We start from the raw sequence: 56,402 nt of genomic DNA on the forward strand, positions 1-56,402 counted from the left end.
ATCAACCTGTCGATCGCCTCATAGCCGGCGACGATGGCACTGAAGAGGATAATCAGGACGATGATGATGCCGGCCAGATCCTCGACCCGGCCAAGGCCGTAGGTGAAGGTCCGTCGAAACCCCTCTCCCAACAAATGTCGTCCACTGTTGTCCACCCGCCATTTCGCCAGTTGCTGCCATTCGTGTCGACCGCAGCCTTGCCGTTCCGACATAAGGCTATCGAGCATATCGGAGATCACGCTCCGCTAAGCGGCGATCAGCAGGAAAGCGATCGTGACCAGACCGGCCTTCGAAGTCCAAAATCCGCCTGCCTCGGCCTTCGGTTCTGGTTCGGACCCGGTCGGGGGATCGAACATGCGGTGCACGTTGTTGGTGTTCATGGGGTGGGTTCCTTATTTGTCAGCGATTGTCGTTGCGGGAGCTTTCGAGCCCATAGACGATGAGGCTGACGGCCCAGACCAGTCGCGGGCGAAGAGTGGCCACCTAAAGTCGGAGCCGATTGTGAAGTTGACCGCCGACATCAAGCCGATGGACGACGCTCCTCCGATCAGAACGCCGGCCACCGCGATCGCATGGCGCGCGCGTAACGCGGTGATTGCCAGCGCAACCAGGAGAACGCCGGGGGCGAGGGCGTAGCCGCCGAGCATCCGGAAACCTGGGTGAGCCACACGGAGGTCGAACGGATCCTGCAAACGCTCTACGGCATCTTGCGAACCCGAGGCCAGAACGGCCAAGACAAGGTGACGGCGGCGGCGTCAAAACGCCTCCTAAACCGGCGGATTTGTACCCAACCATCTCGTAGGCAAGGTTAGCGCGGCTTGGTGAAACCCGCAGGGTCAGCACCAATGGCGCGGTCAGGCTTTTAACCACCCTCTCCAGAAATGCTTCAGGAACTCAAGGCAGACCAGCACTGCGGCTCCTGCCGCCAGCGTCATCGAGAGGTCGTCAAGGTGCAGCGGTCCGAACTGGAAGAGACCACTGGCGAATGGCCAGAGAAGTGTCCCGCCCAGCGCTGCAGCAACCACCACGACGACAAGAGCAAGCGATCGATTGGGCCGGAACAACGCAATCAGCAGCGAGTCGCCGAACGTACGGTTGACGAAGATCAGGCCGACGATCGAGAGGACCAGCGAAAAAAACGTCAAGGCGCGAATTTCGTTCTCCGGCATTCCCCAGTGGAAGGCAAAAAGGAAGATGCTTGCGACAAGTGCGAACGCCAGCAGGCCCTGCACAACGCTCCAGGCTATGAGCGAGCGCGAAAAGAGCGATGCTTGCGGATCTCGTGGAGGGCGATTCATGACGTCATCTTCCTCGGTCTCGGCTTCAAAGACCAAGGAACACACCGGATCGATCACCATTTCCAGAAAGGCTATGTGCATCGGTCCGAACAGAATGGGCAGGCCAAACAGCAGAGGAAGAAGGGCCAGCCCAGCGATCGGCACATGCACGGCAAGAATGAAGCCCATGGCCTTGCGCAAATTGTCGTAGATGCGGCGGCCCAGCCGTATGGCTTTGACGATCGACCCGAAGTCGTCGTCGAGAAGGACAATGGATGAAGCCTCGCGCGCGACGTCGGTGCCGCGACCTCCCATGGCAATGCCGATGTTGGCCGCTTTCAGCGAGGGGGCGTCGTTGACGCCGTCTCCTGTCATGCCGACGATCTCGCCATTGGCCTTCAACGCTCTGACGATCGCCAGTTTCTGCTCGGGCGTGATCCGCGCGAACACTGTGGCGGTCTTGACGCGCGCGCAAAGTGCCGCATCGTCCATTGTCTTGAGCGTTTCACCGGTCACGACGTCGTTGAAATCGAGCCCAGCCTGACTGGCTATTGCTCTGGCGGTCGCCGGATAATCCCCCGTGATCATGACCACTCTGATTCCAGCGGACCGGCAGTTGTTCACGGCATCCGGAACCTCCGGGCGGAGGGGGTCAGCCAGCCCGACGAGGCCCATGAACTCGAAATCGAAGCCTGTCTGCCTTTCTGGCAGTTCACCAGCACAATGACTGGCTCGGGCCACCCCGAGGACGCGCAGTCCTTCGGTCGCCATGGCGTCCACGGAAGCCTTGATCGAAGCGAAGCGCTCCGCGCTCAGACGACAGAGTGCCGCTATGGCCTCCGGCGAGCCCTTGGCGGCGACCAGACAGTCGCTGCCGTCAGCCGGTGATCGCCAAGCATTCGACATGGCCAGCAGCTCGGGACGCAACCCATAGGCGCGGACAAGTTTCCGATCAACACTGTCCAGATCCTTGCGACTGGGTGATCGCTCCTGCGAAAGGGTGTGAAATGCCTTTTCCATCGGATCAAAAGGAATTTCGGCGCTGGCGAGCACACCAAGCTCGACCAGCTCGCCAAAGGCCGCCGGCATCCCGGCATTCATGTTGTCCGGTAACCGGAACCGTTTGCCGTCAGGCGTTCTCAGCTCCGCGATTGTCATGCGGTTTTCGGTCAACGTTCCGGTCTTGTCGGTGCAGAGAACTGTCGCCGAGCCAAGCGTTTCGATCGCCGCCGCACGACGGGTGAGCACGCGCGCCTGCGAGATGCGCCAGGCGCCCATGGCCATGAAGATGGTCAACACCATCGGGAATTCCTCGGGCAGCATCGACATGCCCAGCGCGATGCCAGCAAGGACCGCGTCGAGCCACCCGCCCCGCAAAACGCCATAAAGCACGACCGCCAGAACGCTGACCGCACCACCGACCAGTGCGAAGATGCCGACAAGACGTTTCGTCTGTCGCTGCAAGCGGGGTGCTTCGGTCTCCATAATGCTGAGCGATTGGCCGATCGCACCGATTTGGCTCAGCGGCCCGGTTGCCAGAACTTCGCCAATGCCCGAACCGCGCACCACGAGTGATCCGGAAAATGCGAAAGGCAGGTCGTCGCCGCCTGGGCGGCGTTCGGCTGGCGGGTCGCCATCCTTGGCTGCAAACTTGCGCACCGGAACCGACTCACCGGTCAGCAGCGATTCATCGGTCTGGAGATCCAGGCTTTGGATCAGCAAGACGTCGGCCGGCACCCGATCGCCCTCGCCCAGCACCACCAGATCGCCGCGCACGACCTCGCGCCCTGCAATGCGCCTACGTTCACCGTCGCGTATCACCAGGGCACGCGGGCTTGTCAGGTCGCGCAACGCCTCCAGACCGCGTTCTGTCCGCGCTTCCTGTACGATGGTTATCCCCACCGACAAGGTGGCAAAAGCAGCCAGGATCAACGCCTCATGCAGATCCCCAAGCAGCAGGTAAACGGCACCTCCGCCCAACAGAAGGGCCAGCATCGGTTCGCGCACGACTTCGAAGGCAATCCGCAGCGGCGTCCGCCGGTTCGATCTGGGCAGTTCGTTGAAACCATCGAGGGCGAGCCTGGCTTGTGCCTCGACCTCGCTGAGACCAGACAAAGCGATAGTGGGTCGGGTGGATTGGGACATTTGGGTGTTTCCCTCGTTCCCAACATCTTTAATCAGGTGAATAGAGCGGGCCTTGACCTACCGCAAAGGCTATCGTTCAAATGCCGAACGGACACCCGGTTCTGGATGGCCATTCGCCGATGCAACGGGCCAGCCTGAACGGATTAGGTGGTTTCCCTTAGGGACATAACCGAATTTCGCGATCTGCGGATTCGCGCGATTGCTGTGTTACGGATCAACCGGGAACACAGCCATGTACGCTCAACAGATCGCCAAGATTGAACTGCCAACGCAGCCGAGCCCTTTCGCTCTCCTCGATGGGGCTATGGCGCAACCGGTCAGCTTCTTCCCGGCTGGCACGGAGATCTACGCCCAAGGCGAAAAGGCAGGACCCCTTTACCAGGTCGAATTCGGCGCGGTGCGTGTCTACCGGCTGCTCGCCGACGGCCGCCGGCAGATCAGCGCCTTCCACATGGCCGGAGAGACTTTCGGCTTCGAGGCCGAGGCCACCCATCATTTCTTCGCCGAGGCCATCAACGCGACCGGTATCCGCGTTGTCCGGATCGCTGCGGCCGCGGACATGTCCCGCCAGTTGCTGCCGCTTGCGCTCAAGGGCTTGATCAGAGCTCAGGAACATCTGCTGGTCCTTGGCCGCCAGAACGCCATCGAACGGGTCGCAGCGTTCCTAGTCGACATGACGGAACGGCAGGGCGGCTTGCGCCAGGTCGACTTGCCGATGTCGCGACTGGATATTGGCGACTATCTCGGCCTCACCATCGAGACGGTGTCGCGGGTCTTCACCCGACTGAAGGACAAAGGCGTCATTCGCCTGCTCGGTTTGCGCAGCATCGAAATCCTCAAGCAGGACGTGCTTTTGGACATGGGTGAATAACCCACCCTCGCCGCTGCGACGACGCCAGACAACACCCAAGGATTTGAGACGATGAACAAGACGCTCACCACCCACACGGGATTCTGTTTCCAAGTGCGCGGCGCGCGCCCCGAGGACGAGCCGGCACTGGCTGAGTTTTTCACCCATGTGACCCCTGAAGATCTGCGCTTCCGCTTTCTCGGCGCCGTGCGGGAAGTTTCGCACGAACGGCTGGTGGCAATGACGCGGTCCGATGATGCGCACATCCATAATTTTCTTGCATTCGCACCAGACGGAATGCTGATCGCGGTGGCGACACTGGCCAGCGATCCGGCCGACCGGCGTGGCGAGGTCGCTGTCTGCATTCGCGATGACCGCAAGCAACTGGGCGTCAGCTGGGAATTGCTCGCCCACATTGCGCGCTACGCGGATGAGCTCGGTCTCGAAACCATCGAGTCGATCGAACACCGGGAAAACCGTGCGGCAATCGAGCTTGAGCGCGAGATGGGCTTCACCGTCACGACGGATCCGGATGACGCAACCCTCGTGCTGGTGCAACGCAAGCGAGGGGCCAAGTTGCCGAAGTAGCTGGGCACGCGGTTCCAGCGGCAGACAGACCGCTCAGAATGCCAGCGTCTCGCGGGCAACGGCCTGTTCCTCACCGGCCGGAATGACGAGAATGTCGACGCGCGAATTTGGCGCGCTGACACTCTCCGCACCTTTCTGGTTCAAATGCTCATCGAGCTCGACGCCAAGCCACGCAGCTGCTTCGCAGATCCTGTGCCGGATCAGTGGCGCGTGTTCGCCGATGCCAGCGGTGAACACCAGCGTGTCGAGCCCGCCAAGCGCGGCGGCAAGCGAGCCGATTTCACGTCCGACACGATAAACAAATAGGTCGACGGCTTGAACGGCCGAAGGCTCTTTTGCGCCCAGCAGAACCTGCATGTCTCCAGAAATGCCGGAGACGCCCAGCAGGCCCGAACGTTCGTAGAGAAGGCTGGCCAGGTCTTCGCTCGACAGCCTCCTCTCCTGCAGCAAATACAGGATGACGCCCGGGTCCAGCACGCCGCAGCGGGTGCTCATGACGAGGCCGTCAAGCGTCGAGAACCCCATCGTCGTGGCGACACTGCGTCCAGCCTTCATCGCGCAGAGGCTGGCGCCGCTGCCGAGATGGGCGACGATCACCCGACCGCCGGCGGCCGCACCGTAGCGCTCGCGCAGCTTCGCAGCGATATGGCTGTAGGACAGGCCGTGAAAACCATAGGAAACGATGCCCGCCTCGGTCATCGCGCGCGGCAGCCCGTAGATCTTGACAAGTGCTGGCCGGCTCGCATGAAACGCAGTGTCGAAGCATCCGACCTGACGCGCCCGCGGGAGGAGCTCTGCAGCCCGGGCAACGATCTCGAGATTGATCCTTTGATGGATGGGCGCCAGCGGCTCCAGCAGCTGTAGTGCCTCGAGCGCGTCCGTGTCGAGCAGCGTCGCTTGGGTGAAGTCGCGCCCGCCATGGACGATCCTATGCCCGACCCTGTTGATGCGGCCAAGAAGGTTGCGATCGGCGAGCAGCGCAGCGACCGTTGAGAAGGCTTTGGCAACATCGATCGATTTTTCGCCCAGGCTGATGTCGATCTCGGGGGATCCGGCCGCGGCCGCGACGTGCAGGCGCGGATGCCGTGCGAGCGACGAAATACTGCCGCGCAGCAGCTCGGAAAGCTCGGCGCTTGCCTCGAACACCGCGAATTTCAAGCTCGATGACCCGCTGTTCAGGACAAGGAACGCATCACTCATGAAGCCGTCCGCATTCTCGGCCCGGTGGTGCGCCGAAACCCGCTCGTCGGCTTATTGGGCAAGTCTGGCGCCGCATCCATGCCCTGCTCCCATTTCCAGCCAAGGATCTCCGGCATATCCTGACCATGAGCACGGATATAGGCCCGATGCTCAATCAGTTTGCCTTCCATCTCCTGCACCTGCCCGATATTGGCGCCCTTGCCCTTTGGCAGCCGCTCAAGGACGCTCTGGACGAGATGGTATCGATCCAGGCCATTGAGCACCGTCATGTCGAATGGCGTTGTCGTCGTGCCTTCCTCATTGTAGCCGCGCACATGGATGTTGTCGTGATTGGTGCGCCGGTAAGTCAGGCGATGGATGGTCCAGGGATAGCCGTGATAGGCGAAGATCACCGGCTTTTCCGAGGTAAACAGGGCGTCGAATTCACGGTCCGACAACCCATGGGGGTGATGCTCCTTGGGTTGCAGGGTCATCAGGTCGACGACATTCACCACCCTGATCTTGAGTTCGGGAATGGCATACCTGAGGATCTGCACGGCCGCCAGCGTTTCGAGCGTCGGGACGTCGCCGGCGCAAGCCATCACGACGTCAGGATCCTCGCCATTGTCGGTCGAAGCCCAGTCCCAGATGCCGATACCCGTCCCGCAATGAACGATGGCCTTGTCCATTGAAAGCCACTGCCACGATGGCGGCTTGCCGGCGACGATCACGTTGATGCGGTTCCATGTCTGCAGCACGTGATCGGTCACGCACAGCAAGGTGTTGGCATCCGGCGGCAGGTAGACCCGCACAATATCGGCTTTCTTGTTGAGAGCGACATCGATGAAGCCTGGATCCTGATGGCTGAAGCCATTGTGCTCCTGGTGCCAGACATGGCTCGACAGCAGATAGTTCAGCGACGCCACCGGCCGACGCCACGGAATGTCGCGGCAGGCATCCAGCCATTTGGCATGCTGATTGAACATGGAATCGACAATGTGAATGAACGCCTCGTAGCAGGAAAACAAGCCGTGCCGCCCGGTGAGCAGGTAGCCTTCGAGCCAACCCTGGCATGTGTGTTCCGAGAGAATCTCCAGGACCCTGCCGTCGCGGCCAAGATGAACGTCTTCGGGCAGGATCGTTTCCATCCAGGCGCGCTCGGTGACCTCGAACACGTCCTGAAGCCGGTTCGAGGCCGTCTCATCGGGACCGACGATGCGGAAGTTCTGCGCCGCCTCGTTCAGCTCCATGACGGCGCGCAGGAACTTGCCCATCGCCCGTGTCGATTCGGTCTTCACCGCGCCCGGTCGTTCGATCGCAACCGCGTGGTCGTGCACTAGGGGCAGGACGAGGGACTTGCGCAGCAGGCCGCCATTGGCATGCGGGTTGGCACCCATGCGCCATGTGCCCTCAGGGGCGGAAGCGCGGATCGCTTCAATAGGGGCGCCGGCTGCATCGAACAGTTCTTCGGGCCGGTAGCTTCTCAGCCAGTCCTCGAGCAGCTTGAGATGCGCCGGGTTTTCCGCAAGGCCCGACAAGGGAACCTGGTGCGAGCGCCAGAAGCTCTCGGTCTTCAGTCCATCGACCTCCTTCGGTCCGGTCCAGCCTTTGGGGCTGCGCAGCACGATCATCGGCCATCTTGGTCGCGAAGTCCCTGTTGCGGAACCGCTCCGCGCGGTCTGCTGGATCGCACGGATCCGGTCGAACGCATCGTCGAGCACGCTCGCCATGCGCTCATGCATCAGCGCCGGCTCGTGCCCCTCGACGAACAGCGGTTCATAGCCATAGCCGACGAACAGCGAGCGCAATTCGTCTTCTGGGATACGGGCCAGAATGGTCGGATTGGCGATTTTGTAGCCGTTCAGATGCAGGATCGGCAGAACCGCTCCATCGCGCTCAGGATTCAGAAACTTGTTGGAATGCCATGCGGTGGCCATCGGCCCGGTCTCGGCCTCTCCGTCGCCGACGACGCAGGCGACCACGAGATCGGGATTGTCGAAGGCCGCGCCATAGGCATGAGAAAGCGCGTAGCCCAGTTCGCCGCCCTCATGGATCGAGCCCGGCACGTCGGGCGCCGCGTGGCTCGGTATGCCGCCCGGAAAGGAGAACTGGCGGAAAAGTTTGCGCATCCCCTGCTCATCCATCGATATGTCGGGATTGAGCTCACTGTAGCTGCCCTCAAGATAGCTGTTCGCCACCATTGCCGGTCCGCCGTGACCAGGTCCGCAGACATAGATCACATTCGCGTCACTGAGCCTGATCATGCGATTGAGGTGGGCGTAGATGAAACTCAGCCCCGGCGACGTTCCCCAATGGCCGAGCAGGCGTGGCTTGACGTGCTCCAGCCGCAACGGTTCGCGCAGCAGTGGATTGTCGAGCAGGTAGATCTGGCCGATCGTGAGATAGTTGGCGGCACGCCAATAGGCATGGATGTCGTACGCCTCGCGGTTGGACAGGACACCACTGGAGGCTGGATTTGTCGTGTGCTCGGTCATGTCTGGCTCCGTTGTTGGCGACAGTCTTGAGTCTTGCGATTTCGACTTGCGCCTGTGTTTCGTCGAGCTGCAGCGAAGGAACACAAACGCGTCGGCGTTTCAGTGCATCTCTTCGCAGGATTTAAGCATCATTGCCGTCGAGCGCGCGGCGCATGCGCCTGATGACCGCCGCACGTCCCCGCTCGTCGGCCGCAGCGCCGACCGCTTCGTTGATGTCGAGGAGAAGTCTGGAAAGGTCGTTGTGCCAGTCGAGGCGGGCAACGCTTTCTGGTCTCAGACGGCGGGGCTGGTTGAGTTCGACCGGCAGACTGCCACTGAACGTCAATTGGAAGGCATCATCCAGCCGCGGCGTGATGATCCTGCCGTCAGGCATAATCGATTGCAGCCGCTCGCTGAAGCCACGCAGCCCTTCCTCCTCGCCATGGGTGAGGAACACCGCCTGCCTTACCGGACCTCTGGACGCGACCCACGCAACCAGTTCGGCTGCGTCGGCATGACCGGAATAGAGGTCGAACAGGCTGACATGCGCCTTGACCTCGACCTCCTCGCCCTGGATGCGCACGCGCCGAGCGCCGTCGAGCAGGATCCTGCCTAGAGAGCCCTGGGCCTGGTAGCCGGCGATCATCACCGTGGCATTCCGGCGCCAGAGATTGGCCTTGAGGTGATGGCGGATCCGGCCCGCGTCGCACATGCCGCTGGCAGCGATCACCACGAAGAAGCCGGTCAGGCGATTGATCGCCTTGCTCTGTTCCACCGTCTCGGTAAAGCGTAACTCCTTCGAGTTGAGGGCCTGCCGTAGCGCGTCACCCTGTTCGATCTCGTCGGCATGCCGCTCAAAAATCGCGCTGGCGCGTGTCGCCAGCGGCGAGTCGACAAAGACCGGCGCGGAGGGCACGGCACCGGTCCGCATGAGCAGATGGAGATCGACCAGCAGTTCCTGCGTTCGCTCCACGGCGAAGGACGGAATGATGAGAGGTCCGCCGGTCTCGGCGGCGCCACGCACGATGTCACCCAGCTGCGATCGCCGCTGCTCGGGCGATACATCCGGGCGCTCGCGGTCGCCATAGGTCGATTCGCAGATCAGGTAGTCGACCCCAGCCGGACCTTCCGGGCCGGTCTGCAGCAACTTGTGTCCAGGCCCGATATCGCCTGAAAACAGAATGCGCATGGGTCTCTTCTGGTGATCCAGATCGATCTCAAGTTCGACCGAGGCAGAGCCGAGCAGGTGACCAGCGTTCCAGAAGCGGGCCCGAAGGCCTTCGGCGACGGTTGTCCATTCGCCATATTCCAGGGCCCGGAACAAGGTCATGCAGGCGGCCGCATCTGAAAGAGTGTAGATCGGCTCGACCAGCGGCCGACCGCGCCGCGCGTTGCGTCTGTTCAGCTGTTCGACTTCCATTTCCTGGATATGCGCCGCGTCGGGCAGCATCACTGAGCAGAGATCGATGGTGGCGCGGGTCGAATGGATGGGACCGGAAAAGCCCTGCTTGACCAGCTTCGCCAACAGCCCACTATGGTCGATATGCGCATGCGTCAGGATGACAGCGTCGATCGTCTCCGGCGGGAACGGAAACTGGCCATAATTAAGTTCCCGTTCCGACTTCGATCCCTGGAAAAGGCCGCAATCGACGAGAACCCGCCAGCGGGAGGTTTCGATCTCGTAGCATGAGCCGGTGACGCCGTGGGCCGCGCCGTGAAAGCGCAGGATAGGATCCGTGCCGCGAGCGCCTTGCATGTCGCCACGCCCTAGTGGGAGAGCAGGACAGGCAGGCGCAGATCGGCAAGCACCCCGTCCGTAGCGCCACCGAGCACGAAATCCCTGACACGAGAATGGCCATATCCGCCCATGACCAGAAGCTTGCCGCCGATTTTGAGGGCATGCTCCTGCAGTGCAGTCGCGACCGAACGGTCCTGTGCCTGGATCGAGACCGCCTCGGCCATCAGACCACGCGCCCTCAAGCCCGAAGCAAGGCGCTCGCCAATGCCTTGCCCCGGAAGCGGCTTCTCGTCGGTGACGGTCACAACCGTAACCATTGAGGCACGTTCGAGAAACGCCCGCGCGTCTGCAACAGCCCTTGCGGCCACTCGGCTGCCATCCCAGGCGATAACGACATGTTCAAAGGGTTCCACCTTCGTGGAATCGGGAAGAAGAACGGTCGGCCTACCGGAGCCGAAGACTGTCGCCTCGGCCAGCGTCCGTGCCGTCTGGTTGGCGGGCGCCCAGCCGACAAGGCAGGTGTCGAAATAGCGGGAGTGCTCTGCGGCAACATCTCCCATCAGGGCCAGTGGCGCTGCGATCTCCTGGGCGGACAGGATCACCGCACCTGATGAGGCCTCATTGGCAACCGCCTCAAGCAGAGCTTTGCCGTGCTTGCGGCTTGTCGCCTCAGCTTCCGCTATCTTGTAGGGGAGGTCGAGGAGGTAGGTTGAGAGCGCATTTGAAACGTCGGGAATATCGACATTGATGGCGACGGCATGAAGCGCCGCTCCGATCTGCTTGGCGACGGCAACAGCGTTTACGGCCACTGCCCCAGCATTTGCGTCCGGATACGTCGCCAGACAAAGAACTGCCATTAGCTTCATCGGTTTTCGCCTCCATTGATGCCGGCCCGGATGGCCAACTTGCGTGGTATTGGTAGTCGCGGTGGGCGAGCCCGGCTTTGATCCACCGCAAATGCGTGACCACTGGACGAGATCCGCGTCGGCGCCCACGCCGACATCGTGTCGCCCGCCGTCGCTGCGCTGGCTCAATTGCATGGGCGAAAACCTGTCGCTATTTTGGAGCGAATGTTGTCTCTTGTCAGACGTCAATGCCCAAGCGGAAGACGACGCAACGATGGCACCGGCGGTCACCGCGATCCATGTCATTTCGGGGCTTCCGGACCTTTGACCGACTGACGTCGAGGACGCCTCCCGACGGGCTCGCCTCGCGACCCTCCCGTTCACGGTCCAGCATCAGCGCCACATCGTGGATTGTCTTGAACTGAAACGGCGCACGAAGCTGCGGCACCACCAGTAGACGGTCTGCCAGGGCGGGAAATCCTTCGGCAGCATGCGCCAGCCGCCACCCGGTCGGGCCATGTAGCGGATCGCGTTCAAGACTCGCGCAGGTCCCTCGCCACGCGCCGCCCGGTCATGGACGCGCCCGGCAGGAACGGTTGTATCCGCGACCATTCCTCATCCGTCAGATCGGACGGATAACGCTTGGTCTTCTTCTCGACGTCGGCCATCCGGCCACGCGTCGCTCGGGTCCACATCCCAAGCTTGAATTACGTGCGATCGCACCGTTCAAGGCGTTTTCAATCGGTCTCTGAGCGCGCTCGAACAAGCCCCGCCAATCCGCCGACCGCACTGCAGCATCGGGCGGCAATCAATCTGGTTCGGCTGTGATTCTTGGCGAGAACACGATGTCAATCGGAGATGACCAATCTGGATTAATCACTGAGTGGCTGACATTGCCATAAAATACGACAAAAAGGCGTGTGCCCGTTCCGAACCTTCGGGCCGGCCGCCACCTATGGTTCTGCACAAAACGGGAGGGCGGCTACTCCTAGCACAAGGGCTGCGTCTCTGCGTGGATACTCGTTGCCTCGACCCGAACAAGATCCGGCCTTCGCACCCTTGTCGCCGAAGACATACGGCCACTTTCGGAAACCCGAAACTTCATGGAGTGTTTCAATGACGCGAATACTGTTTGCCGGCCAGAAACCTGAAACCGTCGACTTCTCGGACCCGTCCTTGCCGCCCGGCTTCAATGCCGAAAAAATCAACGCTGGGATCGCTTTGGGCGTGGCGAAAATCGAGGAACGGGGCTGGCAGGGTGACACCTGCATGATTACGCCCGATGCCGCACTCAAAGGAGCGCTGAGCAATGCGACGTACGATTGCGTGGTGATCGGTGGCGGCCTAGGCTGCCGCCCAAGGGGCTACCCTTGTTCGAAACCGTTGTGAACATCATCCACAAGGCGGCGCCTAACGCCGCCTCAACACCAGACCCGAGGACACTGCGGAAGCCGCTGCCCGTCAGCTCCCCACGAGTTGACACCTCCCACGCAGTTTTGCAGTCGTGCTACAGCATTACAAAGTTTTAACCTTGGCGGCAGAGGTGGCCCTCAACCTTTCCGCTCCCGCTTGGCTCTAGCAAAGCCCCGATCGGTCGCGATAAATCGCTCAAGCATGGGCACAATCAGGCGAAGAGGATCAGTGGAAGGCTGACCCCCGTCGCGGCCAAGGATCTCAGCATATCTGGACAGATCGCGGTGCAGCGGCGCCGGCAGTTCCACTGTGACCTTAACCGGCTTGTCGTCTGCAATCGGACCGAGTTTCAGATTGGCCATTTTCAGCCTCCGTAGGGTTCGAGCACGAGATCGCGCGTAACGACGACACGCACATTGACGCCAGGCCGTATCGTCAGTGTGGGTGCGATGTTGAGTTGGCGCTGGACGATCTGCTGGCCCATCTGGCTGAGGCTGTCGGAGGCGCCGCTGCGCAAGGCGCGCACGATGTCACCTTCCTGGCCGGACGAGCCGGCCTCCGCGCCAACGCTGAGAATGGTGGTGAGTGCGGCCGCCTTGAACAGCTCGGCCCAATGGTAGTCGACGCCGTCCTCAAGGCCGGCATAGCCTTGGGCGTCAGTGCCAGGCTGGCGTTCAAGAACAATGGAGCGTCCGTTGGGAAAGACCAGCCTGTTCCAGACAAGCAGCACGCGCCGCTGGCCGAAGCCGACGCCATTGTCGTACTGGCCAATGACACGCGTGCCTTGCGGGATCAGCAGCGAGCGACCCGTCGGACTGTCATAGACATTTTCGATCACCTGGGCGGTGATCTGACCGGGCAGATCGGAACGGATACCGGTGATGAGGGCCGCCGGGATGACGGCCCCTGCTTGGAGCACATAGGGCGACGCCGGCGGCGTGACGCGATCCGGCGCCACGGTGCGCCGATCAGCGGCCGCATTCAGAAAGCCGAGCTGGCGGTCTTGCGTGGTCGACTGGCCGATCTGACCGGCAAGGTCGGGGCCGCCAAGGTTCGGCGGGGAAGTTCCTGCGGGCGGGGTTTCGGCCAATGCCGCGATTGACTGCCCCGTCTGGAAGAAAACACGCGACGTTCGGGCCGCCTCCTCTTCGGCCCGCCGGCGCTGTTCGGCTTCATCAACCATCGGCGTTGCGATCGTAGGCGGCACGACGGGCTGTCCCTTGTTCTGGGCATCAAGCATCGGCCGGCCAAGATCGCCAGGCAGCGGCGGTCCAAGAACAGGGCCAGTATAGTCGCGCGGCAGGCTGGCCAGTCCCTCGGCGGGCTGCCTGTTGGACGTCGAGTAGAGCTCGTCGCCATGCCTGCCGGTTTCACTCGTCCGAAGCGCGTAGATCAGCGCGCCGCCGACGCCAAGCGATGCACATAAGCCGATGCCGGCAAGCACCTTGCGCGACAAGCGCGTGACGCGCGGCGGATCGGCGCGAAGCTGCATGGGGGCAGCCGGGATTTCGTTCTCGCTCATGATTGTTCCCCTCCCCTTTGACGAAATGCGTTCTTTGCACTCGGCGCCGCATTGGTGCCTGACATCCACAGACCTCTCCTCGTGGCATCGGTGCGGACGATCCTGACGGTCTGTTGCCGCTTGCCACTGCCAAGCCGCAATTCCGCGGCGCCAAAGAGACGGTCGACGATCAGGGTGTTCTGGTAGACGCGGCTGTTGGCAATCTCGGCCTCGCCGTCCGGGCCTATGACGAAGATGGGCGGCATCTCGCCTTGCACGATCCCGCGTGGAAACTCGACGTAGGCCCGCCTGCCGTCGTCATAGACGCTGACGGGCCGCCACGGGGCCGCGTCGCCGGTGAAACCATAACGATAATTGCGTGCGGTGATGGCGGGAATCACCGGTGTCGCGGGGATCGCGCGCGCTTGTCCGGCCGGCGCCGCGGGATAGGCCCATGACACGGCGGGCATGTAAGGCTCCTCGCCCGATTGCAGCTCGATCATGTAGCTGCGCCGGTCGGTGGTGATGACGAGATTGGTGTTGATGTCCGGACGCGAAGGCTTGACCAGCACATGGACGCGCCTGGAGACGCCCGCTCCGCTTTCGGTGTCACCGATGATCCAGCGCGCGGTATCGCCCGCCGCGATCGGACCTTCGCCGGTCAGGCTTTCGCCGGGCTCAAGCGCGATGTCCGTTATCTGTCCTGGAGCGGCATAGACCTGATAAAGGGCTCCTTCACTCCAAGGATAAATCTGAATGGCGTTGTAATAACCCTCACGACGCGGCTGGACCCGCGCCGCCGCGTTCGCGTTCTCGACGCGCGCCACCGGCGTGCTGCCGGCCGCGCCGCCGCGGGCCGGGACCCACCCTGGTGGAACGTGCAGCGGTTTGGGTCTCTCATCGAGTGCGGCCACCGGAGCGGCAGGCAAAGGCGGCACGGAGGCGTCATAGGAGATCTGAGGTGGTTTCTGCGGTGTGGCGCAACCGGCAAGTAGCCAGCCCGACAACAACACCGCGGCAAACGCCGACTTTCTCAAAGCTGGAGTGGCGATGATACCGAATGGCTGGTTCATTGGCTCATCTCCCGCGACCAGTTTATGGCGTTGACGTATATGCCAAGCGGATTGGCCCGCAGCCGGTCAGCGTCGCGTGGCGCCTGGATCACGGTTGTCAGAATGGCTGTCCATCGCTCGCTGGTGGAGAGCTGGCCATCCTCGTAATGACGTTCGGCCCAGGCGACGCGAAAGGAGTCCGCCGAGGCACGAATGACGGACGAGACATCGACGGAGACCTGCTGCTTGCCCACCCTGGAGAAGGGGTCGTTGACACGGGCATAGTCGTTGAGTGCCGCGGCGCCCCCGTCGGTGGTCCATTCGTAGGCGCGCATCCAGTTCTGGCGCACGACGATCGGATCGGCCGGGATGGAGCGGACCTGCTCGATGAAACGGGCGAGATGCCACGCAATTTGCGGGTCGGTTGGCCTATAGTCCGAGGTGGCGGGCGCGAGTGCCTGCGCCTGTCCGAGCGTGTCAACCTGCACCACCCAAGGGATCACCGTCCCTCGCAGTGATTGCGAAACGAGCGTGGCGGCCAGGCCGGCCGACAGGATCAATGACCCGAAGGCCATTAAGCGCCAGCTTCTGGCCTGCACGCGAGCAGAGCCGATGCGGTCGTCCCAGACTTGCGCGGCCTTCTGGTATGAAGTCTCGGGCTGGGGCGCCTTGCCGTAGTGGGTGGCGGGCCGTCGAAAGATGTTCATGGGTCATTTGCCTTCGGAGAGAGAAACGGAACTACCGCTGCCATGGCCGTCGCCAGCGCGAACTGCGTGGGCAGCGGTTTGGACGCCGTGCGACAGGCGCTGGGACCGCTGCATGCGCTTGGCCCAGTCGGGTGTATTTTGTGCCACTTCGCCCGCGCCGGCCGCGCGGGAGACGGGAGGGTCGCTTGCGCGTTCGGCATTGCCCCTAACCGTCCCCGCTGTCGCGGTCTCACCGCGTTCCGCGTTGGCGGACCGTGGGCTAGCCGAGGAGGCCGATTGCACGGATTCACCGGCACGCGCGGCGGCGCGCCTGAGCGGCGAGCCATTTTGCGAAACACCGCCGCTGCCAACGCCGCCGCCCAGGGCGGAGGCGGCAGCTGCGGTGTCACCCTGGCCCGACGCGCCTGCAATCGAGCCGCCACGCACAATGGAGCTGCCTGCGGAGAAAGCCGCCGAGCCGCCGCGGGCTGCGAGGCTTGCGGTGCCGCCCGTGGCAAGCACCATGCCGCCTGCGGCCAGGCCTGTACCGACGGCGGCACCCGCACCGAGTTGCGGTCCGCCAGAGACGATGCCGTTGGCGATGCCCGGGCCGAAGATGCCGAGACCGAGAAGCGACAATGCAGCCAGCACGATTGCCATAGCTTGATCGATGGTGGGGTTTTCGCCGCCGAACCCTTGAGTGAACTCGCCGAACAGGGTCGAGCCAATGCCGATGACGACGGCCAGCACCAGCACCTTGATGCCCGATGAGATGACGTTGCCAAGGACGCGCTCGGCCATGAAGGCTGTCTTGCCGAAGAGGCCAAAGGGGATCAGCACAAAACCGGCCAGCGTCGCCAGCTTGAATTCGATCAGCGTTACGAAGAGCTGTACCGCCAAGATGAAGAAGGCAAGCAGGACCAGTGACCAGGCGAATAGAAGGCAGACGATCTGGATGAAGTTTTCAAAGAAGGAGACGTAGCCCATCAAACCTGAGATCGCCTCGAGCAATGGCCGTCCCGCATCGAGACCGGTTTGCGCCACCTTGCCGGGGTGCAGCAGGTCCTGAGCCGAGAAACCGGTTCCACTCGCCTTCAGGCCAAGACCGGAAAAACTCTCGAATACGATCTGGGCGAGACCGTTCCAGTTGGATATCAGATAGGCAAAGACACCGACGAAGAGCGTCTTCTTGACAAGCCGCGCAAGAATGTCGTCATCAGCGCCCCAGCTCCAGAAGAGCGCGGCGAGCGTCACGTCGATGACGATCAGCGTGGTGGCGACGAAGGCGACCTCGCCGCCGAGCAGGCCGAAACCGCTGTCGATGTAGCGGGTGAAAGTCGCCAGGAATTGGTCGATGACGCCAGTATTGCCCATATCTATCGGGCCTCGTGCAGGGCTGCATCTGGCGCGTCGGGCTCGCCTATCGAAGGCCCCGATGGCTGTTTCAGGCCGAGGAAGCGATCGCGCTGTTCGGCCCATAGCCGCGCGCATCCATCGTCACGCAGGGCAGCCTCGCCGAGGACCTGGCAACGGCGCAGACCCTCGCGAAGCGGGTTCGGCATCAAGCCTGCGCTTGTGTGCGCGCCCTCGCCCGCCAGCTTATTCTGTTTCCGGCTCATACCGAGCGCGGCCGCCGAGAGGGCGGCCGCGACAAAGATCACAGCCACCGCGCGAGCGAGGGTTTTGCCGTCCATGGCCATCGACCTCAGCGGTTAAACATCTGGACCGAGCCGACCTCGTAGCCCGAGCCGGGAGTGAGGAAGCGCCGGCGCTGCTCCCGCCCCTGATCGACCGCGGCGGCACGTTCGGCCTCGGTCAGCGCCTGGGCGCGACCGTTGGCGGCGACAACAGCGGTCAGGTCCGCGAGCTGCTGGCCCTGAAGCGCAAGAAGCTGATTGCCAGCTTGCGTCGCCTGCAGCGCTCCGGTCGCCGATTGGCTGGCGCCGACCAGCGCCGACATTTGCGCGCGGCCGGTCTCGATGTTTCCAACGACGCCCGCCTGGATGCGCATGGCGTCCTGAAGGCCGCCCACCGTGTTTTGCCAGCGCGAGCGCGCGTCCGTGACGAGCTCCTGGTCGGATGCAGAAAGCGAGACGCTGCCGTATTGCTGCTGAAAGGCCTTGTCGACCTGCTGGACGTCGAAGGCGATGTTTTGTGCTTGCCCGAGAAGCTGTTGCGTGCGTTGCACCGACTGTTGCAGTTGCTGGAGCGAGGACAAAGGCAGGCTCGCCAGGTTGCGCGCCTGGTTGATCAGCATCTGGGCCTGATTCTGAAGGGAGGTGATCTGGTTTGTGATCTGCTGCAGCGAACGCGCGGCCGTCAGAACATTCTGGGAATAGTTCGATGGATCAAACACGATGAAGGCATACGCTGGCGCAGTCGGCGAGATGGCGACCGGCGCGGCGAGTATCGCCGCGACCATGAGAAGGGCGTGTGGGCGCCTTTGACGAACAGTCATGGCTGGGAATCCTTTTCAGGTTCGGAAAGGGTTAGGTTGGGAATGAGGTCGGCGGCCCAGCCCACGTCACGGGCACGCAGCCAGGCCGCCAGGAAGCCGTTGCGGCCATGCTCGGCGATGATGCTGCCAATCAGGGCCTGATCGCTCTTCGAGGACGCGGCGCAAAGCGCCAGCCCGACCTCGGACAGGCCGAGCTCGAAGAGACGGTTGCCGCGGCGGGACTGGCAGTAGTAGTCGCGCTTGGGTGTGGCTCGTGCCAGGATTTCGATCTGGCGGTCGTTCAGGCCGAAGCGCCGATAGATGGCGGCAATCTGCGGCTCAACCGCGCGCTCATTGGGCAACAGCAGCCGGGTTGGACAGCTTTCGATGATCGCGGGCGCAATAGTCGAATTGTCGATATCGGCAAGCGACTGGGTGGCGAAGACGACGCTGGCGTTTTTCTTGCGCAGCGTCTTCAGCCACTCGCGCAACTGCCCGGCAAACCCCCCGTCATCGAGGGCGAGCCAGCCTTCGTCGATGATGAGCAACGTCGGACGCCCGTCGAGCCGGTCCCCGATGCGATGGAACAGGTAGGAGAGGACGGCCGGCGCGGCTTGCGTGCCCACCAGTCCTTCGATCTCGAAGGCCTGCACGGATGCCTGTCCGAGGTGTTCGGCCTCGGCGTCGAGCAATCGGCCGTGAGCGCCTCCGACACAGTATGGGCGCAATGCCTGTTTCAGGTCATTGGCTTGCAAGAGCACACTGAGCCCGGTGATGGTGCGCTCCTCGACGGGAGCCGAGGCAAGCGACGTTAGCGCCGCCCAGATATGCTCCTTTGCGTCCGGGGTGATCTGGATGCCTTCGCGCATCAGGATCGCGACGATCCAGTCAGCCGTCCAGGCACGCTCGTATGTGTCATGAACCCGGGCGAGCGGCTGCAGCGAAACGGAGGCGTCCACGCCTTCGGTGAGGTGCCCTCCGAGATCGTGCCAGTCGCCCCCCATGGCGAGCGCCGCGGCGCGGATAGACCCGCCGAAATCGAAGGCGAAGATCTGAGCGTTGCGGTAGCGGCAGAACTGCAGCGCCATCAGCGCGAGCAGCACCGACTTGCCGGCTCCAGTGGGGCCGACGACCAGCGTATGACCTACATCGCCGACATGAAGGACCAACCGGAACGGGGTCGAGCCTTCGGTCTTGCCGTAAAGCAAGGGAGGACTGACCAGATGCTCGTCCCGTTCCGGCCCCGCCCACACGGCAGAGAGGGGCATCATGTGGGCGAGATTGAGCGTTGAGATGGGAGGCTGACGGACATTGGCGTAGGCGTGCCCGGGCAAGGAACCAAGCCAGGCGTCGATGGCGTTGACGGTCTCGGCAATCGCCGTGAAGTCGCGGCCCTGGATGACCTTCTCGACAAGCCGTAATTTCTCGTCGGCCACGCGCGGGTCACAATCCCATATCGCGACGGTCGCGGTGACATAGGCCATGCCCGCCATGTCGGCGCCGAGCTCCTGCAATGCGGTGTCGGCGTCGGCCGCCTTGTTGGCGGCGTCGGTGTCGAGGAGGGCCGACGCTTCGTTGGTCATCACCTCCTTGAGGATCGAGGCGATGCTCTTGCGCTTCGCAAACCATTGCCGCCGTATCCTGGTCAACAGTCGGACAGCGTCGACCTTGTCGAGCAGGATCGCACGGGTCGACCAGCGGTAAGGGAAGGCCAGCCGATTGAGGTCATCAAGCAGGCCGGGTGTCGTTGCGGTCGGGAAGCCGGCGATCGAGAGCACGCGAAGATGCTTATCGCCAAGTCGTGGCTCGAGCCCGCCGGCGAGCGGTTCATCAGCGAGCAGCGCATCGAGATAGATCGGCGTCTCGGGGACGCGCACCTTATGGCGTTTGGTCGAGATCGTCGAATGCAGATAAGTGAGCGTTTCGCCGTCATCGAGCCAATGGCATTCCGGCATGAACCCGTCGAGCAGGGACAGCACGCGCCCTGTCCGGTCGACAAAGGCGCGCACGATCTCGCCCGGATCCGCGTCCGACTGGTCGCGACCCTCATAAAGCCACCCCTCGGCGCGCGTGGCGTCTTCGGGCGGTGGCAAAAACAGGAATGTGAGAAAGTAGCTCGATACGAAATGAACCCCTTCCTCGTCGAAATCGGCTTTGCGCTCGGCATCGAGCAGGCTGGCGGCCGCATTGGGAAACTGGCTCTCGGGATAGGAGGCGGCTTCGTGCCGCTGTGCTTCGACAAAGACGCTCCAGCCCGAGCCGAGGCGACGAAAGGCATTGTTGATGCGCGACGCCACCGCGACAAGCTCTGCCGCGACGGCGGAGTCGAGATCGGGGCCGCGAAACCTCGCGGTGCGCTGAAAACTGCCGTCCTTGTTGAGCACGACGCCCGGCGCGACGAGTGCTGCCCAAGGCAGATAGTCGGCAAGGCGAGCAGCGGTTCGGCGGTATTCGGCAAGGCTCATCATAGCGGCGCCCTCAAACCGAAAGATGTCCGGGGAGCCGCAGGTGTCGGCGCCCAACCTCGAAAAACAGCGGATCGCGCCTGGCGGCCCATACCGCCGTGAGATGTCCGATTGCCCAGATGAGGAGACCGACCAGCCACAGCCGCAGCCCAAGGCCGACCGCGCCCGCCAGCGTGCCATTGAGGATCGCTATTCCGCGCGGCGCGCCGCCGAGCAGGATCTGCTCCGTCAGCGCCCGGTGGACGGGCACCGTCCACCCCCGCACCGCGTCGAGTTGTTCAAGAGCGGTTGTCATCAGATCAGCGCTCCGCCGCCGAACGAGAAGAACGACAGGAAGAAACTCGACGCCGCAAAGGCGATCGAAAGGCCAAAAACGATCTGGATGAGCCGCCTGAAGCCACCCGAACTGTCGCCGAAGGCCAGCGTCAGGCCGGTGACGATGATGATGATCACGGCGACGATCTTGGAAACCGGTCCCTCGACGGACTGAAGAATCTTTTCGAGCGGCTGTTCCCACGGCATCGAGGAGCCTGACGCATGGGCGACCGGAGCCACCACGAGATTGACGGCAATTGCGACGCAGGCCGCAGCCAGGCCGGCGCGGCAGCGCGAAAGCAGGCGGATCATGAATTTTCTCCTGTGTTGATGGGGGCAGCTTCAGCAATGCGGTAATCGCCGTCGGCGCCGAGACCCTCGACTCTGACCAGTTCGACAAGCCGCCGCGCGTTGCCGCGTCCGGCGAGCACAGCGACAAGCCCGATCGTGTCGGCGATCAGCGCACGCGGCACGGTGACAACGGCTTCCTGGATAAGCTGCTCAAGACGGCGCAGCGCGCCTATACCGGAGCCCGCATGAAGGGTGCCTATCCCGCCAGGGTGCCCTGTGCCCCATGCCTTCAACAGATCCAGAGCTTCGGCGCCGCGCACCTCGCCGATGGGGATGCGGTCGGGCCGCAGGCGCAAAGACGAGCGAACCAGGTCGGAAAGCGTGGCGACGCCGTCCTTCGTGCGCATTGCGACAAGGTTGGGCGCGGCGCATTGGAGTTCACGGGTGTCCTCGATCAGGACGACCCGGTCCGTCCCTTTCGCCACTTCGGCAAGCAGCGCGTTGGTGAGCGTCGTCTTGCCAGTCGACGTGCCGCCGGCGACGAGGATGTTGGCGCGCACGGCAACCGCGGCACGCAATATCGCGGCCTGGGCGGCCGACATTGTGCCCGCCGCGACATAGTCATCGAGCGTGAACACGGCGACGGCGGGCTTGCGGATTGCGAAGGCCGGCGCGGCCACCACGGGCGGCAACAGGCCCTCGAAACGCTCGCCGGTCTGCGGCAACTCGGCCGAGACGCGTGGAGAACGGGAATGGACCTCGACGCCGACATGATGGGCGACCAGACGCACAATGCGCTCGCCGGCGGCGGGCGCCAGCATGTTCCCTGTATCGGCCAGACCGTCCGAAAGCCGATCCACCCAGATGCGGCCATCCGGGTTGAGCATGACCTCGACGATCGCGGGATCGTCGAGAAACCGGGCGATGGCGGGTCCAAGCGCGGTGCGCAGCATGCGCGAACTGCGCGCGCGTCCTTCGGTATCGTTGTGCGAGATGGCCATACTGTCCCCGTTCTGGCCGGGAACACGTCGAACAACGCCCGGTCGGGGACGATCAAAAGAGCCTTGGAGCAGCCCGGTTCAACCGGTTTCAGCCGTCGTCGTAGCGTAGCGTAAAATTACCGGCCAACGGCGGCGCCGACGGTCATCGCGCTTTAAGCCCGACGTCTTTCCGCCTTCGCCGCAGCTCAAATATGAACTTTTGCAGTAAGATGTCCATGTTTATTGACAGAAGACTCCCGCCGGGTTTATGACAAAGCCACCGATGGCCTCTCCGGAAAGGCGATCGTTCTTTCCACCGCACGGAGAATTGCCATGAGGTCCGGTCAGAAGGACGCGATTTCTGAGCGGAAAGCCGCCGACCTGAGGCACGCTGAAACCATACTGACATCATCGGCACCCCTTTCAGCAAAGATAGGTGGCACCTCGTGAACATGTTCGAGATCTGGCTAGGCATTCTGCAGGGGCTGGGCATCACCCTGAAGGTCACGGCCTATGGCCTGGTCTTTGCGATCCCCTTCGCGCTCGTCTTCGGCGTCGCGCAGTTTCTGACCACCGGCATGACCCGCTTCCTGGTCACCGCCATGATTGAATTCTGGCGCAGTTCCGCGGTGGTCGTCCTGCTCTTCGTCTTTTACTATGTGCTGCCGGTGATGGGGGTCACCCTATCGGCGCTGACCGTCAGTGCACTGGTGCTCGGTCTCAACACGGGCGGCTACGCCAGCCAGGCGGTGCGCGCCGGACTGCAATCTCTTCCCGCCGGCCAACGCGAGGCGGGCATGGCGCTCGGCCTCTCGCGCCCGGCGATCCTGTTTCTGATCGAGCTGCCGCAGGCCTTGGTCGCCATGAGCCCCACCTTCGTCAACAATCTTATCCAGCTCGTCAAGGCGACGTCCCTCGTTTCGCTGGTCACGCTGACGGACATGACCTTCCGGGCCAAGGAGATCGCGCAGACCGAATACGATCCGGTGGCGATCTACTCAGCGCTGCTGCTGGCCTTCTTCGTCGTGTGTTATCCGATCGCACTCGCCGGCCGCTGGCTCGAGGCGCGGGTCAAATCCTGAAAGAGGAACGCCTGGTGGGATTTAACTTTGACTTCGCGCTCTCGACCATTCCGACCATTCTCGGGGCAATCGGAGCGACTCTGCTGGCAACGGTGTTGAGTTGTCTCGGCGCTTCAGCGCTTGGTTTCAGTTTCGAGATGATCCGCCGCGGCGGCGGCGCGCCCGGCCTCGCCGTCCGCTTTCTGATTGACTTCATCCGCTCGACGCCGGTTCTGGCCTGGCTCTATTTCCTGTATTTCGTCATGCCTTTCTACGGCATCCGGCTTGGGGCCATGACGGTCGGCATACTGGGGCTGAGCCTGTATTACAGCGGCTATCTGGCGGAGGTGTTCAAGGCGGGCATCGACGCGATCCCGAAGGGCCAACAGGAAGCAGCCAGAGCCTTGTCGCTCAGCCGCCGCGACACGGTCGTTTTCATTGTCGCGCCGCAAATGTTGCGCAACGTCGCCGCACCGTTGGGCAACTATCTCGTTTCGATCCTCAAGGCCACGCCCTATCTCGCGATCCTGGCGGTACCCGAAATGCTCGGCCGCGCCTTCGATATCGCGTCTGAAACCTATCGATACGCGGAGCCGCTCACCGTCGCCGGCATTCTGTTTCTCGCCTTGGCGCTGATCGTTGCTTATGGCGTAAAGCGTGTCGAGCAGCGCCTGCTTGCATCCGGACGTCGCTGATGCTCGCTCAAGTCTCGCTCCCAGTCTCCTCCGTTCAAACCACCGCGCATCTCCGGGTCGATGGCCTCAATAAATGGTTCGGTGCCCTGCACGTCTTGAAGGATATTGATCTGACGATCCGCGCGGGCACACGCATCGTCGTTTGCGGGCCTTCCGGCTCGGGCAAATCGACGCTGATCCGCTGCTGCAACGGTCTTGAGCCTTTTCAAAAGGGAACGATCCAGCTCGACGGGATAGCACTGGGAAGAAATGCCCGGGACACGGCGACGGCGCGCCGGCTGACAGGCATGGTGTTCCAGAGTTTCAACCTCTTTCCGCATCTCACCGTGCTTGCCAACTGCACGCTGGCGCTGCGACGGGTTCTCCTGAAAACCGGCCGGGAGGCCGAAGAGATCGCCATGCAGCATCTGACGGCGGTGCGCATTCCCGAAAAGGCGCAAGCCTACCCGGCCCAGCTCTCGGGTGGTCAACAACAAAGGGTGGCGATCGCGCGTGCGCTCTGCCTCAATCCCCGAATCATGCTGTTCGACGAACCCACCTCCGCGCTCGACCCGGAAATGATCAAGGAAGCCCTCGACGTCATGATCGCGCTCGCGAAAACCGGCATGACCATGGTCTGCGTGACGCATGAGATGGGTTTCGCACGCGAAGTCGCCGATGAGATTGTTTTCATGGACGACGGCCGCATTATCGAGCGTGCCTCTTCCAAAGAGTTTTTCTCAGCGGCCGCTCACCCACGCGCGCGGCTGTTCCTGGACACCATCTTGAGCCATTGAGATGAGACGCGTGTCGACCGGCGTGCCGGCACCGCCCGCGCAGGAACGCTGCACGCCCGTCAGATCACCAGTCCGGCGCGAACGCGTAACCTGCCGAGCGAACGGTCCGGATCACATCGCTTCCCACCGACGCCCGAAGCCTTTTGCGCAACCTGGCTATATGGACGTCGACGCCCCGCACGTCGGTTGCGGCGGCATGTTCAGGCCATGCCGTCGCGACCAGCTCCTCGCGACTCAAGACCTTGCCAGGTTGCCCCAAAAGGCTGCGCAAAAGCTTGAACTCGATCGGTGGCATGACGATCTCCTTTTGCTTGAAGAATGTCCGGTGGGTCTGTCGCTCGAGCCGAAAATCGCCCTGCACCAACTCACCCGAGTCCGTTTCGCGTGAAAGCTTCGCTATGCCCGCCTTGCCGTGCAGCCATGTCAGCAGCTGTTCGGGGGCGAACGGCCGGGAAAATATTTCGTCGACGCCAGCCTTGATCAAGTCCAGATGCAGCCTGCCGGAGCGCGGGGCAACCAGGCTCGCGACCGGCGTCGCTTTGGTTGCGGCGGTCGACTTCAACCAGCTGCACTGCTTGACGATTGCACGGTCGCCCGGATGGCAGTCCACGATTATGGCAAGCGGGGCTGTCGCCGCGATGGCACGTGCGATTTCCCGGTCTCCCGTGATCAGCTGTGTTTCGAAGCCGGCTACCGAAAGTATGTGGCCGAAGACCAGGAAGAAATCCGGGTCCTTCGAGGCGATCAGGACCAGCGGCTTCATGAGTCCATCAACCGGGTTCGACACATCATAGGGCTGACTACCGCGCAAATGGGCGCGATGACAATACACCCCTGACGATCGAGCCCTCGCGCGCTTCCCGCAGGTGCCTGGTTACGAGCCTAGATGTTGTCGGCAAGTATGACGCCGCTGATGCCGTAAGCGCGGCGCGTCTGTTCAACAGCTTCGGGCGTGACCTCGATCAGCAACGCGATGATATCGCCGTCGGGATGTTCGAGAACGTCACCGAGCTCGGTCAGCGTCCACCCAAGCGCGCGCAGCCGTTTTGGCCAGAATGTCTCGCACACCACACTGATCTGTCGAATCCCCAGACGTTGAGCGATCTCGAGCAGACCGCAGAGAACCAAGCCGGCGATCGGCGACGGGGTGCCGTGCGTACGAAGCGATGGAACGACGAAGAAACGCGTCCACTCGAAAATTTCAGCCGCTCGCGGAGGCCTGTCGCCGGCGAGAACCGGGAACACTTCGCTCATGAGATGCGGCTCCAGCGTCGGGACGAGACGGGAGCCGCCTAGGATCTTGCCGTTGGTATCAAGCGCCAGAACATAAAGCGTATGCTCGTTATCGAAGGCGTCGATCTCGATGTTGATGGGCCGTGCGACGGCGCGCCATCGCCTCTGCTTGACGTAAATCTCGTAGCGTATCCGAAAGTAGCGCTCCAGAACTTTCCTGTAGTGCTTCCTGTTATCCCAAGTGACCAGATGTATACGAACCATGACGCCTCCAGGCGGAGGGTCGTAGGAAAACGGACTTGCCGTACGTATGACGGTATTCAGGTATTGCTAAATCTGGATTTCCTGCCGTCGCAGCGCCTTGACGATGGCATGCGCGACATTGATCGCATCGAGCTTTGCTCGAATGTTGCGCTGATGGCTTTCAACCGTGTTCCTGGTGACACCAAGGATACAAGCGATGTCATCGGTGGATTTGCCTTGCGCGCTCCACTCCAGGAGTTCGCGCTCGCGCGCCGTCAAGGGCGTGGGCTCTTCGCCATCGCCGGGTGTTCCCAGCCCTGAGAGGCTGCGAAAGGTATGCACGCAAACCGTCTCGATAAGGGGCATGGCGCTCGGCGGCACGTCCATCCGGTCGCTCGCCGCAGTGACCACACTTGGGCCCGCCAGAGGCACGTGAATGGGTACACAGATACCTTCTTTCATCCCGAACTCGGCAGCTTCGTCCATGACCAGCTTCGCGCGTGCACCCAACCTTGCGGCCGGCAGCTCGCGCCACAGGAAGGGCTCCGGCGAGTGCCGGCACTGCGCAACACACGGATCGTGCAAAAAGTGATCCTCGGAGACGTAGCGCCGATACCAATCGATAGGCCAGCCATCGCCCAGGATTTCACGCTGCCAGTCCGTATCGTGCGGCACGGGCAGTCCGGTGATCAGAAAATTGCGCAATCCGTAACGCCCCATGGCTGAGCGGAACTCTTGAAGGATTGCATCAGCCGACCGCGCAGTATCGATCTTGGTGATCGCCGCAAAAAGGTCGACAACAGTTTCGTTCTCCATTGGAAGACCTCAACCAAAGTCAGGCCCTACCCCGCAGAACAACCTATGGCTGTCTAGACACCATCTTCAATGGGACACGCATCGAATGTACACTAAAGGAGTCAATCACGTGTCACAAAGACGAGATAAGTGAAAATCAGGTCAGCACTGAATTGCGGAAGTCCGGCTTCATTCATTCGACTTTGAGGCGGCCGGCTTCGTCACCCGAACAGCGTGCTTACTTGCCGGGTTTGCTGAAACCAACTCTTGTGGCTCGACATTCAACGCCTTGGCCAGAATTTCGACTGTATCAAGCGTAGCGTTGCGCCGCCCGGCTTCGACGCTGCTGATATAGGCGCGCGTGCGGCCCGAAACGAAAGACAACTGCTCCTGAGAGAGTTTTCGCTCTCTGCGAAGCCGCTGCACGTTTAGGCCGAAAACGCCGCGAAGTTTCATCCAACAACGGATGCTACGACGCGCACTGTGGTGCGACACACTATAGTGCACATTCCGCATTGACAGCCGTGCTGCGGGCTGTTGAAACAACAAGCGAATTCCTCGTTTCCTGAATAAGGAATAGCCATGGCGAGCCGGCCATTTCGCGACCTCGCACACAACATGTCCGCGCATCTCTCGGGCGAGCAAAAGCCGCCTGGTATGGACGCAGGTCGTGTCCTGGAGTTCGTCTGCATCCGATGCGGCGCTTCCTCGCCTGCGCACGTCACCATCGACTCCAGGGGATGCGCCCACTGCCAAGACACCGCGCCGGCAAATCTTCGTCCGGTCTATGCGGTCCCGCACCTCCATCCCTTTGACGGCGTCACCAGTTCGCGCTCGCTGTGGCGTTTTGCGCATATGCTGCCTTGCACAGAAGCCGACGCGGTGAGCCTTGGCGAGGGTCTGACACCTTTGCTTGCCGCACCGCGCATCGGCGCGTTTCTGGGCGTGCCGGACCTTGCAATCAAGGACGAAGGCCGAAACCCGACCTGGTCGCACAAGGACCGCTTCTCGACCATCGCGGTCAGTGTGGCGCGCGCACGTGGCGCGAAAATCGTCGCGACCGCCTCATCGGGAAACGCCGGCGCTTCGCTGGCGGCCTACGCCGCTCGAGCTGGTCTCAAATGCGTCGTCACCACTTTCGCGGGGTCGGCCGGCGCGATGCTGGCGCAGATCCGAAAGTATGACGCGACGGTCTTGCCCCTGGTCAACAAAATGGACCGATGGTCGCTGCTTGAACAGGCGGCTGCCCGTTACGACTGGTTCATCGCATCGCCCTATCACGGTCCGGTCGTCGGCAGCCATCCACTCGGCATCGAGGGCTACAAGACGATCGCCTATGAGATCGTCGAGCAATCGAATGGCACGGCGCCAGACTGGTGCGTCCTGCCGGTCTGCTATGGTGATGCGTTGTCCGGCGTGTGGGCTGGCTTTTGCGAGCTGTTCGCGGCAGGGTCGATCACGCGCTTGCCTCGTCTCGTCGCAGCAGAGGTGCATGGGTCGCTGGCGCACGCTCTGGCCAGCGGCGCCGATGCGTTGAGTGAACGCAAGATGCTCTTCGACAGCCTAGCCGTATCGATTGGCACGCCACGCAGCACCTTTCAGGCCTTGAAGGCTCTGCGCGAATCCGGCGGGCATGCCGTCCCCGTCAGCAATCACGGCCTGATCGCGATGCAGGAACGCCTTGCGCGGGAGGAAGGAATCTTTGCCGAACTGGCCTCGGTCACGCCGCTGATAGCGATATCGACGTTGAAGGACCAAGGTGTCATCGCAGCCACAGACCGTGTCGTGGCCGTCGTGACAGCCAGCGGCCTCAAGGACCTCGATCGCTCCGTTGGATCGAACGAACACGACCAGATCTTCCAGACGACGCACGACGCCTGGCGCTGGCTCGACAAAAACGGGCTGGATCTCGTTTCATAGATTTTCCGCCGCACCAACAACCGGTGGCACTTCGCCTGCCGCCTGCGTTTTCAGCACATCGCCGAGGCAGCGACGCAGCCAAAGAAAGCGCGTCCATTGCGTCTCTTCGGCCGGTGCGATGGTCGTCAGCGTCCTCGGCTCCGACAGTTCCTTGCAGGGCCAGCCAGGCAGCGCCGCAAGCCACTCATCATTGTAGACGGTCTCGGCATGGCGATGGCCTTCGTCAGGCATGATCACCGCCACCTGCGCGTCAGGAAGCGTCGTTGCAACCCATTGCGCCACCAAGGCGGCGGCGCCGCTGGTCGGCCCCATGAAAATGCCATGCTCGCGCAGCAAGCGGTGCGCGCTCCTATACGCCGGGTAGGCGCCAACCCAATGGATCTCGTCGACAAGCTCATGCCTGACATTTTTCGGCAGAACGCTGTTGCCCAAGCCCCGCAGCATGCGCTTGCCGACAGGGTGCCCGAACAGAATGCTGCGATGGGTATCGACGGCAAACACCATCAGGTGGGGAAAGACAGTTCGCAAAAAGGAGGCGGTGCCGCATAGCGAGCCTCCCGTGCCGACGCAGCCGACCAGGCAGTCAATCCTGCCCATGGCCCGGACAAAGAGTTCGGCCAGCCGCGCATAGGCAAGCCAATTGCCCGGACTGTCGTATTGGCGGGTCCAGAAGCCATCCGGCTCCTTCGCCAGGATTTCCTTGAGGCGCTCCAGCCGGCCCGGCTGGTTGCCATCGCCGCGCGGATCGTCAAGGGCGATAACCGTCGCGCCGATGCGCTCCAGACGGGCTTTGTATTTGGCATCGATCAGCGTTGAAGCGGTGACGAGCGTAAGGCGATAGTCACGCGCCGCCGCCAGCAGCGCCACCGCCATTCCAAATGTGCCGGACGTCGTCTCGACGATATGGGAGCCGGCCTTCAGTTCGCCATTCGACGCTGCCCGATCCAGAATGTAGCGGGCCGGCATCAGCTTCATCAGCGGGAACGCAGCGGCCACGAGATTGGGCGCCAGCAGAGCAAGGCGCGGGGTCTCAAGGTCCCTGAAATAGTCCACGTCGAAGGTCACCATGTCCAGCTCTCCGCGTTGACCAAGTGAACTTCGACATCCTTGAAGCCGGCACGTCTTATCTGTTGCGCGACGAGGGCCGCCCGTCGCTTCAGATTCGATGTGAAAAGATCGAAAATCAGGCCAAACAGCGAACCGCTATGGGCGACTTGCACCCCGCACGCCCCGGCTCGCCTGGCGATGTCGGCGATCTCGCCGAAGCCCTGTTTCGGCAAGTGCCGTTGACTGATCACCGCACTGGCCGAGGCGGCACGTCCGAGAAGATAGGGATCCTGAAGGCGAACCGCCCGCGCCACCAGCGCCCTAAGCACGCCGAATTCCTGGATCTCGGTACTGTCGTAGCGTGCAGGCGGCAGCTGCAATGTGTCGACCGGAACCCCGCCATTTGCCTTGAACCCGACCAGGAGCAGCGGCGGCAGGGAGCCCCCGAAATTCTCGATCACCATGCCTTCCCGTTGCGCGAAGAGCACTGCGTGCTCATCGAACGCGATCGCGTCGCTGGCGCGCTCGGCAGCCACGGCCAGACGCCCGATGCTCGACGCCCGCAGCTGGATGTTGACGGCTGCGGCGACAGCGCGAATGGAAGCGACAACGTCAGCCGTCGATGAGCCGTAGCCGTGCCCCACAGGGATTGAGCTTTGAAGTGTCAGCTCGCCGCCGCCAGTGACGTTCAGAAAATCGAGCGTGAGGCGCGCGGCTGCCGCCGCCTTGACCTTATGATCGGGGTGGACAACGACCGCATCGCCGTCGCTCCTGGCGAAGCTTGCCTCGGATCTCAAGCCAGCAATCGGCAGCGTCACGAGCCCGCGATGAAGGCGCCCGCCATCATCCTTGAAGACGCCCTGGATGAGCTCGCCGTGATGCGCCATTGCCGTCGCTGTTCTCACCGGCGACCGCAGCGCTTCACGGCTCATGACATCGCCGGCCTCGGCCATTTTCATCTCCCCCATGCTTTTCTCGCCATGCGGGAAGATGGCGCCGACGATCGGCCGCGGCTCTCAAGGAATTCCGGTATTGACGGCCTCCTACCGTACCAGCAGGCGCGAGGCGATGCTGGCGGATCGTCAGGCGGCCGAGCCAAGGTGCCGCAGCGGCCGGCCGGCCGAAACCGATTGCACTGCTGCCATGATACCTTGCGCATCGATCCCGTAATGCCGGTAGAGATCCGCGATCGTACCGGTCTGGCCGAAATGCTCGACGCCGAGCGCGCGCGTGCGGTGGCCATGGACCGATCCCAGCCAGGCGAGCGTCGCGGGGTGCCCGTCCAGCACCGTCACGATGGCGCACGAGGCCGGGAGGCCAGCCAGCAGGCGCTCGACATGGCTGGTGGCGCGCGGATGGCCAAACTGGCGCGCCCGCGCCGCCGCAGACCAGCCGGCGTTCAGCCGATCGGCCGAGGTCACGGCCAGAAGCCCGACATCGCGCCGATCTCCGGCCATCAGCCCCAACGCCTGCACCGCCTCCGGCGCGACAGCTCCCGAATAGGCGATCACCACAGCGGCATTGGGCCCGGGCTTGCGCAACCAGTAGGCGCCGTCGACGATGGCGCGCGCCAGCGGATCCTCCATCTGGCGAGACGGTTGTTCGACCGATCGCGTTGAGAGCCTGAGGTAGACCGAACCTCCAGTACGATCGCGCAGCCAGGTTTGGTCGTCGGGCTCGGCCTCGCCGGAGCGCTGCATGTAGTCGAACGCCCAACGCAGGATGACTGCCAGCTCGTCAACATAGGCCGGCTCGAATGCGGCCAGGCCGTCCTGCGCCATGCCGATCAGCGGCGTGGCGATCGACTGATGCGCTCCGCCCTCTGGCGCCAGCGTCACGCCGGAGGGCGTTGCCGCCAGAATGAAGCGCGCGTCCTGATAGCAGGCATAGTTCAGCGCATCGAGGCCACGCTCGATGAAAGGGTCGTAGAGCGTGCCGACCGGAAGCAGCCGCTCGCCGTGAAGCGAGTGCGACAAACCCAGCGCCGACAGCATCGTGAAGAGGTTCATCTCCGAGATGCCCAGTTCGAAATGCTGTCCCGACGGCGAAAACGTCCAATTGAAGGTGGAGGGTATGCGTTCTTCACGGAAGAGGTCCGCCTGGTCGCCGCGCGCGAACAGGCCTCGCCTGTTCACCCAGGCGCCGAGATTGGTCGAGACCGTGACGTCCGGAGACGTGGTGACCACACGCTTTGCAAAATCGCTGTCTGACTTGGCGATCTCATGCATCAGAAGGCCGAAGCCCTGCTGTGTCGACATGGAGACCTGCGCGCGCCAGGGTATCTGTGCCGGCACGGATACGGCCGAGGCTTTATGGCGACGGGTAGCTGCCTGCGCGAAAGGCGACGACGCCAGATAGGACCGGATCGCGGCCTCATCGTATGCAAGGCCCTCGAACATGTCCCATTCACGCCCCTGGCGGACACCCATGGCTTGTCGCAGCGCCTCGACTTGCGCCGGTGTCATCAATCCGGCGTGATTGTCTTTGTGGCCTGCCAGCGGCAGGCCGAAGCCCTTGATCGTATAGGCGATGAAACAGGACGGACGATCATGCCCTCGCGCCTGCTCGAAGGCATCGACGATGCTCGCCAGATCGTGGCCGCCGAGATTTGCCATCAATGCGGCGAGGTCTTCGTCGCTGCGCTTCTCGACCAGCCGGGTCACCGATCCCTGGTCACCGAGGTCGTCCAGAAGGCGCCGGCGCCATGCAGCGCCGCCCTGGAAGGTCAGCGCCGAATAGAGCTGGTTGGGGCATGCATCGATCCATGACCGCAGCTTTTCGCCGCCCTCTTCCTCAAAGGCCGCCTTTTGCAAGGTGCCATGTTTCAGGATCACCACATCCCAGCCGAAGTTGCGAAAGATGGACTCGAAGCGCTGCCACAGGCCTTCGCGCACCACCGCATCCAGGCTCTGCCTGTTGTAGTCGACGACCCACCAGGTGTTGCGCAGGCCGTGCTTCCAGCCTTCGAGGAGGGCCTCGAAGATATTGCCCTCATCCATTTCGGCGTCGCCGAGAAGGGCGACCATCCGACCTTCAGGCTGGTCCGCGTTCCAGCCCTTTGCCCTGACATAATCCTGGACCAGGGAGGAGAACAGGGTCTGTGCCACGCCCAGTCCAACCGACCCGGTCGAGAAATCGACGTCGTCGATATCCTTGGTTCGAGACGGGTATGACTGCGCGCCGCGATAGCCGCGAAAATTCTGCAGCTGCTCGAGCGTCTGCTTGCCGTACAGATACTGGATGGCGTGAAAAACCGGGCTGGCATGCGGCTTGACGGCGATACGGTCTTCAGGCCTGAGGATCTGGAAATAGAGCGCCGTCAGCAAGGTCGAGGCGGACGCCGAGGACGCCTGATGTCCGCCAATCTTGAGGCCGTCCTGCGAGCCGCGAACATGATTGGCATGATGGATCATCCAGACCGCCAGCCACAGAACCTTGCGTTCGAGTTCGGAGAGGATCGTCATCGTCGGCTCCTGTCAGTCGGGTCTCAACGATAGCTGCCTCTGCCTCTCAAAAGTGACTATTCTTACGCAAGCCGACCGATGATATTGGCTGATGCAGCCAATAATGACGCCAGACGAGGGAAACATGCCAAATCCGACGCTTGATGCCATCGACCTGAAGATCATTGCCGCGCTGCAGAAGAACGCAAAAGCGACGACGAACGACCTTGCTGAAGCCGTCGGCCTTTCGCCCTCACCATGCGCCCGGCGCGTCAGGCTCTTGGAGGGCGCCGGCGTCATCAAAGGCTATACGGTCGTCGTCGACCAAAAGAAGCTCGGGCTGCCGATCAGCGCTTTCGCGTCGATCAAGCTTGAACGGCAACGCGAAGACGATCTCGACCGCTTCTCTCAGTCCGTGCTGCGCTGGCCGGAGGTTGTCGACTGCTATCTGATGACGGGCCAGCGCGATTACCTGATGCGCATCGTGGTGCGCGACCTGGAGGCCTACGAACGGTTCATCAAGGACAAGCTGACGCGGCTGGACAACATCGCCTCGATCGAAAGCAGCTTCGCGCTCGGCCAGGTCAAGCGCTCGGAAGTCTTGCCTGTCTAGGCGACCGGTCATTCGGCGTCGGTTAAGCTTCAGCGGCGGAAGCGAGTTGGGGGACCGCGTCACCCCGATCGCAATTCACGTCGGGCGTGTATCTCCTCGAGCGGCCAGGCTTGATCCACCCACCCCAGTCCGTCCGCAATATGTACATATTTTGTACATATATATTGACGAAGCACCGCATCCGACCGTAGCGTTGAGCGGCTGAGGCGGGACGCCTTCGCGCAACTCAAACTCATGGGAGGACCCCACCGATGAAATTTCGAGCCCGATCGGCTGCGATTGGCCTGGCCTGCATCGCCTATGCCGCGCTTGTTGGATCTGTGCTGCCGGCAGCGGCAGAGACCACGAAAGAACGCGTCTTGAAGGAAGGGCGGATCGTCATCGGCATCCACAACCGCTCGCCATGGGGCTACAAGAAGGAGGGAACCGGCGAGCTGCTTGGCTGGCATCCGGATCTTCTCAGGGCTGCCTTTGCCGATCTCGGGGTCAAGCAGGTCGAGTTTGAGGTCACCGAGTTCGGCGCGTTGATCCCTGGCCTGATGGCCGGCCGTTTCGATGCCGTTGCGTCGGGCCTGTCGATAACGCCGGAGCGATGTCAGCAGGTCGCCTTCGGCGCTCCCGACCTGAGGTCCGACGACGCGGCGATCGTGCTCGCAGGCAACCCCAAGGCGATCCACAGCTATGCGGATCTTGCCAAGAAATCCGACGCTATCATGGGCGGCGGCCGCGGCAGCAACGTCATCAAGAACGCTATCACCGAGGGTGTGCCGGAGGACCGCATCCTGCAGTTCCCCGACATCGAGACCAACATCGCGGCACTGCGCGCCGGCCGCATCGACGCGGCTCTGTTCTCTTCCCCGACGGTGATCGGGCTGCTTGCCGGCAACAAGAGCCCCGATCTGGAGCGCGCCAGCCCGTTTACGACGGACGAGAAGTCGATCAGCTACATCGCGATCGCGTTCAGGAAGGACGATGGCGATCTGCGCGACCTCTACAATCGGGGTCTGGCGAAGGTCATGTCGAATGGCACGATCGCCACCATCATGGCGAAGTACGGATTTGGCCCCACGGAGAACGTGCCGCCAGGATTGACGAGGTCGCAATTGTGCGGAGCCGCCAACTGAACGCCATCAGCAACAGAACCCAGTTGGCATCAACAGCGCGGGCGGCCCCGCGCTAGCGCCGGCGGCCCGCGCTGGCGATGACCGGGTGCGGACCGCCCTCCCCCAGGTACGGCGTCGTCATCATGGCCGCCATGTCAATTCGATCGGGCGCTTCGAATCGGACAGGAATGCCGCGACGCCGCCAGGGTCTTGTCCGGTCCGGCATAGAGCACATGCAGGACCGCACCGACCAGCAGCGCGTGGCTCGTGTTTTCCCAATGGTTGCGCCTTTCAAGCGAGCCTTCGGGATCGACCAGGATGTCGGCGATGTTTTGTACGTCGCGGACCTCCCATTCCCCACGCCAGACCTCGAGAAAGTAACTCGAGGCGTAGCCGCTCGGGCAGACGCTCGTGTCGCTTGAACCTTGATCCTCGCCGAGGGGCAATGACTGCGAGTGAGCAAGGAATACATGGTTTTCAGGACGCGCTCGTCGTAGCCGTTCGCCATCTGAAGTTCCGTATCCCAGGTGTAGACGCCAGTTAGGTTGATGTGTTCCCGACCGGGCGGCGAGATGTGCTTCAACAAAGTCTCAAGAATGTATCGTCCCGCTCGTTTCAGTTGGGGCCAAGACCGCCGCTGCCAGCTACACGGCATCATACGCGATCGCGTATATCTTTCCTACATACGTGATCGCGTATATCTCCGTTTTATACCTAACCCCGTATATTGACGATCAATACGCGATCGCGTATATTACGGGCGTGGAGACCCATCATGACAGACCAGATCGCTCGCAACGAAAAACAACTCGGAGCCATCCTGCGCCGCGCTCGCAAGAACGCCGGGCTCACGCAAGGCTCGCTCGGCAACCAGATCCACCTACGCCAGGGTACGGTCTCCCGCCTCGAGGCCGGCGAGCCTGCGATGCAACTCCGCACCTTGATGGCCGCCCTCTCCGCTCTCGACCTTGAACTCGTCGTGCGCGCGCGCAGCAAAGGCAGCTCCGCTGATATTGAGGACCTGTTCTAATGGCACGGCGACGGGCTCACATTCCCTTGAATGTCTTCCTGAACGGGCGCCTGGTGGGCGTCCTGCGCAGGGAATCGACGGGCGCCATCGACTTCCAATACGCCCGCGAATGGCTGGACTGGCGAGGCACCTTCCCGATCTCACTCTCGCTTCCTTTGCGGGAAGACCGCTACATCGGCACGCCGGTGACCAACGTCTTCGACAACCTGCTTCCGGACAATGACGCCATACGCAGGCGTGTTGCCGAACGCGTCGGCGCCGACGGCACGGATGCCTACAGCATGCTGGCTGCGCTCGGCCATGACTGCGTCGGCGCGTTGCAATTCCTGCCTGATGGCATGGATCCAGGCCCTCCCGGCAGTCTCGAAGGCAGGCCGGTCAGCAACCAGGACGTCGCCGGAATCATCGAGAACCTTGCTGCCGCTCCGCTAGGCCTCGGCGAGGATGAGGACTTTCGCATCTCGATTGCCGGCGCGCAGGAAAAGACCGCACTGCTGCGCAAGGACGGAGGCTGGTTCAAACCGATCGGCACGGCAGCGACCACCCATATCCTGAAGCCGCAGACCGGCCGGCTGCCGAACGGCATCGATCTCTCCAACAGCGTCGAGAACGAGTATCTGTGCCTTAAGCTGCTGCAAGCGTTTGGCGTTCCCGCCGCCCAGGCGCAGATCGCTGACTTCGGCAAACGCCGCACGCTGATCGTAGAACGCTTCGACCGGCTGTGGGCCCGCGACGGCCGCCTCCTGCGCCTACCGCAGGAAGATATCTGTCAGGCGCTGTCAGTGCCGCCGACGCGCAAGTACCAGTCGGATGGCGGTCCCGGCATGCGCGAGATTATCGAGCTCTTGAAGGGTAGCGATACGCCAGATGAAGGCATCGCCACCTTCTTGCGCACCTGCATCTTGTTCTGGCTGATTGGCGCGACCGACGGCCACGCCAAGAATTTCAGTATTTTTTTGAGCCCTGGCGGACGATTCCGCATGACGCCCCTTTACGACGTGCTGACCGCGCAGCCCAGCCTTGATACCGGCCAGATTCCGCACCAAAAATTCAAGTTGGCAATGTCGGTCGGCAAGAACAGGCACTATTCGGTACCTGACATCATGCCACGCCACTTCCTGCAGACCGCTGACATTGCCGGTGTGGGCACCCCTGTCATGCGCAGAATTTTCGATGACATTGCTGAAAACGTGGAAAAGCAGGCCGACGAGGTGATCGTCTCGCTGCCGCGTGGCTTTCCTGAACAGCTTGTCGACGCAGTCAAGTCGGCTATCGGCAAGCGGGCGGCTCTCCTCGCCGATAACAAGGCTGATGCCATCGATTGATCAAGGTGCGACGAACCGGCTGCCGGGACTTGCTCGCCAGCCGCTGCTGATCATCATCGTCTTCTTCGGTCCAACAAACATTGTCGTCGCGTGACCGCCACCGGCGTCAAGTATACCCATCATCATGATGAACATGGCCATCAGGCTCCAAGCTAGCCAACTCCGTCAGGGTGGGTTTTCGCGGTGTCCATCGGATTGATATCCTCGGAAATCTCCTGTCGCAGTTTCGGCCCCTTCGCGAGGCGCCTGCCCAGGGCGGTCACGAAGGCTTCGTAGCGCTCGGCCGCCTTGGCGCGCGCGGCCTGGGCGGCGGGCTCGGGCAACGCTGGCGTTGTCGCGAGCCAGAAACGGACAAACACCGCCAGTGTCTCGACCGCAATGCCGATATCGCGCTCCTGCCTGGCCAGGCGGCGATCAACCTGATCGAGGCGTTTGGCGATAGCGGCCTCGCGACGTTCATCCCCATCCGGCGACAGGAAGGAAGCGAGTGCGGCTTCCGCAATCATGGATTGGGGTTGATTGCGCCGCGCCGCATAATCGCCAAGCATCGTCATGATGGCCTGATCGAGATAGACGGAAATCTGCGCCTTCTTTTTGCGAGCCATCATGGCGCCTACAACTCCATGCCGTCATCGGGATCCAGGGAAACCTGCCGCGCAACGCCCTGCATGAGGCGCGCCAGTCGCCGGTTGCGGACGGCATCATCGTCGTCGTCGGCATCGTCGTCCTGTCCCATATCGAATTCGTCTTCAATCGGCGCCGCCCTCTCGACGGCCTGCGCCCGATTGAGTTCGGCTTGCAGGCGGCGCTCCGATCCCGTTGGATCGCCATCGCCCTGCTGTAGCGTTCCGGAAACGTGCGTGACCTCCAAGTGAGCCAGGATCGGCAACTCGCTCCAGTCGTCAGGCTCGGCCTCTCCGGACCGCGCCAGTTCGGGTGGCGGCAACACGCGCTCCTTAAAACTGGCGTCCTCATAGTACCGCGCCTTCTTGGCCCTGATCGGCGGCGCGCCTGCCACCATGACGATCTCGTCGGTCGGCGGAAGCTGCATGATCTCGCCAGGAGTGAGCAACTGCCGTGCAGTCTCTTGCCTCGACACCATGAGATGCCCAAGCCACGGCGAAAGCCGGTGACCGGCATAGTTCTTCATCGCCCGCATTTCGGTTGCCGTGCCGAGCGCGTCTGAGACACGCTTGGCGGTCCTTTCGTCGTTTGTGGCGAAGCTGACGCGGACATGACAGTTGTCGAGGACCGAGTTGTTGGGGCCATAAGCCTTCTCGATCTGGTTGAGCGACTGCGCGATGAGAAAGCTTTTCAGGCCATAGCCGGCCATGAAAGCCAACGCGCTCTCGAAGAAGTCGAGGCGGCCCAGCGCCGGGAACTCGTCCAACATCAGAAGCAACCGGTGGCGGGTTGTCTTGGTAGGCAGGTCCTCGGTGAGGCGGCGACCGATCTGATTGAGGATGAGGCGGATAAGGGGTTTGGTCCGGTTGATGTCCGAAGGCGGCACGACGAGATAGAGCGTTGCTGGTTGCGTCCCCGCAACGATGTCGGAAATTCGCCAGTCACAGCGCCGGGTCACGCCGGCGACAACCGGATCGCGGTAAAGACCGAGGAAGGACATCGCGGTGGAGAGCACACCCGAGCGTTCATTGTCGGATTTGTTGAGCAGCTCGCGCGCCGCACTGGCGATAACCGGATGCGGGCCGGCATCTCCCAGGTGCGCGGTCTTCATCATCGCGGCAAGCGTCGATTCTATCGGGCGCTTGGGATCGGAGAGGAAGGCCGCGACGCCGGCGAGCGTCTTGTCCTGCTCGGCGTAGAGAACATGGAGGATCGCGCCGACCAGCAGCGCGTGACTGGTCTTCTCCCAATGGTTCCTCTTCTCCAGGCTCCCTTCCGGATCGACGAGAATGTCGGCGATGTTCTGCACGTCGCGAACCTCCCATTCGCCGCGGCGGACTTCCAGAAGCGGGTTGTAGGCTGACGATCTCGAATTGGTCGGATCGAAAAGCAGCACGCGACCGTGCAGAGCGCGAAAGCCCGCGGTGAGCTGCCAGTTCTCGCCCTTGATGTCGTGGACGATCGCCGAGCCCGGCCAGGTCAGAAGCGAAGGCACCACCAGGCCGACGCCTTTGCCGGACCGGGTCGGGGCGAAGCACAACACATGCTCTGGCCCGTCGTGACGCAGATAATGGCGGTCATAGCGCCCGAGCACGACACCATCGTTATCGATTAGGCCGGCTGCCTCCACCTCTCGCTTCTCGGCCCAGCGCGCCGACCCGTAGGTCTGGACAGTCTTGGCTTCGCGCGCCCGCCACACCGACATGCCGATGGCAACAATGATCGAGAGGAAGCCACCGGACACGGCGATCAATCCGCCTTTCCCGAAGATAGACGGGGCGTAGGCGTCGTAGAAATACCACCACCAGAACAGAGCGGGCGGATAGTAGACAGGCAACCCGGCGATCTCGAACCAGGGCGGACCGAGCCCCATCTGGAAACCGAGTTGCCATGCGGTCCATTGTGTCGCCGCCCAGGTCGTCAAGAGGACGATCAGGAAGACCGTGAGGATCTGGCCCCACAGGATTTTCGTGGCGGACATGGTTGTTCCTTTCTTCCAGTGTCAGAGGCCGAGACCCTTCTTGCGGCCAAAGCTCCAGTCGATGCCGCCGTCGCCACGTGCGACACCGGAGACGTGCTGGCCGAGATGCTTTTCGAGTGAGGGCGTCCAGGGGACGAGCTGGAAGCCTAGTCCGTCGTCGATCATGGCGAAACGGCCGGAGGCGAGCGCCAAGCGCTGGCGATAGGTGCCGGCAACAAAGTCTCCGCTGGCGGCGCGCTTGAAGGGTTTTCCGGTGTCGGCGGCGAGCCTGTCGCCCAGCGTCTCCAGTTCCGCACGTCGCAGCGTGTCGAGCAGGTTCCGGGTGAAGACGACCCGTCTGCCTTGGCGCTCCGCGAACCCCTGTTTGACAAGATGTTCGGCGCGCCGGTCGAGGGCGTCGCGAACCTCGGCGCCGAAGCCGGCCTCGGCCAGGGCGGCCGGTTCGCGCGCGATTGCCTGACGGTCGAGCCAGGTCGCACCCGATGCCGTGATCTGCTGATCCACTCCAAGGTCGGAGCGCACGGCGAGCGCGGCTCGCCGCTGCCCGCGCGCATCATCGAATTTTCGCAGCTCGACGATCGATCCCGGTGCGCTGTCGCCAGCGGCCTCCAGATCGGAGAGCTTGATGTGATGGGTGCGTCCGTCGACGCCGTCGACCACGGCATAGGCCGTGCCGATCAGTTCGTCATCGAGCCCACGATCGACCAGCCGGCCGACAACCGGCGTCTCCAGGCTCTCCGCGGCCAGGACATAATTGGCTGAGCCACGCTCGATGTCAGCCGCACTCATCGCGCGGTGGATGCGCTTGATGATGTCGCCGCGCTCGCCTAGCTCGCGCAGTGTTGCTTCGGCCCGTTCGTCGATTGCCCATTGGCCAGGCCCGGCCTGTTGGGCAAGACCAAGGGTCTCGAGCTTGCGCAGGCGACCGATTTTCAGAGCGTGATACTCGTCCGGTTGACTTTGGGGAGATGGCGCGAGATCGATGATCCCGCTGTCACGGCTGTCGCGAAGCAACTGCCGATCAAGTTGCGTCCACCGCTCGGACTGGATGTGGCTTTCGAGCGAGTGGCGGATATCGAGCTCGGTGCGCGGACCCAGTTCCTGGGTAACCAGATCGCGAGCCCGGTCGCGCATGCCTTCCTTGATGTAGTCACGCGCGATGACCAGATCCTGGCCATCGTCGCGAACCCCACGCACGATCAGGTGAATGTGGGGATGCTCGGTGTTCCAGTGATCGACCGCCACCCAGTCGAGCCGCGTGTCGAGGTCCTTCTCCATCTGCCCCACCAGATCGCGGGTGAAGGCGTTGAGGTCCGCCATATCGAGAGCGTCGTCCGGCGAGACGATGAAGCGGAAATGGTGACGATCGTCCTTGGCGCAAGCGGCGAAGGAAGCGCCATCGGCATTCTCCGTTCCCGGCCCGAACAGCTTCCCCTTCTCCCCGTCCCGGCTGACACCCTCGCGGCGCAGATAGTTGAGGTGAGTGCCAAGTGGAGCGGCGCGCACGGAATGACGGACGACTCGCGCCTTGACGACGGCGCCGCGCGATCGCGAGGTGATGAGGCGGTTGGCCTGGATGCTGGCGCGCTGACCGTGACCAAAGCGGGAGCGGCTTGCTTGTACAATCCGGCCCGAGCGCGAAATACCGCCGCCGGCCTTTTTCGCCGCGGCCAACACCTGCGCGATGAAGGGCCGGGCCTGCTGGGCGCGCGTGGAGCGGATGCGCCCGGGTCGAATGCGAAACTCGCGCTCATCAGCCATGGCGCGGCACCGCAATGTGGAAAAAGAAAAGCAAATACAATATGCTGGCTGCTTCATACACATTGCGCCGATGGCCGGCAATGTGCGGAACGCGCCAGAAAATCAAGCAAGAACAACCACCAGACCGCCGCGCAATGTGCGCCCTTTTATCCTGCCATCCCTCGGTTGTTACCTCGTGCCCGACTCGCCTCATTGGCTGCGACGTCAAACGAGACCCCAGGGGGCGACCTGACGGAGACTTCGTCATCGCTGCGATGTCCGGACGTCGGACCCTGTGAACAGCTGGCGCGGCCGCGAACCGGCCGCGAAAAGTTTGCGCACCAACGGTGACGACGAAACCTCGACGGAAATGTCTTCGCCAGCCGGAAGACCGGAAGCGGCCATTGACCCGGACGGGACTATGAACAGCGGCGCAACCGTCCAGCTGACGGCCTTGGCATGGCCGGCGGTGAGTGCGCCGGGCGCATCACCGCCGCCCCAGAAAGGGCGAAGCGTGACAACATAGGCCCGGGTCTCAGCCGGCAGCGGACGGCCCTTCAAGGAGGCTTCGTAACGCCCTGGCCCGGCGTTGTAGGCGGCGAGAAAGCCCGGTGAACCGTATCGATCATACAGCTCGCGAAGATAGGCGGTGCCGGCAAGGATGTTGTCGCGCGGATCATAGGGATCGCGGCCGAGCTGGTGACGAAGGCGCAGCTCGGCAAAGGTTGCGGGCATGATCTGCATCAAGCCCAAGGCGCCCTTTCGCGACACGGCGCGCGGGTCGCGGGCGCTTTCGACGTGCATGATTGCCCGTATCCAGCGCTGAGGAACGCGGAAGCGATGCGACGCCTCGGCAATAGGCGCGGCATAGGGATCGTCCGCGGATTTGCGGGAGGCCGGCGCGGATTGTGCCAGCGCCCCCGTCATCGCGTGACAGACGATCAGCATGCCACCGATCAGCCAGAGTGCCTCTCGCCGACCAGGCAACCGACTGACGGGGCGGCTTCCGTCCGCACGTTTCGGCGCCGATGGCCCACTCATCGAGCACGCTCCGGCCGCGATTTCGGCCGGATCCAGCGCAGAGACCAGGAGCCGTCGTCGGTTCGGAAGAGACCGGCGCGAAAGCGCCGGCCAAACAGCGGGTCCTCCAACCGGCACGACAGATAGTCGCCAACCGTCTGTCCGGTTTCCTTCCAGGCCGCACCCACCTCGGGGCCGCCGCCGTCACCGATGTGGATACGAAAATCCGGCGCTTTGCCGTCAGATATTGTGGTCGGCACAAGCACCAGCTCGGCATCCACGAGCAGCGTTCGAACCCGCCCGCAGTAACCCGAATCTGTTTTCTGGAAGACGCCGATCTCGGCCATGGATTATCTCCTTCTCTTGTTGGCTGGACTGAATTTCAGTTCGCCGGAGCGAGCCAGGTGTAGTGGCCATCGCCCCTCTCGTCGGTCCAAAGCGGCAGCGCGGCCCCGACGATCGAGCTCGCCGGGAACGGGCCGAAATAGCGGCCATCGAGACTCTCCCCGACCTTCCGGTTCATGACGAAGATTTCGGCGGCGGCGATGATGCGGCAGCCCTGCCATTCCGGCAGCGCGCGCCCCTTGCGGTCGCGCTCCAGTGCAGCACCCAGCGCAAGCCCGTTCACCGTGACGAGGCGGCCGAGACGGCAGACTTGCTGCCCAGGAAGCCCTTCGATGTGCTTCAGCATCGGCACGCCGAGCGGAAGGTAGCCACGCTCGGCGGCGAACCGAGCGACCTTGTCTGGCGGTTCGATGACAACGAGCGCGCCGGCCGTGGGGACGGCCATGTTCCTGATCGCATAAAGCCCGAGTGGCGCGCTGGCCGACGCGTTCCACAGCAGCAGCTGCGGCATCTCCACGACAGCGGGAGCGACCGTCGCGGTGACGGCTGCAAGTGCCGCGGCTATGCAGGCGGTGCGGCTCATGAAGTCACCCGCTTGCGCAACAGAAAGGCGCGGTGCTGCTCGAGCGAATAGGCACGCGGCCTTCCGCCCGCAATCAGACGGTTGTGGGTCTGACGCCAATAGCCCGGTGCGGCCTCGACCGGATCGAGGCCGATCGCCTCGACCGCATCGATCAGTTGGAGAACCCGCTCGACCTTGTCCCAACCTGCGATCTTGAGCAGGATCTCGCCGCCTGGCCGGATGTAAGGCAGAGTCTGATACGCTTCAGCGGGCAAGACCGCGCGCACGATGTCGATGCGCGAAACAACAGTGCCAAAGTCATTCGCCGCCCAGCGCACGAACGCAAAAACACTGCCTGGCGCAAATCCGACGACGCGGCGCCGCTTGTCGATGATCGTCTCATGGGCAGGACGTCCGAAGCGGATGCGATGCTCAATCCGATTCTCGATCCAGATCAGCTCGACCGTCGTGAGGTCGTCGCGCGGCGTCGATTGGGTAGACGACGTCATGTGTCGTCTCCCTTGCGCCAGCCAGCGCACCGCCGCTTCTGCCCCTCACTGCCAGTCGACGGCTTGCGCGCAAGACTGTTAGATTGAGAGTTAGACTCTAAGTTAAGAGCGCGATTTTCCGTGTCGACCCCGCCGCTTAGGGCCGATCGCGGTTCCCGAAAGCACGAGGATCCGGTTCCCGATGGCACGATAGTCCGGGTTCCTGATGGCACGACCCTGTCCACTGATCCGGGCGCCGGCTCGAAAGCCAACAGCACACGGCCGCTGGCTTCGACCTCCGTGAACAGAAGGTATCCCGGCAAAGGTTGGCGGCGCACGATGCCACGCAGTTCGAAGGCGAAGCGCTTGAGCGGCGAGAGGCTGCCGGACTTGCGATGCAGGTGGCTGATGTCAAAACGCCAGCCGGAGTGCTGGCGACCGCCATGCTTGCGCACCAGCCGATAGAGCCAGCGCTCCAGACCGCCCGTCAGGCGGAAATAGGCGCGGTCGATCGTCAGGATGAGCGCATCGTCCATAACAGCGCGGTAGAACCAATCCGGCAAAATCAATTCGACGCCGAGCGGGTGGCCGTTTCGATCGAAGCGCTCCTGCCACTCGTTGATCCACGAGAAGCGATGGCGCCGGCCTTCGGCGCGTTGGCGAATGGAGGTGACGACGCTTGTCGACTGCAGGCGATCGAGCGCCGCCTTGAGGCGCAGATAGTCTCGCTTCGAGACACCGCGGCCGACGAAGGTGAGCATTTCGTATGGCGTCGCGGCCATCAGGCGCGAAGTGCGCAATCCGGCGTCCCGCGCATTGACGATCTGGCTTGCGGCCCAGATCAGGATATCGGCATCCCAGATCGTCGCCATGCCGTGGTCGGGCATCGCTTCGACACGGATAGCCACATCGCCGGCGCGAAAGTCGATGGGCGCGATGCGCCTGGATTTGGCGAGGGAAAAGAAGGGATAGGCCATGAGGTCCTGCGCATCGCGTGGCGCGACAACACCGGGCAGCGCGTGGAACAGATCAAGCTGTCCGCGTTCCGATGGTTGGCGTGGTCGTGCCGACATAGGGGAGATCAGCCGTGTCAGCGCCTTTCGCGCCCGGCATAGGCGATCAGGCGGGCGGCTTGAGGCTTGGCGGGCAGCACCGAGCCTTGCGGATCGGATGTCGACGTCATCGCGCCGCGCTGCACCCAGGCCTGGAGGTCGTCGACGGCGTAGACGACGCGGCCGCCGAGTTTTCGATAGGCAGGCCCGGTGCCGTAGGTGCGGTGTTTCTCCAGCGTACGCGCCGAAAGACTGAGGAAATGCGCAGCTTCCGAAGTGCGCAGGTAGCGCGGCGGCAATGGCGCGGCGTCGGCATTCATCGGGTGTCTCCTTGCGGCCGTCGAGATTGAACGGCGATCGATGGCCAGGATGGAAGAGTGTGGAGACGGTGATCAGGTGCGCAATTGAGGGGCGCTATTTCGCACCGCCAAGAGGCCTTCAGGCAGTGGCGCCGGCGCGCAGCCATTGAGAACAGCCGCGCTCGACCATCTCCACGGCGTCGCGCATCAGACGACAGGAAGCCGGTAATGGCAGCCGGCGGCGCGGAAAGCTTCCGCGGCACCGGCAGAAGGCGCCTCGCCCGACACCGGGCGAGGCGTCTGCCAGTTCACTCGCCGTTGCGGCGGTTGGGGCGGGACCAGATGAGGCTATGGCCCTCGCCTTCCTCGTCGGCGAAGAGGTTGGCGTAGATCGGGGCGGTGAAGCTCGGATCGTCGAGCTTGAGCCCGAGATAGTCGCGGCCCTCGTTGGAGCGCTTGGACCAGGCGGCGCCGATTTCGGCCTTGCCGACCACCACGCGGTGGCTTGCAGCGTTCTCGCCGCTGGCCCGGGTGTCGGGGACGATGCGCACGCCCTTGGCCTGGACGCTGAGGGTGATGATCTCGCCGGTGAACTCGTTCGCATTGGTCTTCTTGAAAGTGCCGATGGTAGCCATTTTCAGTCTCCGTTTCTTCGTTTCCGAGCCCGCACCATGCGGCCTCGATAGCGATCACAGGGCCGGAGGCGACCGCCGCCGCATCGCTTGCGACCGCAGCAAAAGCGGAGGATGGCGGAGGCGCGCGTTTCTTGGTTCCGCGAGGAATGGGCTTTGCCCAGGGGAAGAAACGCGCAACGCGCCCTTGCGGCATAGGCGGTCGAGGCTTCAGCCGTCCTTCGGCCAGATCAGCCGGCTCGAGAGGTCGTTGGTGCGCTCTGCGAAATGAAGGAGGGAGGCAATCGCGGCATCGGTAGCTCGGCGACGAAGCGGATTGGTTGGCCAGGAGGTCCGCCCACAATGTTGACCCGCATCAAAGGCTTGCCCCGTTGTGCCAAGCGCACGCGACGGCACACTGCGAATGTCCTGTTTGGGCCGAAGAACGAACCCGCTGCGCGGGATGGGCGCGCTGGGATGAGGTAGAGATCACGAACCGGACGTCGCGCTCGCATTTGAGGGTGGTTCGGCAGCGGCAGAGCATCACAGGCTTCTTCAACAAGGAGCCTGACCATGCCCTGTCCTGTTCTTGATGCACCTATCAGTCCAGTTCGTCAGCGGCTGATCGACGACATGAATATGCGGCGTTTCTCACAGGAGACGCAGCGCAACTATCTCCGCGACATCGGACGCCTGGCGACGTTCCTCGGCCGGTCGCCGGATACAGCGACCACTGACGACCTGCGCCGATTCCAGATCGAGCAGCAGGACGACGGCGTTCCCGTGCCGACGATGAACAGCATCGTGTCGGCGCTGCGCTTCTTCTTCACACATACGGTCGATCGCCCCGATCTGGCGCGCAAGCTCGTTCGTCTGGCGCACCCGCGCAAGCTGCCGGTGGTGCTGAGCCGCGACGAGGTCGCCCGGCTACTCAACGCCACCACCTGCCTCAAGCACCAGGCCGCGCTGTCGGTCGCTTATGGCGCGGGCCTGCGCGTGGCGGCGGTGGCGACGCTGAAGGTTGCTGACATCGACAGCCAGCGCATGCTGTTGCGCGTCGAGCGCGGCAAGGACGGGCGATACCGCAACGCCATGCTGTCGCAAGACCTGCTCTTGTTGCTGCGCCAGTGGTGGAAGGGCGGACGCCAGCAGGGGGGTGATGCATCGCGACGGCTGGCTGTTTCCTGGGCAGCATGCGATGAAGCCCATCAGCACGCGGCAGCTCTATCGCGTGGTCGTCGAGGCAGCGCAGGCGGCCGACATCGCCAAGCGGGTCGGGCCGCACATGCTGCGTCACAGCTTCGCCACCCACCTGCTGGAGGACGGCACCGACATTCCGGATCATCCAGGTCTTGCTCGGGCGCGCCAAGCTAAATAGCACCGCCTTCTACACCAAGGTTGCAACCCTCACGGTGCGCACCGTCACGAGCCCGCTCGACAAGCTTGGCCTCTTCAAGCTGGAAGAGATCTCGCCCGACGGCTGAGCGTGCGCGCCTCGATTGAGGTTGCCGACATCTTCCGCACTGCCGGGCCCGCCTACCGGGCCGTCCATGCAGGGCATCTGACACTGCAGCAACTCAAGGTCATGTCGGCGATCGAGCACTGCCGCACCGCCGCCCTTGGCGGTCACGTGGAGGCCTGCGAGGACTGCGGCCAGTGGCGCATCGCCTACAACTCCTGCCGCAACCGGCACTGTCCGAAGTGCCAGGGTGCCGCGGCGCGGACATGGCTTGCCGAGCGCGAGGCCGACCTGCTGCCGGTCGGCTACTTCCACGTCGTGTTCACGCTGCCGGCCGAGGTCGCCGACATCGCCTTCCACAACAAGGCGGCGGTCGACGACCTGCTGTTCAAGGCGGCATCGGAGACGATGCTGACGATCGCTGCGGATCCGAAGCATCTCGGCGCGCGCATCGGCATCACCGCCGTCCTTCAAACTTGGGGCTCGGAAATGTCGCACCATCCGCATGTGCACATGATCGTGCCGGGCGGCGGCATCGCGCCAGACGGAAGCCGGTGGATATCGTCGCGCCCGGCCTTCCTGCTGCCGGTGCGCGTGCTCGGCAAGCTGTTCCGCCGCCTGTTCCTCTCTCGGTTGGTTGCGCTGCACGATGCCGGCCGGCTCACCTTCTTCGGATCGATGGCGCACTTCACCGACCGGCGAGCATTCCTGCGGCACCTGGCGCCGGTCCGGAAGAAGCGCTGGGTGGTTTATGCCAAGGCGCCCTTCGCCGGGCCTCAAGCCGTACTTGCCTATCTGTCCCGCTACACCCACCGCTTTGCGATCTCGAACCGCCGCCTCATCCGATTCGATGAGGCCGAGGTCACGTTCCGCTACAAGGACTATCGTCGCGACGGCACAGACCGGCAGCAGATCATGACGCTCGCCACCGACGAGTTCATCCGCCGATTCCTGCTCCACATCCTGCCGCGTGGCTTCCACCGCATCCGGCACTACGACCTGCTCGCCGGCGGCTCCCACAAAGCCAGCCTCGCACTCGCGCGCAAACTGTTGAGCGTCGCGCCGCTGCCCGAAGACGGCACTCCGGAAGAACCGACTGACTTCCGCCCGCCATGCCCGTGCTGCGGCGGACGGATGATCATCATCGACGTGTTCGAACGTGGAGGCAGCCGCGCGGGCCGCCGGACGCGTCGGCGACGAACCGGGAGAGCGTCCCATGACGCGGCATGGCGAAGTCCAGCCTTCAGCCACAGGCGCTCAGCCTCCGGCGACGAACCCACGCGCGTCCATGGAGATCATCGGCCTCGACAGGGCTAAGTCCGACCGCACGCCGAGCCGAGGAGGCCGCACGGCCGGAAGACAAGGCGGTCCGTGCATCAATCCCGCCGCTTCTCGCCGGCGGTCGCGCTATCCCCGACACCAGCCAAAAATCGAAATCCCCATAACCCCTCGCCTGTGGCTCGAGGGTTCCTTCTTCGGAGACTTTCGTACGCCTGCCGGCGCCCGAAACTCTTCACGGAATCGGACGGCTGGCTTCTAGGCTCAGATCATCAGAAGCGGACTTAACAGGAGGTCTGTGCGCCTCAGCTGAACTGATCCGAACGCGAACAGCGAAATCGAGAAATTGAAGAGAATAGGTCCGCTCGCCGGGAGCAGCCTTTACGTCTAGGGCTGTCGAAATCCCACGCGCGCCCTGTAGATTCTCCCAAGGTAAGCCAACCGCGCGGGTTTAAGCTCCTCTCGCTTCAATCCCGATGACGTAGCGCGTCGAGCCAATATCTTAATATCATAATTACAGCACTGGACCATTCCTCGGGGGCCTTCAGTAGCGCGGCTTCCCGATCAGCCCACCAGCTGTCTGTCTCACGCTCCAGCAAGATACGGACAAAGCGATGTCCTTCTGGTCGGTGCTTCTGACCTTGATCTTCAGCACCGAACCCGCCCGCAATGCGGCTACTGTTCCTTCATCGAGGGTGAGCGGCACGATGCAGCCGGCCGGCAAGCAGGTTGAGAAGCGCAGCGCCTCAAGGGGCTGGCTGTCATCGATCTGCAATGCGGCGCCGGCGTCGAGCATAAGCCCAAACGGAAGCACGACATTGCCCGCGAGCGTGGCGTCGCTGTTTCGCCTAAGCTCAACAGCCAGGACCCGCTGGCCGTTCTGCTGCGTCTGTTGCTGGGAGACACCGCACGTTACCGTTGATGTGCTGCTTTGACAGGTCAGGCTCCAGTCTTGATAGCTTTCCTGGAGCGAAGTCGCGCCGCCTGGCAGCTTTGAAGTCACATCTTGAGACAAAGCCGCGGTGCCCATCACCATCAAGCCGAGCGTCGCCGCTGCACTGGCCAGCGGGAATTTCCACATGCGCAATTCGATCACCTTTCTTGCGGGTGAGATTTATGCTCAGGAACTCCTGCAGCTTTCGCGCGGACTGCCTGGAAAGGCCGCCCTTGAACTGCTCCGGTCGGCTGGTTCGTGAGGCATAGGCGTAAAGCACGTGAATGCCCATGATTGCGATCAGCTGCTCGATATGGACGTGGCTGACGCCCTCCTTCTTCGTAAGCTCCGCCTTGAGCAGTTTGGCGATGCGCAACGCATTAAAGTCCCGCGTGCCAAGGGGCGGAGGCATCAACTCCGTCTCCACCGGGCCGAATTGCTGCCTGGCCAGTTCCTTCAGGCTGTCGTCCGGGTAGACGATAATTGCGCTCTCCCGCGCCTTCGACAGCCGCAAGCGAGCTTCAAGATGTGCCGGCTTGACGATGATGCTCCCTGCCGCCGCGTCGTAGCGCTCAGCCTTGGCTCCCCCGAGGGAGGCACACACGCCTGGTGCGGCCTCGAGACCGACATAGACAACGTGATCACTTGCCTCGAAGGTGTGTAGACCAGGTGCCATGACGGAACAAGACGCCCTGCCCCGCTGAGTCGCTATCGTCCGCTCATCGGTTGTCGAAGAAACAGATTGCAAGTCCAGTTCGGGTGGATCGAAGCCGGCATCCAGATCGTGCTCAGAAGAAGTCATATCAGTCGGCCTGTGTCACAGCGCGAGGCAGGAAGACATTCACGTTTCAATTAGTGAATCCTAATTTAGAAGACGAACACTCCCATTCACCTTAGTGAGCGCCGTCAGACGTCCCTGGAATGTAAACTATCCCCCGAATGAACCGGTTCCCGATCATTCGCTTTTGATTCAACTCAACAATGGAACAAGGGTCGTGTGCCACACCCGCAGCGGTTGTGGACCAGAGTTGAGCGGCTTGTCATTGACCAGACCCCAACCGCAAAAAAGTGAGCTCGAAGGGTTGCCATGCACTCACGGGGGCGCATATCGGGTCGCGGGGATGCACTGCGGTTCGCTGGGTGCGCGGGCCACAACCTTGATGATGGTGACGGAACATTGAAAAATCCCGAACTTCGCCCAATCGATCTTCCACAGAGCAGCAGCGGCCTCGGAGCCTTGTGACCAGACTATTCGGAGTGCATGGGAATGCGGGGCCGAGGCTGGATTCGGGAACTGCGGCTTGCTGACGCTCAACAGCTCAGAAAGCAAATCGCCCAGTTCGAAATGGAACTACTTACGGAAAGAGAGTCATTCAAACTAAGAAGGCTCGCGGAGCTCGGCTATCACATCCATTCCCGCAAGTTGCGACTTCAACGCCTGGAGCGCTGCATCTCTGCGCTGAAGTGACTGATCTCTAGGAACCGCCGGCGACCGCCGAGTGGTCCGCTCGCGAAAAATAAGCTTTGGGGAGCACGATCCTGCATTCCATGCGCAGCGATCGGAGGCGGCGAGGTTGTAATACGAGTGTCCCATTCCGTTTCTCCTTCGGCCATGATTGGCCACCGGAGAAACGCGGGTACCCCTCGGGGCGTGATCCTGGCTAACCGCAATCTGATCGGTCCCGACATCGTGATCGCGGCGACGGCTATAGTACGGGCCTCGAATCGATGGTGGGCAAGCTTGGCGTTCTGGACGGCAGGGCGTTCCGCTTTTTAACGGCGGCGATCATGATCCGACGCGGCCGGGTCTGTGGTTCACGGGAATGCAGCCAAATGTCCGCGGCTGCTTCGCCGACGCCAGGATTCAGGCGCGCCATCGCAAAGGCCATTGTCAAATCATCGCGGCGCGAAGCGCGCCAGCAGCGGCAAGCAACGCCACAACAACCCACGACGGCATCCGCCATACGACCAGAAGCAGGAACCCGGTTACAGCCAGAGCAAAATCCCCTGGCGTGACGACTGCGCTCTTCCATACCGGATCGTAGAGAGCCATCCCAAGGATGCCGACCACAGCCGCATTCGCACCGCGCATCGCAGCCTGGGCGCCTGGACGCGAGCGCAGGGCGTCCCAAAACGGCAACATGCCGTAAACAAGCAGCGTACCGGGCAGGAAGATGGCGATAAGCGCGATCGCCGCGCCGGCCAGGCCGTTTGGAACGGGGCTTGCCACGCTCCCCAGATAGGCAGCGAACGTGAAGAGCGGCCCCGGCACTGCCTGCGCCAGTCCATAGCCCTGCAGGAAGGCTTCGTTCGTCACCCAGCCCGTGTTGACGACCTCCGTTTGCAGCAGCGGCAGCACCACATGGCCTCCGCCGAATACCAAGGCCCCAGAGCGGTAGAAGGCGTCAAAGAATGCGATAGCGTGACTACCCGTGGCCCGTTCCGTCAGCGACGGAACGACAAGGAGGACAGCAAAGAGTGCTAGCGAAACAGCGCCGCCGCGAGCCGAAACGGGAAAACTCAAATGTCCAGGCACCTTGGTTTCCTCGCCAGGGCAAAGCCATAGCCCGGCGAGGGTTCCAAGGACGATCGAAGCTATTTGCGCGAACGACCCGCCGACGACGACGACAACCGCAATCGCGAGTATCGCAATGGCGGCGCGCTGCTTGTCGGGCGTTAGCGTTCGCGCCATGCCCCAGATTGCTTGTGCTACCACGGCAACAGCCACGAGCTTGAGCCCGTGAAATACGCCGTCCGCGACTGGGCCATGAAGCCCTGCCGCACCAAAAGCGAAGGCCACAATGATCAGTGCCGATGGCAGGGTGAAGGCGAGCCATGCTGTAAGGCCACCTGCCAGGCCACCACCTCTGAATACGCCGAGGGCGAAGGCCACCTGGCTGGACGCCGGACCAGGAAGAAACTGGCAAAGGGCGACGAGATCGCCATACGCTTGCTCATCGAGCCATTTGCGACGCAACACCAGTTCGTTGCGATAGTAACCGAGATGCGCGATGGGTCCGCCAAACGATGTGAGGCCAAGCCTCAGGAATACACGAAAGACTTCGCCTGCGGACCCGCGTATCGGCGCGCCTAGCTGTTGGTCCATTGCGTTGCCCATACGAAATCGCTTCTAATAAACTTGCCGGGGGTCGTTTGAAAGGTGATCCATAATGACGCCAGCCAGTGTTCGGTACATTGTCAACGATGTCGCAATCTCCGTCGCCTTCCACACGCAGCACCTTGGGTTCACCATCGAGCAGGACGCACGGCCAGCGTTTGCGTCGGTGACCCGTGGTCCCTTGCGGCTGATGTTGAGTGGCGCTGCAAGCTCCGGCGCACGGCCGATGCCGGACGGTCGCCGTCCAGTGCCCGGCGGGTGGAACCGCATCCTGCTGCTTGTCGAAGATCTGAAAGAGGAAGTCGAACGGCTGAAAGGCGCCGGGTTGCCATTTCGCAATGAGGTCATCAGTGGAGTCGGTGGCTCGCAAATCCTGCTCGAAGACCGTCGGGGAACGTGATCGAACTGTTCCAGCCCGCCGCTCACTGACAGGTTCTCAACCTTGCTTTTGGAACTGACCGAGGTTTGAAGCTCGTCGGAACGGCCGAATCGGTGCAAGCGGCCGTAGACATGGTCGGAGTTCTGACGGCGTGTATAGGCGCCGTCTTCCGACACGAGGCTTTCAGGGCCAGGCGGCGGGCCTAAATGCCGCCCATTCCTCAGGCTAACAGAATACGGCACCATCAAGCTGCGCATGGGGTTGAACGCGCATCGTCGGAAACTTGGAACCCCCGCTTAGTCACTCGGAGCCGCGTGCGCCGTGGCGGAAGAGCTGTACTTCTAACTCGCCTCCCTATTGACAGACGGGCTGCATGCCGGGCCGCTCCGGCGGGAGCGCAATGTAGCCTTACTCGGCGACGGCAATAAAACAAAGCAGGTGTGCGACATCCAAACATTTGGATTCAACGTCCGGCATAATATGGCTTGAACGAAGTGCAAATGCTATGACCGTCGGATCGACAGAGTTCGGAGACCCATTCGCGGACGCAAGCGGTCCGTAGGCGGAGATGATCCGGAGGCTGCACCAAAGGGGCGATGATGATGGAAGCAGCGCCGCATTCACAGATTGCTGACCACTACGCGCGAGGCAGCCTGGTCGCAGGTATTCGCGATGGTCTTGCCGCCATGGGGAAGACCGAAAGCACGGTCACCGCCGAGGACCTCTCGCCCGTAGACGAGTTTCACATTGGCGGCCGCGCCGCCACGGGAGAGTTGGCAGGGCAACTTGCGCTCACCGCTGCGGATCGAGTGCTCGACATCGGCTGCGGCCTCGGTGGACCAGCGCGACAGATCGCAGCGAAGTATGGCTGCCACCTCACCGGCATCGATCTCACTCGCGACTACGTCGAAGCCGGCAATGTCCTTTCCGGCTGGCTCCATCTAGGGGAGCGCGTCTCGTTGCAGCAGGGCGATGCTTTGCGGCTGCCCTTCCCAGATGGATCGTTTACTGCCGCATACATGTTGCATGTCGGAATGAATATCGCCGACAAGAGCGCACTATTTTTCGGACATTGCGCGGGTCCTATGCCCCGGGGCGCGTTTCGGTGTCTTCGACGTCATGCGCACTGGACCCGGCGAACTGTCTTATCCGCTGCCATGGGCGAGTACGGCAGATACGAACGCGATCGCCGCTCCAGAGCAGTACCGCGACACACTTTCCGCGGCAGGGTTCGAGATCTTGTCGGAACGCCAGCGGCGTGATGCTGCGCTCGAGTACTTCGCACGGCAGCGCGCCCAAGTGGCCATGGGGCGGGCAGTACTGGGCGTGCAAACTCTCATGGGAGCGCGGCGGCCCCAGATGGTCCGAAACATGAGCGAAAGTATTTCAGCCGGCCTGATTGGGCCGGTCGAGATTATTGCCCGAAGGCGGTAATATCTGTTGTCGATTTCAACTGATTCTGGCGGGAAACGCAATGTCTGCTTCGGGTCAGGAATTGAACTAACGCGCCCGCCCCGTGCAAGTCCGCTTTGGTGAGCAGCAGCGCTAACTTCAACGGCCGGAATTGGGCGCATTGCTGCCCATCATTTCGGCTGAAAGCGAAGAGACATGGTCGTCGCGCTGCATCGTGTCACGCGGGTTCTCGAATCGGACCCGAGGTCCGCATCCCGACTACCTTCTGGAATCACCTCTCCGAGACTCTCCGGCGCAAGCGGGGAATGCTTGTGGGGTTGGGACGGGTGACCCGCGGTCGCCTCATTCCAGCCGTATCGCCGAGGAGCGATCTGAGCCCAGGTCGAGTGTGGCCGACCGGACAACGTCCCGACGCTCGTCGAATGGCCCTCACTGACGAGAGAAGCAGCAGGACGATTGGCTTCGACACCCACGCCTAGAATAAAGCGTTGATGACTACCGTGCCACGCAACGACACCATGTCCCGGGGTATCACCAAGGTTTGCTTGCGCGTTCTACGTCGAGGGAAGCGCCAGCCGCTTCTGGCCAGCAACGATACGGCGGAAGAACCACAGAATGGCTGGGCAAACCAGGAGCACGACGGCCCCGAAGTCCAGCGCGGCGCTGGCGGAGCCGATCGAGGTGGAAAGCTTTCCGCCGATCGCCGCTCCAACCGGGCTCCCGGCATAGAAAGCCGTATAGAATATTCCCATTCCGATCGCCCGCGTTTTCCGCTCGAGCACACGTGCTGGAAGGCTCATGATCGCACCGGCGGGGAGGCCGCAGACGGCACCGACGGCAATGACGATGGGAAGCACGTGGCCGCTTCGCGACAGGAGAACCGTTAGCAGGGCAAAGGCGATGCTGCCTGCGACAATGATGGCTTCGCCGCGTTTGGTCTGATCAGCGAGGAAGCCACCAAAGGGAACCGAAATCGCCGCGAGCCAGAGGACGATGCTGATCGTCGATCCAGCCGCAGCCATGGACCATCCTCGCTCAACCAGCATCGATGGCCCGAAACTGAAGATCATCGACAAACCGAGATTGTAGAGACACCAGATTGAGCTAGCGGCAACGACTGCATAGACCGTTTCCGAGGTCAGACTGCCTCGTTCGCCTTCAAGAGAGACCGCCGCCTCCGGCGCGCGGTAGACGAAAGCCATGAGGCCGAAGCCGATCAGAATCCACCCCGCGACGGCAAGGTTGACGAGATGAAGCCCGAACCTCGCTCCGATCCATGGCAGGAGCATGAGCGAGATTGCGATGCCCACCGGCCACGAGTTGACGAAAATGGCCATCGCGGTTGCGATTTCGCGACCAGTGAACCAGTCGGCCACCATCTTGGTCATCAGGACGCTCAAGAGAATGCCGCCAGTGCCCGCAATCAGTCGGCCCGCGATCTGCACGCTCCATAATGCCGACGTAGTCATAAGCAATTCGCCGGCCAGCATCGCCAGGAGCCCCCCGAGGACGGTCGCCTTGTCGCCATAGCGGCGTCCGATCGTGCCACCGGGCAGAGCAAGCAGGACGCCGGGCGCAA

51 protein-coding genes and 6 pseudogenes (1 of these 57 running past the window's edge) are annotated in these 56,402 nt (G+C 62.7%); 14 read left to right on the forward strand and 43 right to left on the reverse strand.

The genetic code is table 11. The features are described 5' to 3' along the window. The 3 genes and pseudogenes from FJ443_RS32075 to FJ443_RS23655 form a co-directional block, all read right to left on the reverse strand. Positions 1–117: pseudogene (locus tag FJ443_RS32075) on the reverse strand (cation transporter); the annotation flags it as partial. A 128-nt stretch (positions 118–245) separates the two neighbouring features. Continuing rightward, a complete protein-coding gene (locus tag FJ443_RS31980; protein ID WP_263483449.1) occupies positions 246–380 on the reverse strand; it encodes a hypothetical protein in 135 nt (44 codons plus the stop codon). 474 nt (positions 381–854) lie between these two features. After that, positions 855–3,422, reverse strand: coding sequence for a cation-translocating P-type ATPase (locus FJ443_RS23655; protein WP_140666163.1), 2,568 nt, complete (start codon positions 3,420–3,422; stop codon positions 855–857). 232 nt (positions 3,423–3,654) lie between these two features. Between FJ443_RS23655 and FJ443_RS23660 the strand changes: the two genes are divergently transcribed. Both FJ443_RS23660 and FJ443_RS23665 read left to right on the forward strand, forming a co-directional pair. Further along, on the forward strand, positions 3,655–4,293 hold the full coding sequence (locus FJ443_RS23660; RefSeq protein ID WP_140522947.1) for a helix-turn-helix domain-containing protein: 639 nt from the start codon (positions 3,655–3,657) through the stop codon (positions 4,291–4,293). A gap of 51 nt (positions 4,294–4,344) precedes the next feature. Further along, entirely contained in the window at positions 4,345–4,860 is a 516-nt protein-coding gene (locus FJ443_RS23665; protein ID WP_140522950.1) for a GNAT family N-acetyltransferase, read from the forward strand. Positions 4,861–4,893: 33 nt separating this feature from the next. Here FJ443_RS23665 and FJ443_RS23670 read toward each other — a convergent pair whose 3' ends face one another. The 5 genes and pseudogenes from FJ443_RS23670 to FJ443_RS23690 form a co-directional block, all read right to left on the reverse strand. After that, complete coding sequence (locus FJ443_RS23670) at positions 4,894–6,060, reverse strand: acetate/propionate family kinase (protein ID WP_140522952.1); 1,167 nt, start codon at positions 6,058–6,060, stop codon at positions 4,894–4,896. Beyond that, a complete protein-coding gene (locus FJ443_RS23675; RefSeq protein ID WP_140522954.1) occupies positions 6,057–8,534 on the reverse strand; it encodes a phosphoketolase family protein in 2,478 nt (825 codons plus the stop codon). The genes FJ443_RS23670 and FJ443_RS23675 overlap by 4 nt, the downstream gene beginning before the upstream one ends. 121 nt (positions 8,535–8,655) lie before the next feature. Continuing rightward, positions 8,656–10,269, reverse strand: a complete 1,614-nt coding sequence (locus FJ443_RS23680; protein WP_140555415.1) for an MBL fold metallo-hydrolase — start codon at positions 10,267–10,269, stop codon at positions 8,656–8,658. Between the two features lie 11 nt (positions 10,270–10,280). Next, positions 10,281–11,402, reverse strand: a complete 1,122-nt coding sequence (locus FJ443_RS23685) for a universal stress protein (RefSeq protein WP_224656362.1) — start codon at positions 11,400–11,402, stop codon at positions 10,281–10,283. 31 nt (positions 11,403–11,433) lie between these two features. Beyond that, positions 11,434–11,791 (reverse strand): annotated as a pseudogene (locus tag FJ443_RS23690) (transposase); the annotation flags it as partial. A gap of 421 nt (positions 11,792–12,212) precedes the next feature. Between FJ443_RS23690 and FJ443_RS23695 the strand changes: the two are divergent. Further along, a complete protein-coding gene (locus tag FJ443_RS23695) occupies positions 12,213–12,485 on the forward strand; it encodes a hypothetical protein (RefSeq protein ID WP_224656363.1) in 273 nt (90 codons plus the stop codon). A gap of 161 nt (positions 12,486–12,646) precedes the next feature. Here FJ443_RS23695 and FJ443_RS23700 read toward each other — a convergent pair whose 3' ends face one another. From FJ443_RS23700 to trbB, 11 genes are read right to left on the reverse strand one after another with little or no spacing between them, the layout of a single operon-like run. Beyond that, positions 12,647–12,871 carry a DUF2274 domain-containing protein gene (locus FJ443_RS23700; protein WP_140522958.1) on the reverse strand — a complete coding sequence of 75 codons (225 nt, stop codon included), beginning with the start codon at positions 12,869–12,871 and terminating at the stop codon, positions 12,647–12,649. Between the two features lie 2 nt (positions 12,872–12,873). Next, complete coding sequence (locus tag FJ443_RS23705; protein WP_140522960.1) at positions 12,874–14,031, reverse strand: TrbI/VirB10 family protein; 1,158 nt, start codon at positions 14,029–14,031, stop codon at positions 12,874–12,876. Continuing rightward, complete coding sequence (trbG, locus tag FJ443_RS23710; protein ID WP_140522962.1) at positions 14,028–15,083, reverse strand: P-type conjugative transfer protein TrbG; 1,056 nt, start codon at positions 15,081–15,083, stop codon at positions 14,028–14,030. The genes FJ443_RS23705 and trbG overlap by 4 nt, the downstream gene beginning before the upstream one ends. After that, positions 15,080–15,769 carry a conjugal transfer protein TrbF gene (gene trbF / locus FJ443_RS23715; RefSeq protein WP_140522964.1) on the reverse strand — a complete coding sequence of 230 codons (690 nt, stop codon included), beginning with the start codon at positions 15,767–15,769 and terminating at the stop codon, positions 15,080–15,082. The genes trbG and trbF overlap by 4 nt, the downstream gene beginning before the upstream one ends. A 3-nt stretch (positions 15,770–15,772) precedes the next feature. Continuing rightward, complete coding sequence (trbL, locus tag FJ443_RS23720; protein WP_140522966.1) at positions 15,773–17,122, reverse strand: P-type conjugative transfer protein TrbL; 1,350 nt, start codon at positions 17,120–17,122, stop codon at positions 15,773–15,775. A 2-nt stretch (positions 17,123–17,124) separates the two neighbouring features. Beyond that, a complete protein-coding gene (gene trbK-alt, locus FJ443_RS23725; RefSeq protein WP_140522968.1) occupies positions 17,125–17,442 on the reverse strand; it encodes a putative entry exclusion protein TrbK-alt in 318 nt (105 codons plus the stop codon). Between the two features lie 11 nt (positions 17,443–17,453). Then, positions 17,454–18,206, reverse strand: coding sequence for a P-type conjugative transfer protein TrbJ (gene trbJ / locus FJ443_RS23730; protein ID WP_140522970.1), 753 nt, complete (start codon positions 18,204–18,206; stop codon positions 17,454–17,456). Further along, the gene (gene trbE / locus FJ443_RS23735) at positions 18,203–20,653 is read right to left on the reverse strand and encodes a conjugal transfer protein TrbE (protein WP_140555417.1); all 2,451 of its coding nucleotides are present in this window, start codon (positions 20,651–20,653) and stop codon (positions 18,203–18,205) included. The genes trbJ and trbE overlap by 4 nt, the downstream gene beginning before the upstream one ends. A gap of 10 nt (positions 20,654–20,663) precedes the next feature. Next, positions 20,664–20,945: a VirB3 family type IV secretion system protein gene (locus FJ443_RS23740; protein ID WP_140522972.1), complete on the reverse strand. Its 282-nt coding sequence runs from the start codon at positions 20,943–20,945 to the stop codon at positions 20,664–20,666. Beyond that, positions 20,945–21,277: a TrbC/VirB2 family protein gene (locus tag FJ443_RS23745; RefSeq protein WP_140522974.1), complete on the reverse strand. Its 333-nt coding sequence runs from the start codon at positions 21,275–21,277 to the stop codon at positions 20,945–20,947. The genes FJ443_RS23740 and FJ443_RS23745 overlap by 1 nt, the downstream gene beginning before the upstream one ends. Further along, entirely contained in the window at positions 21,274–22,257 is a 984-nt protein-coding gene (gene trbB, locus FJ443_RS23750) for a P-type conjugative transfer ATPase TrbB (protein WP_140522976.1), read from the reverse strand. Before trbB ends, FJ443_RS23745 begins: the two co-directional genes overlap by 4 nt. A 431-nt stretch (positions 22,258–22,688) precedes the next feature. On the opposite strand from trbB, the gene FJ443_RS23755 reads away from it, so the two are divergent. The 3 genes from FJ443_RS23755 to FJ443_RS23765 are packed head-to-tail and all read left to right on the forward strand — an operon-like array spanning position 22,689 to position 24,768. After that, entirely contained in the window at positions 22,689–23,318 is a 630-nt protein-coding gene (locus FJ443_RS23755; protein WP_210239488.1) for an amino acid ABC transporter permease, read from the forward strand. Positions 23,319–23,332: 14 nt separating this feature from the next. Further along, the gene (locus tag FJ443_RS23760) at positions 23,333–23,992 is read left to right on the forward strand and encodes an ABC transporter permease subunit (RefSeq protein WP_140522978.1); all 660 of its coding nucleotides are present in this window, start codon (positions 23,333–23,335) and stop codon (positions 23,990–23,992) included. Further along, positions 23,992–24,768, forward strand: a complete 777-nt coding sequence (locus FJ443_RS23765) for an amino acid ABC transporter ATP-binding protein (RefSeq protein ID WP_140522980.1) — start codon at positions 23,992–23,994, stop codon at positions 24,766–24,768. The genes FJ443_RS23760 and FJ443_RS23765 overlap by 1 nt, the downstream gene beginning before the upstream one ends. 64 nt (positions 24,769–24,832) lie before the next feature. On the opposite strand, the gene FJ443_RS23770 is transcribed toward FJ443_RS23765, so the two are convergent. The 4 genes from FJ443_RS23770 to FJ443_RS23785 all read right to left on the reverse strand — a co-directional run bounded on the left by FJ443_RS23770 (position 24,833) and on the right by FJ443_RS23785 (position 27,495). Further along, a complete protein-coding gene (locus FJ443_RS23770) occupies positions 24,833–25,600 on the reverse strand; it encodes a response regulator transcription factor (RefSeq protein ID WP_246681243.1) in 768 nt (255 codons plus the stop codon). A gap of 50 nt (positions 25,601–25,650) precedes the next feature. Continuing rightward, positions 25,651–26,265, reverse strand: a complete 615-nt coding sequence (locus FJ443_RS23775; protein WP_140522982.1) for an acyl-homoserine-lactone synthase — start codon at positions 26,263–26,265, stop codon at positions 25,651–25,653. Positions 26,266–26,331: 66 nt separating this feature from the next. Beyond that, positions 26,332–27,060, reverse strand: a complete 729-nt coding sequence (locus FJ443_RS23780) for a LuxR family transcriptional regulator (protein WP_140522984.1) — start codon at positions 27,058–27,060, stop codon at positions 26,332–26,334. A 168-nt stretch (positions 27,061–27,228) separates the two neighbouring features. Beyond that, positions 27,229–27,495, reverse strand: a complete 267-nt coding sequence (locus FJ443_RS23785; RefSeq protein WP_140555418.1) for a helix-turn-helix transcriptional regulator — start codon at positions 27,493–27,495, stop codon at positions 27,229–27,231. A gap of 201 nt (positions 27,496–27,696) precedes the next feature. Between FJ443_RS23785 and FJ443_RS23790 the strand changes: the two genes are divergently transcribed. After that, complete coding sequence (locus tag FJ443_RS23790; protein ID WP_140523428.1) at positions 27,697–28,959, forward strand: threonine synthase; 1,263 nt, start codon at positions 27,697–27,699, stop codon at positions 28,957–28,959. Here the strand turns inward: FJ443_RS23790 and FJ443_RS23795 are convergent. The 3 genes from FJ443_RS23795 to FJ443_RS23805 all read right to left on the reverse strand — a co-directional run bounded on the left by FJ443_RS23795 (position 28,954) and on the right by FJ443_RS23805 (position 33,470). Continuing rightward, on the reverse strand, positions 28,954–30,027 hold the full coding sequence (locus tag FJ443_RS23795; protein ID WP_140522988.1) for a PLP-dependent cysteine synthase family protein: 1,074 nt from the start codon (positions 30,025–30,027) through the stop codon (positions 28,954–28,956). The genes FJ443_RS23790 and FJ443_RS23795 overlap by 6 nt on opposite strands. Beyond that, the gene (locus tag FJ443_RS23800; protein WP_140523430.1) at positions 30,021–30,965 is read right to left on the reverse strand and encodes a kinase; all 945 of its coding nucleotides are present in this window, start codon (positions 30,963–30,965) and stop codon (positions 30,021–30,023) included. Before FJ443_RS23800 ends, FJ443_RS23795 begins: the two co-directional genes overlap by 7 nt. A gap of 123 nt (positions 30,966–31,088) precedes the next feature. Then, positions 31,089–33,470, reverse strand: coding sequence for a transketolase (locus tag FJ443_RS23805; RefSeq protein ID WP_140522990.1), 2,382 nt, complete (start codon positions 33,468–33,470; stop codon positions 31,089–31,091). A gap of 124 nt (positions 33,471–33,594) precedes the next feature. Here FJ443_RS23805 and FJ443_RS23810 point away from each other — a divergent pair, with 124 nt between their 5' ends. Continuing rightward, positions 33,595–34,062 (forward strand): Lrp/AsnC family transcriptional regulator, encoded by a 468-nt coding sequence (locus tag FJ443_RS23810; RefSeq protein WP_140522992.1) that lies wholly within the window; start codon positions 33,595–33,597, stop codon positions 34,060–34,062. 251 nt (positions 34,063–34,313) lie between these two features. Next, a complete protein-coding gene (gene ehuB, locus FJ443_RS23815; RefSeq protein WP_140522994.1) occupies positions 34,314–35,186 on the forward strand; it encodes an ectoine/hydroxyectoine ABC transporter substrate-binding protein EhuB in 873 nt (290 codons plus the stop codon). Positions 35,187–35,247: 61 nt separating this feature from the next. Here ehuB and FJ443_RS31450 read toward each other — a convergent pair. Next, positions 35,248–35,539, reverse strand: a pseudogene (locus FJ443_RS31450) (type IV secretory system conjugative DNA transfer family protein); the annotation flags it as partial. A gap of 401 nt (positions 35,540–35,940) precedes the next feature. Here FJ443_RS31450 and FJ443_RS23825 point away from each other — a divergent pair. Together FJ443_RS23825 and FJ443_RS23830 are read left to right on the forward strand one after the other, a co-directional pair. Next, complete coding sequence (locus FJ443_RS23825) at positions 35,941–36,195, forward strand: helix-turn-helix domain-containing protein (protein WP_064982438.1); 255 nt, start codon at positions 35,941–35,943, stop codon at positions 36,193–36,195. Then, entirely contained in the window at positions 36,195–37,520 is a 1,326-nt protein-coding gene (locus tag FJ443_RS23830) for a type II toxin-antitoxin system HipA family toxin (RefSeq protein WP_140522996.1), read from the forward strand. The genes FJ443_RS23825 and FJ443_RS23830 overlap by 1 nt, the downstream gene beginning before the upstream one ends. Here the strand turns inward: FJ443_RS23830 and FJ443_RS31275 are convergent, their stop codons facing one another. The 11 genes from FJ443_RS31275 to FJ443_RS23880 all read right to left on the reverse strand — a co-directional run bounded on the left by FJ443_RS31275 (position 37,521) and on the right by FJ443_RS23880 (position 46,266). Next, positions 37,521–37,661, reverse strand: coding sequence for a hypothetical protein (locus FJ443_RS31275; protein ID WP_181165445.1), 141 nt, complete (start codon positions 37,659–37,661; stop codon positions 37,521–37,523). 11 nt (positions 37,662–37,672) lie between these two features. Then, complete coding sequence (locus tag FJ443_RS23835) at positions 37,673–38,128, reverse strand: CopG family transcriptional regulator (protein ID WP_140666165.1); 456 nt, start codon at positions 38,126–38,128, stop codon at positions 37,673–37,675. Positions 38,129–38,133: 5 nt separating this feature from the next. Continuing rightward, positions 38,134–40,125 carry a conjugal transfer protein TraG gene (locus tag FJ443_RS23840; protein ID WP_140523000.1) on the reverse strand — a complete coding sequence of 664 codons (1,992 nt, stop codon included), beginning with the start codon at positions 40,123–40,125 and terminating at the stop codon, positions 38,134–38,136. Between the two features lie 21 nt (positions 40,126–40,146). After that, positions 40,147–41,886: a VirD2 family relaxase/mobilization nuclease gene (locus FJ443_RS23845; protein ID WP_140523002.1), complete on the reverse strand. Its 1,740-nt coding sequence runs from the start codon at positions 41,884–41,886 to the stop codon at positions 40,147–40,149. A 243-nt stretch (positions 41,887–42,129) separates the two neighbouring features. Beyond that, positions 42,130–42,906 (reverse strand): lytic transglycosylase domain-containing protein, encoded by a 777-nt coding sequence (locus FJ443_RS23850; protein ID WP_140523004.1) that lies wholly within the window; start codon positions 42,904–42,906, stop codon positions 42,130–42,132. After that, positions 42,903–43,232, reverse strand: a complete 330-nt coding sequence (locus FJ443_RS23855) for a DUF736 family protein (protein ID WP_140523006.1) — start codon at positions 43,230–43,232, stop codon at positions 42,903–42,905. Before FJ443_RS23855 ends, FJ443_RS23850 begins: the two co-directional genes overlap by 4 nt. A gap of 35 nt (positions 43,233–43,267) precedes the next feature. Continuing rightward, on the reverse strand, positions 43,268–43,813 hold the full coding sequence (locus FJ443_RS23860) for a S26 family signal peptidase (protein WP_140523008.1): 546 nt from the start codon (positions 43,811–43,813) through the stop codon (positions 43,268–43,270). Then, positions 43,810–44,301: a DUF2840 domain-containing protein gene (locus FJ443_RS23865; RefSeq protein ID WP_140523433.1), complete on the reverse strand. Its 492-nt coding sequence runs from the start codon at positions 44,299–44,301 to the stop codon at positions 43,810–43,812. The genes FJ443_RS23860 and FJ443_RS23865 overlap by 4 nt, the downstream gene beginning before the upstream one ends. Continuing rightward, on the reverse strand, positions 44,298–45,353 hold the full coding sequence (locus FJ443_RS23870; RefSeq protein WP_140523010.1) for a replication initiator protein A: 1,056 nt from the start codon (positions 45,351–45,353) through the stop codon (positions 44,298–44,300). Before FJ443_RS23870 ends, FJ443_RS23865 begins: the two co-directional genes overlap by 4 nt. 17 nt (positions 45,354–45,370) lie before the next feature. Further along, positions 45,371–45,652 carry a helix-turn-helix domain-containing protein gene (locus FJ443_RS23875; RefSeq protein ID WP_140523012.1) on the reverse strand — a complete coding sequence of 94 codons (282 nt, stop codon included), beginning with the start codon at positions 45,650–45,652 and terminating at the stop codon, positions 45,371–45,373. 287 nt (positions 45,653–45,939) lie between these two features. Further along, a complete protein-coding gene (locus tag FJ443_RS23880; protein WP_140523014.1) occupies positions 45,940–46,266 on the reverse strand; it encodes a DUF736 domain-containing protein in 327 nt (108 codons plus the stop codon). A gap of 549 nt (positions 46,267–46,815) precedes the next feature. Between FJ443_RS23880 and FJ443_RS23885 the strand changes: the two are divergent. After that, positions 46,816–47,726 (forward strand): annotated as a pseudogene (locus FJ443_RS23885) (site-specific integrase). A gap of 2 nt (positions 47,727–47,728) precedes the next feature. Then, a pseudogene (locus FJ443_RS23890) lies at positions 47,729–48,865 on the forward strand (IS91 family transposase); the annotation flags it as partial. Positions 48,866–49,523: 658 nt separating this feature from the next. Here FJ443_RS23890 and FJ443_RS23900 read toward each other — a convergent pair. The 3 genes from FJ443_RS23900 to chrA form a co-directional block, all read right to left on the reverse strand. Further along, positions 49,524–49,922: an invasion associated locus B family protein gene (locus FJ443_RS23900; RefSeq protein WP_224656334.1), complete on the reverse strand. Its 399-nt coding sequence runs from the start codon at positions 49,920–49,922 to the stop codon at positions 49,524–49,526. Next, positions 49,834–50,715: a hypothetical protein gene (locus tag FJ443_RS31740; protein WP_224656336.1), complete on the reverse strand. Its 882-nt coding sequence runs from the start codon at positions 50,713–50,715 to the stop codon at positions 49,834–49,836. The genes FJ443_RS23900 and FJ443_RS31740 overlap by 89 nt, the downstream gene beginning before the upstream one ends. A gap of 1,089 nt (positions 50,716–51,804) precedes the next feature. Next, positions 51,805–53,031, reverse strand: coding sequence for a chromate efflux transporter (gene chrA, locus FJ443_RS23910; RefSeq protein ID WP_140555420.1), 1,227 nt, complete (start codon positions 53,029–53,031; stop codon positions 51,805–51,807). Positions 53,032–53,083: 52 nt separating this feature from the next. On the opposite strand from chrA, the pseudogene FJ443_RS23915 reads away from it, so the two are divergent. Continuing rightward, positions 53,084–53,460: pseudogene (locus FJ443_RS23915) on the forward strand (VOC family protein). Between the two features lie 570 nt (positions 53,461–54,030). On the opposite strand, the gene FJ443_RS31745 reads toward FJ443_RS23915, so the two are convergent. After that, on the reverse strand, positions 54,031–54,351 hold the full coding sequence (locus tag FJ443_RS31745) for a hypothetical protein (RefSeq protein WP_246672802.1): 321 nt from the start codon (positions 54,349–54,351) through the stop codon (positions 54,031–54,033). Positions 54,352–55,377: 1,026 nt separating this feature from the next. Further along, on the reverse strand, positions 55,378–56,402 hold the 3' portion of the coding sequence (locus FJ443_RS23925; protein ID WP_140565810.1) for an MFS transporter. Its footprint extends 151 nt past the window's final position; the window shows 1,025 of its 1,176 coding nt (coding positions 152–1,176); its start codon lies beyond the right edge, outside the window — the gene reads right to left on this strand; its stop codon occupies positions 55,378–55,380.

The sequence above is a fragment of the Mesorhizobium sp. B2-6-1 genome (assembly GCF_006440475.1).
Taxonomy (GTDB): Bacteria; Pseudomonadota; Alphaproteobacteria; order Rhizobiales; family Rhizobiaceae; genus Mesorhizobium.

Bases quoted from the DNA above. Each gene is read 5' to 3' on its own strand.
- FJ443_RS23700 (WP_140522958.1), bottom strand. From the start codon at position 12,871: ATGGCCAATCTGAAACTCGGTCCGATTGCAGACGACAAGCCGGTTAAG.
- FJ443_RS31745 (WP_246672802.1), bottom strand. From the start codon at position 54,351: ATGGAGCCAGCCGGAAAGGACATTGCCGGCTTCGACGTAGTCGCGAGT.
- FJ443_RS31740 (WP_224656336.1), bottom strand. From the start codon at position 50,715: ATGACTTCTTCTGAGCACGATCTGGATGCCGGCTTCGATCCACCCGAA.
- FJ443_RS23800 (WP_140523430.1), bottom strand. From the start codon at position 30,965: ATGAAAATGGCCGAGGCCGGCGATGTCATGAGCCGTGAAGCGCTGCGG.
- FJ443_RS23670 (WP_140522952.1), bottom strand. From the start codon at position 6,060: ATGAGTGATGCGTTCCTTGTCCTGAACAGCGGGTCATCGAGCTTGAAA.
- FJ443_RS23755 (WP_210239488.1), top strand. From the start codon at position 22,689: ATGTTCGAGATCTGGCTAGGCATTCTGCAGGGGCTGGGCATCACCCTG.
- FJ443_RS23840 (WP_140523000.1), bottom strand. From the start codon at position 40,125: ATGTCCGCCACGAAAATCCTGTGGGGCCAGATCCTCACGGTCTTCCTG.
- FJ443_RS23825 (WP_064982438.1), top strand. From the start codon at position 35,941: ATGACAGACCAGATCGCTCGCAACGAAAAACAACTCGGAGCCATCCTG.
- FJ443_RS23765 (WP_140522980.1), top strand. From the start codon at position 23,992: ATGCTCGCTCAAGTCTCGCTCCCAGTCTCCTCCGTTCAAACCACCGCG.
- chrA (WP_140555420.1), bottom strand. From the start codon at position 53,031: ATGGGCAACGCAATGGACCAACAGCTAGGCGCGCCGATACGCGGGTCC.
- FJ443_RS23830 (WP_140522996.1), top strand. From the start codon at position 36,195: ATGGCACGGCGACGGGCTCACATTCCCTTGAATGTCTTCCTGAACGGG.
- trbL (WP_140522966.1), bottom strand. From the start codon at position 17,122: ATGGGCAATACTGGCGTCATCGACCAATTCCTGGCGACTTTCACCCGC.
- FJ443_RS23705 (WP_140522960.1), bottom strand. From the start codon at position 14,031: ATGAGCGAGAACGAAATCCCGGCTGCCCCCATGCAGCTTCGCGCCGAT.
- FJ443_RS31275 (WP_181165445.1), bottom strand. From the start codon at position 37,661: ATGGCCATGTTCATCATGATGATGGGTATACTTGACGCCGGTGGCGGT.
- FJ443_RS23655 (WP_140666163.1), bottom strand. From the start codon at position 3,422: ATGTCCCAATCCACCCGACCCACTATCGCTTTGTCTGGTCTCAGCGAG.
- FJ443_RS23810 (WP_140522992.1), top strand. From the start codon at position 33,595: ATGCCAAATCCGACGCTTGATGCCATCGACCTGAAGATCATTGCCGCG.
- FJ443_RS23795 (WP_140522988.1), bottom strand. From the start codon at position 30,027: ATGGTGACCTTCGACGTGGACTATTTCAGGGACCTTGAGACCCCGCGC.
- FJ443_RS23775 (WP_140522982.1), bottom strand. From the start codon at position 26,265: ATGGTTCGTATACATCTGGTCACTTGGGATAACAGGAAGCACTACAGG.
- trbJ (WP_140522970.1), bottom strand. From the start codon at position 18,206: ATGACTGTTCGTCAAAGGCGCCCACACGCCCTTCTCATGGTCGCGGCG.
- FJ443_RS23675 (WP_140522954.1), bottom strand. From the start codon at position 8,534: ATGACCGAGCACACGACAAATCCAGCCTCCAGTGGTGTCCTGTCCAAC.
- FJ443_RS23745 (WP_140522974.1), bottom strand. From the start codon at position 21,277: ATGATCCGCCTGCTTTCGCGCTGCCGCGCCGGCCTGGCTGCGGCCTGC.
- trbG (WP_140522962.1), bottom strand. From the start codon at position 15,083: ATGAACCAGCCATTCGGTATCATCGCCACTCCAGCTTTGAGAAAGTCG.
- FJ443_RS23845 (WP_140523002.1), bottom strand. From the start codon at position 41,886: ATGGCTGATGAGCGCGAGTTTCGCATTCGACCCGGGCGCATCCGCTCC.
- FJ443_RS23740 (WP_140522972.1), bottom strand. From the start codon at position 20,945: ATGACAACCGCTCTTGAACAACTCGACGCGGTGCGGGGGTGGACGGTG.
- FJ443_RS23785 (WP_140555418.1), bottom strand. From the start codon at position 27,495: ATGAAACTTCGCGGCGTTTTCGGCCTAAACGTGCAGCGGCTTCGCAGA.
- trbE (WP_140555417.1), bottom strand. From the start codon at position 20,653: ATGATGAGCCTTGCCGAATACCGCCGAACCGCTGCTCGCCTTGCCGAC.
- trbF (WP_140522964.1), bottom strand. From the start codon at position 15,769: ATGAACATCTTTCGACGGCCCGCCACCCACTACGGCAAGGCGCCCCAG.
- FJ443_RS23790 (WP_140523428.1), top strand. From the start codon at position 27,697: ATGGACGCAGGTCGTGTCCTGGAGTTCGTCTGCATCCGATGCGGCGCT.
- FJ443_RS23660 (WP_140522947.1), top strand. From the start codon at position 3,655: ATGTACGCTCAACAGATCGCCAAGATTGAACTGCCAACGCAGCCGAGC.
- FJ443_RS23695 (WP_224656363.1), top strand. From the start codon at position 12,213: ATGACGCGAATACTGTTTGCCGGCCAGAAACCTGAAACCGTCGACTTC.
- FJ443_RS23665 (WP_140522950.1), top strand. From the start codon at position 4,345: ATGAACAAGACGCTCACCACCCACACGGGATTCTGTTTCCAAGTGCGC.
- FJ443_RS23685 (WP_224656362.1), bottom strand. From the start codon at position 11,402: ATGACATGGATCGCGGTGACCGCCGGTGCCATCGTTGCGTCGTCTTCC.
- ehuB (WP_140522994.1), top strand. From the start codon at position 34,314: ATGAAATTTCGAGCCCGATCGGCTGCGATTGGCCTGGCCTGCATCGCC.
- FJ443_RS23875 (WP_140523012.1), bottom strand. From the start codon at position 45,652: ATGAATGCCGACGCCGCGCCATTGCCGCCGCGCTACCTGCGCACTTCG.
- trbK-alt (WP_140522968.1), bottom strand. From the start codon at position 17,442: ATGGACGGCAAAACCCTCGCTCGCGCGGTGGCTGTGATCTTTGTCGCG.
- FJ443_RS23780 (WP_140522984.1), bottom strand. From the start codon at position 27,060: ATGGAGAACGAAACTGTTGTCGACCTTTTTGCGGCGATCACCAAGATC.
- trbB (WP_140522976.1), bottom strand. From the start codon at position 22,257: ATGGCCATCTCGCACAACGATACCGAAGGACGCGCGCGCAGTTCGCGC.
- FJ443_RS23870 (WP_140523010.1), bottom strand. From the start codon at position 45,353: ATGTCGGCACGACCACGCCAACCATCGGAACGCGGACAGCTTGATCTG.
- FJ443_RS23865 (WP_140523433.1), bottom strand. From the start codon at position 44,301: ATGACGTCGTCTACCCAATCGACGCCGCGCGACGACCTCACGACGGTC.
- FJ443_RS23860 (WP_140523008.1), bottom strand. From the start codon at position 43,813: ATGAGCCGCACCGCCTGCATAGCCGCGGCACTTGCAGCCGTCACCGCG.
- FJ443_RS23850 (WP_140523004.1), bottom strand. From the start codon at position 42,906: ATGAGTGGGCCATCGGCGCCGAAACGTGCGGACGGAAGCCGCCCCGTC.
- FJ443_RS23680 (WP_140555415.1), bottom strand. From the start codon at position 10,269: ATGCAAGGCGCTCGCGGCACGGATCCTATCCTGCGCTTTCACGGCGCG.
- FJ443_RS23805 (WP_140522990.1), bottom strand. From the start codon at position 33,470: ATGACGATCCTCTCCGAACTCGAACGCAAGGTTCTGTGGCTGGCGGTC.
- FJ443_RS23835 (WP_140666165.1), bottom strand. From the start codon at position 38,128: ATGATGGCTCGCAAAAAGAAGGCGCAGATTTCCGTCTATCTCGATCAG.
- FJ443_RS23855 (WP_140523006.1), bottom strand. From the start codon at position 43,232: ATGGCCGAGATCGGCGTCTTCCAGAAAACAGATTCGGGTTACTGCGGG.
- FJ443_RS23880 (WP_140523014.1), bottom strand. From the start codon at position 46,266: ATGGCTACCATCGGCACTTTCAAGAAGACCAATGCGAACGAGTTCACC.
- FJ443_RS31980 (WP_263483449.1), bottom strand. From the start codon at position 380: ATGAACACCAACAACGTGCACCGCATGTTCGATCCCCCGACCGGGTCC.